The sequence below is a fragment of the Methylocystis sp. SC2 genome (genome assembly GCF_000304315.1).
Classification (GTDB): domain Bacteria; phylum Pseudomonadota; class Alphaproteobacteria; order Rhizobiales; family Beijerinckiaceae; genus Methylocystis.
On sequence record NC_018485.1, the window covers coordinates 3,252,496 to 3,309,526 of the forward strand.

General features: G+C 62.4%; 50 protein-coding genes, 3 tRNA genes and 1 pseudogene (2 of these 54 running past the window's edge). 30 read left to right on the plus strand and 24 right to left on the minus strand.

The window, feature by feature from the left end; translation table 11 throughout:
* The 3 genes from BN69_RS15715 to rpmG form a co-directional block, all read right to left on the minus strand.
* On the minus strand, positions 1-189 hold the start of the coding sequence (locus BN69_RS15715; protein WP_014892633.1) for a 3-deoxy-manno-octulosonate cytidylyltransferase. It extends 558 nt beyond the left edge of the window; only the first 189 of its 747 coding nucleotides appear in the window; the start codon lies at positions 187-189; its stop codon lies off the left edge, out of view.
* A gap of 4 nt (positions 190-193) precedes the next feature.
* On the minus strand, positions 194-607 hold the full coding sequence (locus BN69_RS15720) for a hypothetical protein (protein WP_014892634.1): 414 nt from the start codon (positions 605-607) through the stop codon (positions 194-196).
* Between the two features lie 459 nt (positions 608-1,066).
* Positions 1,067-1,234: a 50S ribosomal protein L33 gene (gene rpmG, locus BN69_RS15725; protein WP_014892635.1), complete on the minus strand. Its 168-nt coding sequence runs from the start codon at positions 1,232-1,234 to the stop codon at positions 1,067-1,069.
* A gap of 369 nt (positions 1,235-1,603) precedes the next feature.
* Here rpmG and BN69_RS15730 point away from each other — a divergent pair, with 369 nt between their 5' ends.
* The gene (locus BN69_RS15730) at positions 1,604-2,590 is read left to right on the plus strand and encodes a hypothetical protein (protein ID WP_014892636.1); all 987 of its coding nucleotides are present in this window, start codon (positions 1,604-1,606) and stop codon (positions 2,588-2,590) included.
* A gap of 111 nt (positions 2,591-2,701) precedes the next feature.
* Positions 2,702-3,400, plus strand: coding sequence for a hypothetical protein (locus tag BN69_RS15735; RefSeq protein ID WP_014892637.1), 699 nt, complete (start codon positions 2,702-2,704; stop codon positions 3,398-3,400).
* A 181-nt stretch (positions 3,401-3,581) separates the two neighbouring features.
* On the opposite strand, the gene rnr is transcribed toward BN69_RS15735, so the two are convergent.
* Both rnr and topA read right to left on the minus strand, forming a co-directional pair.
* Positions 3,582-5,939: a ribonuclease R gene (gene rnr / locus BN69_RS15740; RefSeq protein ID WP_051013334.1), complete on the minus strand. Its 2,358-nt coding sequence runs from the start codon at positions 5,937-5,939 to the stop codon at positions 3,582-3,584.
* Between the two features lie 65 nt (positions 5,940-6,004).
* A complete protein-coding gene (topA, locus tag BN69_RS15745) occupies positions 6,005-8,926 on the minus strand; it encodes a type I DNA topoisomerase (RefSeq protein ID WP_014892639.1) in 2,922 nt (973 codons plus the stop codon).
* A 109-nt stretch (positions 8,927-9,035) separates the two neighbouring features.
* On the opposite strand from topA, the gene BN69_RS15750 reads away from it, so the two are divergent.
* From BN69_RS15750 to BN69_RS15765, 4 genes are all read left to right on the plus strand, one after another.
* A complete protein-coding gene (locus tag BN69_RS15750) occupies positions 9,036-9,521 on the plus strand; it encodes a cupin domain-containing protein (RefSeq protein ID WP_014892640.1) in 486 nt (161 codons plus the stop codon).
* A gap of 148 nt (positions 9,522-9,669) precedes the next feature.
* Positions 9,670-9,740, plus strand: a tRNA-Cys gene (locus tag BN69_RS15755).
* A gap of 159 nt (positions 9,741-9,899) precedes the next feature.
* Positions 9,900-10,106 (plus strand): hypothetical protein, encoded by a 207-nt coding sequence (locus BN69_RS15760; RefSeq protein WP_244434978.1) that lies wholly within the window; start codon positions 9,900-9,902, stop codon positions 10,104-10,106.
* Between the two features lie 96 nt (positions 10,107-10,202).
* Positions 10,203-10,496, plus strand: a complete 294-nt coding sequence (locus BN69_RS15765; RefSeq protein ID WP_014892642.1) for a hypothetical protein — start codon at positions 10,203-10,205, stop codon at positions 10,494-10,496.
* 10 nt (positions 10,497-10,506) lie between these two features.
* Here BN69_RS15765 and BN69_RS15770 read toward each other — a convergent pair whose 3' ends face one another.
* The 3 genes from BN69_RS15770 to BN69_RS15780 form a co-directional block, all read right to left on the minus strand.
* Positions 10,507-12,333, minus strand: coding sequence for an AsmA family protein (locus tag BN69_RS15770; RefSeq protein WP_014892643.1), 1,827 nt, complete (start codon positions 12,331-12,333; stop codon positions 10,507-10,509).
* A 167-nt stretch (positions 12,334-12,500) separates the two neighbouring features.
* The gene (locus BN69_RS15775) at positions 12,501-12,866 is read right to left on the minus strand and encodes a response regulator (RefSeq protein WP_041927467.1); all 366 of its coding nucleotides are present in this window, start codon (positions 12,864-12,866) and stop codon (positions 12,501-12,503) included.
* 104 nt (positions 12,867-12,970) lie between these two features.
* Positions 12,971-13,372, minus strand: coding sequence for a DUF423 domain-containing protein (locus tag BN69_RS15780; RefSeq protein ID WP_014892645.1), 402 nt, complete (start codon positions 13,370-13,372; stop codon positions 12,971-12,973).
* Positions 13,373-13,527: 155 nt separating this feature from the next.
* Here BN69_RS15780 and BN69_RS15785 point away from each other — a divergent pair, with 155 nt between their 5' ends.
* The 8 genes from BN69_RS15785 to BN69_RS18925 all read left to right on the plus strand — a co-directional run bounded on the left by BN69_RS15785 (position 13,528) and on the right by BN69_RS18925 (position 23,414).
* Positions 13,528-15,009 carry a M48 family metallopeptidase gene (locus BN69_RS15785; protein ID WP_244434979.1) on the plus strand — a complete coding sequence of 494 codons (1,482 nt, stop codon included), beginning with the start codon at positions 13,528-13,530 and terminating at the stop codon, positions 15,007-15,009.
* A 265-nt stretch (positions 15,010-15,274) separates the two neighbouring features.
* On the plus strand, positions 15,275-18,100 hold the full coding sequence (locus BN69_RS15790) for a xanthine dehydrogenase family protein molybdopterin-binding subunit (protein ID WP_014892647.1): 2,826 nt from the start codon (positions 15,275-15,277) through the stop codon (positions 18,098-18,100).
* Between the two features lie 11 nt (positions 18,101-18,111).
* Positions 18,112-18,612, plus strand: a complete 501-nt coding sequence (locus BN69_RS15795) for a (2Fe-2S)-binding protein (protein ID WP_371212430.1) — start codon at positions 18,112-18,114, stop codon at positions 18,610-18,612.
* 46 nt (positions 18,613-18,658) lie between these two features.
* Entirely contained in the window at positions 18,659-19,246 is a 588-nt protein-coding gene (locus BN69_RS15800) for a hypothetical protein (protein WP_014892649.1), read from the plus strand.
* Positions 19,247-19,365: 119 nt separating this feature from the next.
* Complete coding sequence (locus tag BN69_RS15805; protein ID WP_051013490.1) at positions 19,366-20,478, plus strand: hypothetical protein; 1,113 nt, start codon at positions 19,366-19,368, stop codon at positions 20,476-20,478.
* Entirely contained in the window at positions 20,475-21,470 is a 996-nt protein-coding gene (locus tag BN69_RS15810; RefSeq protein ID WP_014892651.1) for a polysaccharide deacetylase family protein, read from the plus strand. The genes BN69_RS15805 and BN69_RS15810 overlap by 4 nt, the downstream gene beginning before the upstream one ends.
* A gap of 218 nt (positions 21,471-21,688) precedes the next feature.
* Complete coding sequence (gene zigA / locus BN69_RS15815; protein ID WP_014892652.1) at positions 21,689-22,918, plus strand: zinc metallochaperone GTPase ZigA; 1,230 nt, start codon at positions 21,689-21,691, stop codon at positions 22,916-22,918.
* A gap of 115 nt (positions 22,919-23,033) precedes the next feature.
* Positions 23,034-23,414 carry a DUF1826 domain-containing protein gene (locus BN69_RS18925; protein WP_158491326.1) on the plus strand — a complete coding sequence of 127 codons (381 nt, stop codon included), beginning with the start codon at positions 23,034-23,036 and terminating at the stop codon, positions 23,412-23,414.
* On the opposite strand, the gene BN69_RS18575 is transcribed toward BN69_RS18925, so the two are convergent.
* Positions 23,356-23,991, minus strand: a complete 636-nt coding sequence (locus BN69_RS18575; RefSeq protein ID WP_014892654.1) for an NADAR family protein — start codon at positions 23,989-23,991, stop codon at positions 23,356-23,358. The genes BN69_RS18925 and BN69_RS18575 overlap by 59 nt on opposite strands.
* Positions 23,992-24,230: 239 nt before the next feature.
* Here BN69_RS18575 and BN69_RS15830 point away from each other — a divergent pair, with 239 nt between their 5' ends.
* Positions 24,231-24,980: a Yip1 family protein gene (locus BN69_RS15830; protein ID WP_041927011.1), complete on the plus strand. Its 750-nt coding sequence runs from the start codon at positions 24,231-24,233 to the stop codon at positions 24,978-24,980.
* A 799-nt stretch (positions 24,981-25,779) separates the two neighbouring features.
* Entirely contained in the window at positions 25,780-28,995 is a 3,216-nt protein-coding gene (locus BN69_RS15835; protein ID WP_083858786.1) for a type 2 lanthipeptide synthetase LanM family protein, read from the plus strand.
* A gap of 208 nt (positions 28,996-29,203) precedes the next feature.
* Here the strand turns inward: BN69_RS15835 and BN69_RS15840 are convergent, their stop codons facing one another.
* The 3 genes from BN69_RS15840 to BN69_RS15850 all read right to left on the minus strand — a co-directional run bounded on the left by BN69_RS15840 (position 29,204) and on the right by BN69_RS15850 (position 31,048).
* Positions 29,204-29,965: an ABC transporter permease gene (locus BN69_RS15840; protein ID WP_014892657.1), complete on the minus strand. Its 762-nt coding sequence runs from the start codon at positions 29,963-29,965 to the stop codon at positions 29,204-29,206.
* Entirely contained in the window at positions 29,962-30,894 is a 933-nt protein-coding gene (locus BN69_RS15845) for an ABC transporter ATP-binding protein (protein ID WP_014892658.1), read from the minus strand. The genes BN69_RS15840 and BN69_RS15845 overlap by 4 nt, the downstream gene beginning before the upstream one ends.
* A 78-nt stretch (positions 30,895-30,972) precedes the next feature.
* Positions 30,973-31,048 (minus strand) — tRNA-Glu (locus BN69_RS15850).
* 142 nt (positions 31,049-31,190) lie between these two features.
* On the opposite strand from BN69_RS15850, the gene BN69_RS15855 reads away from it, so the two are divergent.
* Positions 31,191-33,068 carry an ABC-F family ATP-binding cassette domain-containing protein gene (locus BN69_RS15855; protein ID WP_014892659.1) on the plus strand — a complete coding sequence of 626 codons (1,878 nt, stop codon included), beginning with the start codon at positions 31,191-31,193 and terminating at the stop codon, positions 33,066-33,068.
* A 37-nt stretch (positions 33,069-33,105) separates the two neighbouring features.
* Here the strand turns inward: BN69_RS15855 and BN69_RS15860 are convergent.
* Positions 33,106-33,474 (minus strand): annotated as a pseudogene (locus BN69_RS15860) (HEPN domain-containing protein); the annotation flags it as partial.
* Between the two features lie 33 nt (positions 33,475-33,507).
* Positions 33,508-33,831, minus strand: coding sequence for a nucleotidyltransferase domain-containing protein (locus BN69_RS15865; protein ID WP_014892661.1), 324 nt, complete (start codon positions 33,829-33,831; stop codon positions 33,508-33,510).
* Positions 33,832-34,340: 509 nt separating this feature from the next.
* Here BN69_RS15865 and BN69_RS19335 point away from each other — a divergent pair.
* Positions 34,341-35,117 (plus strand): hypothetical protein, encoded by a 777-nt coding sequence (locus BN69_RS19335; protein ID WP_148277149.1) that lies wholly within the window; start codon positions 34,341-34,343, stop codon positions 35,115-35,117.
* 326 nt (positions 35,118-35,443) lie between these two features.
* Here BN69_RS19335 and BN69_RS15875 read toward each other — a convergent pair whose 3' ends face one another.
* Positions 35,444-35,746 carry a GNAT family N-acetyltransferase gene (locus tag BN69_RS15875; RefSeq protein ID WP_014892663.1) on the minus strand — a complete coding sequence of 101 codons (303 nt, stop codon included), beginning with the start codon at positions 35,744-35,746 and terminating at the stop codon, positions 35,444-35,446.
* Positions 35,747-35,981: 235 nt separating this feature from the next.
* On the opposite strand from BN69_RS15875, the gene proS reads away from it, so the two are divergent.
* Genes proS through BN69_RS15890 form a run of 3 tightly spaced genes read left to right on the plus strand, consistent with a single transcriptional unit; the run spans position 35,982 to position 39,315 of the window.
* The gene (gene proS, locus BN69_RS15880; RefSeq protein ID WP_014892664.1) at positions 35,982-37,322 is read left to right on the plus strand and encodes a proline--tRNA ligase; all 1,341 of its coding nucleotides are present in this window, start codon (positions 35,982-35,984) and stop codon (positions 37,320-37,322) included.
* The gene (locus BN69_RS15885) at positions 37,319-38,626 is read left to right on the plus strand and encodes a lipoprotein-releasing ABC transporter permease subunit (RefSeq protein WP_014892665.1); all 1,308 of its coding nucleotides are present in this window, start codon (positions 37,319-37,321) and stop codon (positions 38,624-38,626) included. The genes proS and BN69_RS15885 overlap by 4 nt, the downstream gene beginning before the upstream one ends.
* A gap of 5 nt (positions 38,627-38,631) precedes the next feature.
* Entirely contained in the window at positions 38,632-39,315 is a 684-nt protein-coding gene (locus tag BN69_RS15890) for an ABC transporter ATP-binding protein (protein WP_014892666.1), read from the plus strand.
* 7 nt (positions 39,316-39,322) lie between these two features.
* On the opposite strand, the gene BN69_RS15895 is transcribed toward BN69_RS15890, so the two are convergent.
* On the minus strand, positions 39,323-39,898 hold the full coding sequence (locus BN69_RS15895; RefSeq protein WP_014892667.1) for a hypothetical protein: 576 nt from the start codon (positions 39,896-39,898) through the stop codon (positions 39,323-39,325).
* Positions 39,899-40,323: 425 nt separating this feature from the next.
* On the opposite strand from BN69_RS15895, the gene BN69_RS15900 reads away from it, so the two are divergent.
* Positions 40,324-41,016 carry an enoyl-CoA hydratase-related protein gene (locus tag BN69_RS15900; RefSeq protein WP_014892668.1) on the plus strand — a complete coding sequence of 231 codons (693 nt, stop codon included), beginning with the start codon at positions 40,324-40,326 and terminating at the stop codon, positions 41,014-41,016.
* An 18-nt stretch (positions 41,017-41,034) separates the two neighbouring features.
* Here BN69_RS15900 and BN69_RS15905 read toward each other — a convergent pair whose 3' ends face one another.
* From BN69_RS15905 to BN69_RS15915, 3 genes are all read right to left on the minus strand, one after another.
* Entirely contained in the window at positions 41,035-43,329 is a 2,295-nt protein-coding gene (locus BN69_RS15905) for a putative bifunctional diguanylate cyclase/phosphodiesterase (protein WP_014892669.1), read from the minus strand.
* Positions 43,330-43,332: 3 nt separating this feature from the next.
* Positions 43,333-44,265 (minus strand): crotonase/enoyl-CoA hydratase family protein, encoded by a 933-nt coding sequence (locus BN69_RS15910; RefSeq protein ID WP_014892670.1) that lies wholly within the window; start codon positions 44,263-44,265, stop codon positions 43,333-43,335.
* Between the two features lie 253 nt (positions 44,266-44,518).
* A complete protein-coding gene (locus tag BN69_RS15915; RefSeq protein ID WP_371212388.1) occupies positions 44,519-45,871 on the minus strand; it encodes a multicopper oxidase family protein in 1,353 nt (450 codons plus the stop codon).
* Positions 45,872-45,976: 105 nt separating this feature from the next.
* On the opposite strand from BN69_RS15915, the gene BN69_RS15920 reads away from it, so the two are divergent.
* From BN69_RS15920 to BN69_RS15950, 7 genes are all read left to right on the plus strand, one after another.
* Positions 45,977-46,294 carry a hypothetical protein gene (locus tag BN69_RS15920; RefSeq protein WP_014892672.1) on the plus strand — a complete coding sequence of 106 codons (318 nt, stop codon included), beginning with the start codon at positions 45,977-45,979 and terminating at the stop codon, positions 46,292-46,294.
* 217 nt (positions 46,295-46,511) lie between these two features.
* Positions 46,512-46,596 (plus strand) — tRNA-Leu (locus BN69_RS15925).
* A 76-nt stretch (positions 46,597-46,672) separates the two neighbouring features.
* On the plus strand, positions 46,673-48,019 hold the full coding sequence (gene tig / locus BN69_RS15930; RefSeq protein ID WP_014892673.1) for a trigger factor: 1,347 nt from the start codon (positions 46,673-46,675) through the stop codon (positions 48,017-48,019).
* Between the two features lie 204 nt (positions 48,020-48,223).
* On the plus strand, positions 48,224-48,859 hold the full coding sequence (locus BN69_RS15935; protein WP_014892674.1) for an ATP-dependent Clp protease proteolytic subunit: 636 nt from the start codon (positions 48,224-48,226) through the stop codon (positions 48,857-48,859).
* A gap of 74 nt (positions 48,860-48,933) precedes the next feature.
* Positions 48,934-50,943, plus strand: coding sequence for an acetyl-CoA carboxylase biotin carboxylase subunit (locus BN69_RS15940; RefSeq protein ID WP_014892675.1), 2,010 nt, complete (start codon positions 48,934-48,936; stop codon positions 50,941-50,943).
* A 79-nt stretch (positions 50,944-51,022) separates the two neighbouring features.
* Entirely contained in the window at positions 51,023-51,280 is a 258-nt protein-coding gene (locus tag BN69_RS15945; protein WP_014892676.1) for a FitA-like ribbon-helix-helix domain-containing protein, read from the plus strand.
* Positions 51,258-51,656, plus strand: a complete 399-nt coding sequence (locus tag BN69_RS15950) for a type II toxin-antitoxin system VapC family toxin (protein ID WP_051013341.1) — start codon at positions 51,258-51,260, stop codon at positions 51,654-51,656. Before BN69_RS15945 ends, BN69_RS15950 begins: the two co-directional genes overlap by 23 nt.
* Positions 51,657-51,661: 5 nt before the next feature.
* Here BN69_RS15950 and BN69_RS15955 read toward each other — a convergent pair whose 3' ends face one another.
* The 3 genes from BN69_RS15955 to BN69_RS15965 all read right to left on the minus strand — a co-directional run bounded on the left by BN69_RS15955 (position 51,662) and on the right by BN69_RS15965 (position 54,777).
* A complete protein-coding gene (locus BN69_RS15955; RefSeq protein WP_014892678.1) occupies positions 51,662-52,423 on the minus strand; it encodes a DUF2490 domain-containing protein in 762 nt (253 codons plus the stop codon).
* A gap of 75 nt (positions 52,424-52,498) precedes the next feature.
* Positions 52,499-54,064, minus strand: coding sequence for a SulP family inorganic anion transporter (locus BN69_RS15960; protein ID WP_014892679.1), 1,566 nt, complete (start codon positions 54,062-54,064; stop codon positions 52,499-52,501).
* Between the two features lie 44 nt (positions 54,065-54,108).
* Complete coding sequence (locus BN69_RS15965) at positions 54,109-54,777, minus strand: carbonic anhydrase (protein ID WP_014892680.1); 669 nt, start codon at positions 54,775-54,777, stop codon at positions 54,109-54,111.
* 189 nt (positions 54,778-54,966) lie between these two features.
* Here BN69_RS15965 and nhaR point away from each other — a divergent pair, with 189 nt between their 5' ends.
* A complete protein-coding gene (gene nhaR, locus BN69_RS15970) occupies positions 54,967-55,857 on the plus strand; it encodes a transcriptional activator NhaR (protein ID WP_014892681.1) in 891 nt (296 codons plus the stop codon).
* Here nhaR and BN69_RS15975 read toward each other — a convergent pair.
* Together BN69_RS15975 and purE are read right to left on the minus strand one after the other, a co-directional pair.
* The gene (locus BN69_RS15975) at positions 55,854-56,930 is read right to left on the minus strand and encodes a 5-(carboxyamino)imidazole ribonucleotide synthase (protein ID WP_014892682.1); all 1,077 of its coding nucleotides are present in this window, start codon (positions 56,928-56,930) and stop codon (positions 55,854-55,856) included. The two genes, nhaR and BN69_RS15975, sit on opposite strands and share 4 nt — an antisense overlap.
* Positions 56,930-57,031: the final stretch of a 5-(carboxyamino)imidazole ribonucleotide mutase gene (gene purE / locus BN69_RS15980; RefSeq protein ID WP_014892683.1), read on the minus strand. The gene runs 363 nt beyond the window's last position; only the last 102 of its 465 coding nucleotides appear in the window; its start codon lies beyond the right edge, outside the window — the gene reads right to left on this strand; it ends in the stop codon at positions 56,930-56,932. Before purE ends, BN69_RS15975 begins: the two co-directional genes overlap by 1 nt.

The following is a 57,031-nucleotide window of genomic DNA, read 5'->3' on the forward strand; positions in this document are numbered from 1 at the left end:
CGATTCGATCGCGCGCGCGATCTCGGGAGAGTCGGTCGCGACCACGACGGGTCCGAGCGCTGCGGCGCATGCGCGCTCCCAGACATGGACGATCATGGGCCGACCGTCGATGTCGGCGAGCGCCTTGCCGGGCAGGCGCGTCGAGTCTAGGCGCGCCGGAATAATGACGATCGGCGCGAGCGCCCGCACGGCGCTAATAGGCGTTGCTATCCTCGGCCATCCAGCCCTTTTCGCTCTTCACGAAATGCAGCGTGCCTTCGCTCGTATGCACTTCGGCCTTGGCGAAGGTCCGATTGTCGTCGAGACCGAGAAAGGCGCATGTTCCGCGCTCGCGCTCATCGGCGCATTTGGCTTCGAAACCCTCGGGAAATTGAATTTCAGCCTCATACATCAATTCGTAGGCGTCGACGTTCTCGCGCTTCACTTCGCGGCCCTGCACCTTCTTGAAGGAGACGAGCTTGGCGTCGACGCCGTTCTTCTCCAGAAGATTGCGCAAGACCTTCGCGCCCGTGGCGTCGCCGGGCATATGTTCGCCGCAGGCGGAAAGCGTTAGGGCGACCGAGACGCCGGCCACAAGCCCAAGAACAAAGCGGAATCCAGATGCCATCTACTCCTCCAGCGCCACGTTCATCACGGCGCGATGTTATTGGTTACGCTGGTCGTCGAAACGCCCTCGCAACTCCCCATCTGTGAAATTTCATATCAGATAGTTGCATTTTTGTGCAGCCGGAGTAACGTGACTGCGCCAAATGAGTTGCGCGTCTGGCGGCGTCGAAGGGCCTGTAAGAAGACCTATGGCGTGCGTAAGCGTTCGATGCGTATTCGGCACAACTTTGAATACCCTGCGGAGTGCTCAGGTCCGCCGCATCTCCTGGGTCCGTGGGGTTGGCCGACTGGCGGTGGTTGGAGTGGCCTCCTTGAAGCCATCGTCAGTCGGCCGCCTTCCCCAAGGCGGTTTCTTCCCCAGTCAAAAAATTTCGGAGCGTCACTGCGGCGACGCTCCTTCCGGCTAGTCCAGCGATTGTGACGCACGCCTCGACAAGGCGCGCGCTTTATCTGCGCGCGCTTACTTGATCTTGGTTTCCTTGAATTCCACGTGCTTGCGCACGACGGGATCATATTTCTTGAAGACGAGCTTTTCCGTCTTGGTGCGCGCGTTCTTCTTGGTCACGTAGAAATAGCCCGTATCCGCCGTGGACAGGAGCTTGATCTTGATCATGGCGGACTTGGCCATCGCTCATCCCAGTCTATCAGAGAAAAGAAATCGTCCCGGTCGCGGAGAGCGCCGGGAGCGAATTGGCCGGCAACATACGTGCGGCGCGAACGATGTCAAGAAGGCGCGCCGGGCGGGTCTGCGTCCGGCGCGATTCGCGCCCCGTCAAGAGGATACGGCAAAGAACAGCCATAATGTTATTGGTTAATCCACAAGAGAAGCGGCGTGTGGCTGGAGCGACTCCGGCGAATTGCGCGGGAATAGTCAGGCGGGGAGAAATATCTCGTAAGTAGCTGGCGCTCGCGCGCGCCGTCGAGCGCAGAGCCTGCATGTATCGACGTGAAGAAGTGCTTCCTTCGCCTTCACGCGAACGCGCTTGGAGTGAGTAGTATGAGCGTAACACTCGAAAAGCGGCGCAAAGTCGCGGAGTTGGAGAATTTCGAACGGCGGATACTCCAAGAGAAGCGGCGCCTCTTAAGAGAACTCGAAAGCTTGGAGAAGCCCTTCCGCCACACGCGCGCGCTGGGCTGGATCAGGGATTTTTCGAGCGGCGTCGCTGGCGAGTGGCGCGCGGTCCAGGGCGCCGCGTCACTCAGAGCGCCGATCTGGTTTTATATCGTCGCCGGGACGATCCTGCTGGGAGGCGTCGTCGTCGCGACTCTCGCGCTGCGCGGCGCGCCCGCGCCGCGCGCGGATGGCGCGACGCTGCGTCAGGTCGAAACGCCGACGACGCCTGTGCGGATCGAGCCGGCGCCCGCGACCGAGGCCGCGCAAGCCGCCGACGTCGCGCCATCTTCGGCGTTCGCCCTGAGCGCCCCGCCGGAGTCCATTGCGCCTCCGACGCCGATGATTCCCGACTCCAAGGAGTTGAAAGAACGGCTTCTTGAGGCCCAGGCCGCGGCGGAGCCCTTGCCTGAGCCGCTGCCGCCGCCCCGAAAAACCGACGTCTCCGCGGCCGCGCCGGCGCTCGGCGCGGCGAGGGTTCCGCCGCCTGATGCGGCGCCGCCGAATACCGCCTCCGACGACGCGCCGCCGGTCGATGCCGCCGTTACGGCGGAGCCGGAAGACGAGGCGCCGGCGGCGCGGACCGCGGCGCGCGAAAGCCAGGGCGGGGACGAGCCCGCGAACGAAGGCCGCCGCGCAAAATGCTTCGTCAAGATTGATGGACGCGTTCTCTTCGAGCGTAGCTGCATGCTGCGCCAGCCCGGGCGCTCGACGCTGACGCTCAACGCCGGAGCCGACGCCGTCGTTCTGACGCAAGATCATGGACGGACGTGGACGGCGAGCCTCGGCGGCCGCAGCCTCGGCAAGGTCTATCGGACGGGGGAATGCTGGGGCAGGCGCCGCCAGGTCTTCATCTGCGCGAAGGGCGCCTGAAGCGCGCCGGGCCTGTCGGTTCTTCGCTCGTATAATCATTGGACGGCGCGGCGCGCCCGCCGGCAACTTTGGATACAATGGCAGCCCCGCCGATCGTTAGCGGCGGGGCTTTTGCGTTTTCTCGAAGGCGTGAATTCAACTTTTTCAATGGAGGCCAGGTTGAATTTCAAACATCATATCGCGACCGCTTTCGCGCTCGCCGCCATATTGTTTTCCGGCGTCGCTCTGGCGGAGGAGGCGGAGGAGCGGGTCGTGAAAGAGGCGATCGCGCTCTTTCGCGCCTATGGGGTCATGCACCCCGACAAGACTCGCGATCCATTACCGCGCTGCTTCTATGCGGCGAGCTGGAGGTGGACGAGCATTCCCGAGGGTTTGTCGCGCAAATATTTCGGGATCAAGGCGCTTGCGGGACTGACCGCGGAACATCCTTCTGGTTTTCATGAAGTCAAGAAAATATTCGATCCGGAAGGTAAGCAGCCGGAAGCTTTCTGCGCAGAAGATCAGGATAAAGAAGAATTTCACGAGTTGTTTGAAGCATTCAAGAAAAAAGTAAAATTGCGAGATGAGCGTAAGATTGAAGCTTCTCCTCTATCTGAAAACTATAGGCGTTCAGAATATTCTTTTCCGGTGTTCGACACCAGATTTCGTAAGGCTGCGTTCGTCAAAGTTGTTGAAGAACGGCAATTCATACGATGGCCAGACGGTAAGGTGACGCCCTTACCTCTCGAATTTATGGTCGTGGCGGTAATTCTCGAAAAGCGCAACGGCGTTTGGCGAGAAGTAGAGTCGGTTGTGACGGGCATCACATAGGGCGTCGATCGACGCTCCGTTCGAACGGCTCGCCTGTCATTCCCGACGCGCGCAAAGCGCGCGATCGGGAATCCAGAACAAACCAGCGTTCTTGGAATCGGCTCTGGATTCCCGATCAGGCCTTCGGCCTGTCGGGAATGACAGCGGTCCAAGCGAACGGATCAGCCGGACCCGTATCAAACTATCTTTTGCGGCGCGCCGGCTTTCGCTCACGTTCCTTTTTCGCGCGCGGCGGCGGGGCGCGGCGTTCGCCGCCGCTCACGACTTCGAATCGCAAGGCGCCGGCGATCGGCGCCGCCTCGATCAGCTTCACTTCTATAATATCCGCCAGCCGGTAGCTGACGCCGGAGCGCGAGGTCAGCGCATGCGCCGCTTCGTCATAGGCGAAATATTCGCGGCCCAGCGTCGCCGCCGGCACGAATCCATCGGCGCCCGTCTCGGCGAGGCGCACGAACAGACCGGATCTCGTCACGCCGGAAATGCGCGCCTGAAAGCGCGCGCCGATCTGGTCGGCGAGATGATGCGCGATGAGCCGATCGACGGTCTCGCGCTCCGCCGCCATCGCGCGCCGTTCGGCGGCCGAGATGCGGGCGGCGATCTCCGCAAGTTCGCCGACCGGCATGTCGGGCAGGGCGCCTTCGCCGAATTTCAGCGCGCGGATGAGCGCGCGATGCACGATCAGATCGGCGTAGCGGCGGATGGGCGAGGTGAAATGCGCGTAGCGACGCAGATTGAGGCCGAAATGCCCGTAATTCTCATGCGTATATTCGGCCTGCGCCTGGGTGCGCAGAATGATCTCGTTGACGATGTTCTCATGCTCCAAGCCCTTCACGCGATCGAGGATCACGTTGAAATGCGCCGGGCGCAGCGCTTGGCCCTTGGCGAGCTTGACGCCGATCGTCGCGAGAAATTCCGAAAGCGCCGAGACCTTTTCGCGCGAAGGTTCGTCATGCGCGCGATAGATCAGCTGCTGGCGATGCTGCTCCAATGTTTCGGCGGCCGCGACATTGGCCAGAATCATGAATTCTTCGATCAGCCGATGCGCTTCGAGCCGCGGCGGAATGATGACGCGGTCGAAGGAGCCGTCTTTTTTCAGAAGGATCTTGCGCTCGGGCAGATCGAGATCGAGCGGGGCGCGCAGATTGCGGGCGTGCTGCAGCGCTTCATGCGCGGCGTAAAGCGGCTTGAGCACGGGGGCGAGCAGCGGCTTTGTCGTGTCGTCGGTGCGGCCCTCGATTGCGTCCTGCGCCTGCGCATAGGCGAGCTTGGCGTGCGAACGCATCATCACGCGATGAAAACTATGGTCGATCTTCCTGCCCTTGCTGGTGACGCGCATGCGCACGGCGAGCGCCGGCCGATCTTCATTGGGCCGCAAGGAGCACAGATCGTTGGAGATGCGTTCGGGCAGCATCGGCACGACGCGGTCGGGGAAATACACCGAATTGCCGCGCTCCAAAGCGTCGCGGTCGAGCGCCGAGCGCGGCGTCACATAATGCGCGACGTCGGCGATCGCGACCGTAATGACGAATCCGCCGTCATTGTCGGGCGCGTCATCCGGCGCGGCGTGGACCGCGTCGTCGTGATCCTTGGCGTCCGGCGGATCGATGGTGACGAGCGGCAGGTCGCGCCAGTCTTCGCGCCCGTGTAGAGACGCCGGCTGCGCGCGTTCGGCCTCCGCCGTCGCCTCGCGGCGAAAGACGTCGGGAATGTCATGCGCGCGCAGCGCGATCAGGCTCACCGCCTTTTCGCCCGTTACTGAGCCCAAAGTCTCGCGCACGCGGGCGCGCGGCGCGCCAAAGCGCGTCTTGCCGACGAGATCGATCGAGACGAGATCGCCGTGCTTTCCTTCGCCGATGTCGGCGGCGGCGACGGCGAGCTCGCGGCCGGCCTGTTTCTTGTCGATCGGTTCGATGCGGCCGGCGCCGTTCGCTTCGATATGCAGCACGCCGAGCACGCGCTGGCGCTGACGCGACAGGAGTTTGACGACGCGACCGACATAGGGCGGATCGTTCGGACCTGCGTCGCGATCTGGTTCGGCGCGAACGAGCGCGCGGTCGCCGACGCCGGGCAGGGGCTCGCCCGGCCGGGCGCGGCGCGGCGCCTGGATACGAATGCGAGGGGCCGCGCCCAGCTCGTCCTCGTCCCATTCGACCGGCGCGGCGATCATCTCGCCGTCGCGGTCGCGCGCGATGATGTCGACGAGCGCGACAGGCGGCAGCGTCCCCTTGCGGGTCACGCGCTTGCCGCGCTTTTCCAGAACGCCTTCGTCAGCGAGTTCGGCGAGCATGCGCTTGATGGCGATCCGGTCGTCGCCGGTCACGCCGAAGGCGCGGGCGATTTCACGCACGCCGATCTTGCGCGGGCCGCCCGCCTCGGTTTCGCGGGAGATGAAGGCGAGAATGTCTTCGCGAGAGGGCGCGTGTTTCGCCGCGTGTTTCGCCGCGTGTTTTGCTTTGTCGTCTTTCGCCAAGGGCTCGCTCAAAAGAGGCAATAAAATCGCCGTTCGGCGCGGCGGGCGTGCACATTCGGCATCACTCATATAGGACGCCGGCGGCAAAGTTGAAACGCCGCTTCAAAATTGTGGAGATTCGAGAACGCGTTCTTCTACTTCGCCGCGGCTTTTTTCGTCGCCAGCTTTTTGGCGGGGGCCTTCTTGGCTGCAGCCTTCTTTGCGACCGTCGACGCGACCTTTACGGGTTTCGAATCGTCAAAAGGCGTCTCGTCGCTGTCTTCGATTTTCTTCTTGGCGCTGGTCGGCGCTTTCTTATTGGGCGCTTTCTTGGCCGACGCCTTTTTCGCGCCGCCCTTCTTCGGCGCGCCGCCCTTGGCTTCGATCAGTCGCAGGGCCTCTTCGAGCGTCACGTCCTCGGCCGAAGCGCCCTTGGCCAGCGTCGCATTGATCTTGCCCCAATTGACGTAAGCGCCGAAGCGGCCGGGGCGCACCGTGACCTTGCCGCCCTCGGGATGCTCGCCCAGCAAGCGTCCGCCGCCCGTCCCGCCGCCGCCGGCGGCCTTCTCCGCGATCAGCTCCAGCGCCTGTTCGAGCGTCAGCGACGCCGGATCGACGGCGCGCGGGATCGTGGCGTTGACCTTGCCCCAGTTCACATAAGGACCGAAGCGGCCGGATTTGACGCTTACCGCGCCGCCCTCCGGGTGATCGCCGAGCGCGCGCGCCGGCTCCGCCGGGCCGCGCGAGAAACGGGAGCCCCCGCCGCCCGATTCCTTCTGCACGATGAGATCAATGGCGCGGTTGGCGCCAATGCTCAGCACGTCGTCGTCGCGGCCGATATTGGCGTAGGTCTTGCCGTGCTGGACATAGGGGCCGAAGCGCCCGATGCCGGCGACGATCGGATCGCCGCTCGTCGGATGTTTCGCGACTTCGCGCGGCAGCGCGAGCAGGGCGATGGCCTGCGTCAGCGTCAGATCGTCAGGCCTGATGCTCTTGGGCAGCGACGCGCGTTTGGGCTTTTCGCCGCCTTCCTCCTGTTCGCCCTCCTGCACATAGGCGCCGAAGCGCCCATCCCGCAGCGTCACTTCCGCGCCGGTTTCCGGGTTGACGCCGAGAACCTTCACGCCTGGCCGCGCCGCGTCGGCGGCGTCGCCCGTCGGCGGCGAGAGCGTGCGCGTGTAGCGGCACTCGGGATAGTTGGAGCAGCCGACGAAGGCGCCGAACTTGCCGATCTTGAGCGAGAGCTGGCCGCTGTTGCAGGCGGGGCAGAGCCGGGGATCGCTTCCGTCTTCCTTCGGCGGGAAGACGTGGGGACCGAGCAGCTCGTTCAGACTGTCGAGCACCTCGCTGACGCGCAGATCCTTGGTCCCGTCGACGGCGGTCGAGAAATCGCGCCAGAAATCGCGCAGCACCTGTTTCCAATCGATCTCATTATTGGAGACGAGATCGAGCTTTTCTTCGAGATCCGCGGTGAAGTCGAACTCGACGTAACGCGAGAAGAAGCTTTCGAGGAAGGCGACGACGAGGCGTCCCTTGTCTTCGGGCACGAGGCGCTTCTTGTCGATCCGCACATAGTCGCGGTCGCGCAGCACCGCGAGCGTCGAGGCGTAGGTCGAGGGGCGCCCGATGCCGAGCTCCTCCATGCGCTTGACCAGCGTCGCTTCCGTGAAGCGGGGCGGCGGCTCCGTAAAATGCTGCGTGGCGTCGATTTTTTCGCGCGTGCACGGCTCGCCTTGCGCCATCGCCGGCAGGCGACCGCCGTCCTCGTCCTCGCCGTCGTCGCGGCCTTCCTGATAGAGTTCAAGGAAGCCCGGGAAACGCACGACCTGACCCGTCGCGCGCAGCTCCAAGGCGCGGGCTCCGGCTTTGGCGTCGATGTCGACGGTGGTTCGCTCCATCTCGGCCGACTCCATCTGGCTGGCGATGGTGCGCGTCCAGATCAGCTCATAGAGCTTGGCCTGCTCGGGTTCGAGATATTTGGCCACTTCCTTGGGCAGTCGCGCGGGATCGGTCGGGCGGATCGCCTCATGGGCTTCCTGCGCATTCTTGGCCTTCGTCGTATATTTGCGCGGAACCTTGGGAACGAAACGCTCGCCATATTCCCGTCCGATCACGCCGCGCACGCTGGCGACGGCCTCGGGGGCCATGTCGACGCCGTCGGTTCGCATATAGGTGATGAGGCCAGCGGTCTCGCCGCCGATGTCGACGCCCTCATAGAGGCGTTGGGCGATGCGCATGGTGATCGCCGGCGCGAGCCCGAGCTTTCGCGACGCCTCCTGCTGCAGGGTGGAGGTCGTGAAGGGCGCGTAAGGGTGGCGCTTCACCGGTTTCGCTTCGACCGAGCGCACCACAAAGGCGGCGGTCTCCAGCGCCTTTTTGAAGTCCTCGGCCTCCTGGCCCGCGCCGATGTCGAGCCGCTGTATCTTCTTGCCGTCGGCGCCGACCAGTCGCGCGGTGAAGGGTTCGCCCGCCTTGGTCTTCAGATGGGCGACGAGCGACCAATATTCGCGAGCGACGAATTTCTCGATCTCGAGCTCGCGGTCGCAGACGAGGCGCAGCGCCACCGACTGCACGCGCCCGGCCGAACGGGCGCCGGGGAGCTTGCGCCAGAGCACCGGCGACAGGGTGAAGCCGACGAGATAGTCGAGCGCACGGCGCGCGAGATAGGCGTCGACCAGCGCCTGATCAATCTGGCGCGGATGCGCCATCGCCTCTTGGATCGCGGCCTTGGTGACGGCGTTGAAGACGACGCGCTCGATCTTCTTATCCTTGAGCGCGCGCTTCTTGTTCAAAATGTCGAGCAAGTGCCATGAGATGGCCTCTCCCTCACGGTCGGGGTCGGTCGCGAGGATGACTTTGTCCGCGCCCTTCACCGCCTCGGCGATGGCGGCGACGCGCTTTGCGCCCTTGGCGTCCATTTCCCAGACCATGGAGAAATCCTGGTCGGGATCGACCGATCCGTCCTTCGCGGGAAGGTCGCGGACATGGCCGTAGCAGGCCAACACATTGAAATTCTTGCCTAAATATTTGTTTATCGTTTGCGCTTTGGCCGCCGATTCGACGATAACGACATTCATTTCGTGATTATTCCAGGTGGCGCGCCGGCTTGGCGAGCGGCGGAAGATGGTCAAAATGGGCGCCCCCTGTCAAATTGGCCAGTCCAGGGGCCCGAAAGAAAGCTGCGCCATGGAAAAGCCGATTAGGTCCCTGTCGGCCGCAGTCGCGGCGGCGGATGTCGCCCCTCGGGCCAGGCGCTCGAGCTACCCTGACCCGTTCGCGGCGCGGGTTCGGGGGCGCGAGAAACGGTCGCTTGGCGATTTTTTTGGGCTGACCAATTTCGGCGTCAATCTGACGCGGCTTGCTCCCGGCGCGCAGTCGGCGCTGAAGCATCGCCACAGCCGGCAGGACGAATTCGTGTTCGTCCTGGAGGGAGAGCCGACGCTGCTGCGCGACGATGAAGAGATCCTCCTGCGCGCCCGCATGTGCGCGGGCTTTCCGGCGCAGGGCGCAGCCCACTGCCTCGTCAACAGAACGGATCGCGACGTCGTCTATCTGGAAATTGGCGACCGGTCGGCAGGCGACGAGGCGACCTATCCCGACGACGACCTCAAAGCCGCGCTTGGCCCGGACGGCCGCTGGATCATGACGCACAAGGACGGCCGCCCCTATTGACGCGCGGACGCGCGACTTGGCGCGCGCGGCCTGGCGCGTGCGACTTGCCTCGCGCGACTTGACGCGTGCGACTTGGCGCGTGCGACTTGGCTTGCTCGTCATGACGCCCTCCTGTATGAGCGAGCCCACGCGGCGCACGCCGTGCTAAGGCCTCGTGGCGGAGTGGCTACGCAGAGGACTGCAAATCCTTGTACGGGGGTTCGATTCCCTCCGAGGCCTCGCCTTTCTCACGCGAGAAATGGGCGCCGTCAATTTGTAGGCGTGCGCAGAACGATAGCGCGGAAGACGCGGATCGCGCGGCCCGCGGGCGCCGCATTCGGGTTCGTTTTCTCCCTAGTTGCGCTATAGTTCGGCGCGACGTCACCATCGAAGAGGGTAATGATGCTGAATGCGTTGATTGCGGATGCGCAGGCGCGGCTGGACCAGGCGCGCCGCGAGTTGAAGTCCGCCGTTCTTGATTTCGACGTCTCGGACGACAGGCTCCTGGAGCTGCGGGCCTCGGCGCGCCGCGTCTATGACGAGCTCAGCGCGCTCGACCGCAAGAAGCTGAAGAGAGGCATTTTCGGTTTTTTGAAAATCTGGTGACCGCTCTGCGGCGCGTCGGCTCTTTCGTCCGCCGACGCGCGCTCCATAATTAATTTAGGAGCGCGCGTTCATCGCGCCGCAGAACGAGGTCGCTAAATGATCAGTCCTGAAACGCCTCCCGGCGCCGAGGTGGTTTGCGTAGACGCGACCGCGGGCCCCTATGGTCGTTGCGAGGGCTTGGCCCGTGGCGCCATTTACACGGTCGCGCGGATCGCCCGCGGCATTGATGGCGGTCACGTCGTCATTCTTGGGGAAGTGTCGCCCTGGCGAACCTATGCGCCTCCCTGGGGCGTCGTCGAGGTCGGTTTTGAGCTTCGCCGCTTTCGCTATCTCGATATTCCTGACGAACTGACAAGACTTCTGCACGAAACGCAGTTGGAGGACGTTTAACGTTCTCGGGTCATTGCCCCGCCGGTCCGTCCGGGGGCGTCGGATCGGTTCGCGGCAGCAGCGGCGCGGCCGCGTCGGAGCGGCGAATGAAGGCTTGCGCGTCCAGCCCCAATGCAAGTTCGTCCCAGGGGCCGGCGAGGTCGAGGGCGATGCTTGGCGCCGATTCGGCGGTCAGTCCGGCGCCGTCGGCTTCGCGCGCCATCGCTCTGATCGCGAGACGGCGCTCCGGGAGGCGCGCCGAGCCGCCGAAGGCAAGCGTAAAGCCAGGGCCTCGCGCGACGCCTTTGGCGATGTCGGCGACGCCGTTTTCTATTTTGACGGCGGCGCTCGCGGCGACGAGCGCCGAGCGGCCCGAGCGGATGTCGAAGGCGCTCGATAGCGGCCGCGTCTCCAATCGGCGCAGCGCTTTCTCGAGATCGACGCCGGAGATCTCGCCGTCGACGAGAGCGACGCTGGCGCGCCCGTTGAGACTTTGCATCAGCGTGGCCATCCGGTCGCCGACGCCGTCGACCGCGAGAGTCGCGTTAAGCGCTCCCGCCAGGACAGGTTTTCCGTAAGCGTCCCAGAGCAGCGGGCCCGCTTCGACCGCCGCTGTCTGCGCATCGGCGCGCAGCGCCAGACCGTCGGGCGAAGGCGCGATCGAGGCCCGAAACTTGAGTCCGCCGTGATAGGCGCGCGCCTGCGTTATCGCGAACTCCGCGGCGCCGTCGCGCAACGTGACTTCGATCGCGGCGTCTTCGACCTTGAGCCGGCCAAGTCTGGCGTGGCCGACGGTAAGATGCAGATCGACGTCAGCGCCGGAGAGGTCCGGCAGATTGAACGGCTGATCGCTCCACTGTCCGTTCGCGGCGACAAGCGGCGGCGCGTCGGCGAGAAACGGCCGCAGCGAGAGGAATTCGCTTTGCAGCGCCGCGGTCAGCGTGGGGCGGCCGTCCTCTTTCTGCAGGTCGATATCGCCGCGAAATTCGTTTCCGTCGACAAAGAGACGCGCGCCCTTGAAATGCGCCTCTCCGGGCGCGAGCGTCGCTTGCGCGGAGAATTGCGCGTCAGCGAAGGGGCCGGGCAGGGGCGCGGCGACGCCGAAGAGCTGCAGCGTCTGTTGCGCCGATGGCGCGCTGGCTGCCGCGCGCCCCTCGAAGCGGGCGTTGGCGCCGAGTTGTCCGACGCCTTGCGCTTCAGCCCGAAGGCTTTTGCCGTCGAGCCGGGTCGTCACAACGGAGGGTTCTCCGCGCAACAACGCTCCCGGACGCGCGACCCATAAGATCGCTTCGAGCCGTTCGCCGTTGAAATCGAACGCGCCGGTCAGGGCCGCCGCCTCGCCGATGCGGCGCCATTCAAAATTTGCGTTGATTCGCTCCAGCGCATAGACGCGGCTGCGGTAGGTGATCCGCGCGTCGCCGTCGACGATCGACACCGCGCCAAACCGCACGTTATCCGCCGCTGCGGCTTCGAGCGTCGCCGGCTTTGCGGCGGCCGCTCGGGCGGCTGCGCCGGGCGCGCCGGCCGGCTTTCTGTCAAGATCGATGTGGGCGCGCGGCCGCACGAGCTTCACCGACGCGACTCTGAGACGCCCCGCGACCAGCGGCAGCACGTCGACGTCGCCGCGCAGCTCGCTCGACTCGATGAGCAGCGCGCCGTTGCGGTCGGCGAAGGCGACGCCTTCGACCGCGATGCTTGGACGCGGAAAGAGCGAGAAGCTCGTTCGCCCGCGCGCGGCGACATAAAGCCCCGAAGAGCCTTGGAGCTGATCGGCGACGGCGTCGATGAGAGCGCCGGGCGAGAACAGCCACGGCGCGACGGCGGCGGCGATCGTCGCCAGCGCCGCCCCCGCCGCCAACGCCGTCGCCAGCAGCCGAAGCGCAGCGCCTGAAGGACGGCGCGCTCTCAGCGATGCGGAAGGCTTGTCGGTTATGGCGGAGGGCTGCAGCCGGGTGCTCCTGATGCGAGTCTTGAGACGTCGCTTGTCGCGGTCAAGGGCGGCGATATAGTGGCGAAAGGCCGAGCCTAGCGCTCTTCGGCGCGCGACAGTTCGCTGCGGAGCGCGGTCAGGATCTCCTCGACGTAGAATGGTTTTTCGACCATGGCGTGCTCAAGATGCGCCTCGGGCAGTCCTGCGCGCCCGCACCCCGTCGTGAAAATGAATGGGCAGCCGCGGGCGGCGAGCGCGTCGGCGACTGGATCAATCTTTTCGTGGCCGATATTGACGTCGAGCAAGGCCAGATCGACTCCGTCCTCGCGGGACAGCCGCACCGCTTCCTCGACGCTGCGCGCCATCCCCGCGATAACTAAGCCGAATTCCGCGAGCGTCTCTTCCAGCGCCAGCGCGATATAGGGATCGTCTTCGACAATCAGCAGCCGTCGCCCGAGCAAAGGATCGCTCGTGCGCTGGGAGTCATCGCTTGGAGCGGCCGAGGAAGAAAGGCCGGAGCTGGAAAACGACATAAATAAATGGTGGGGCGGAATGCCGCAGTTGTCTAGCTTTCGGGCGGCTTTTGCAGTGAATTTGCTGCGAACATGGCGAACGCCGCCCAGATGGCGAGAGCGCACCAGCTCAAGATCGTCAGCCCGCCGCCGATCGGCGCGGCGAGAGGAAACAGTCTTCCCGATAAAAAAACCCGGGCGGCAAGGTCGCCCGCGAACAGCGTCACCCCCGCCTGAAGCGCCAGCGCGATAGCGGCGAGCCCATTCGCCTTTGGTCGCGGCGTCGTGCGTATAAGCGCCGCGAGGCCGACGCCGGCGGCGGCGTGGATCATGAGAAACTGGCTTGCGGTCGCGAGAAAAGGACTCGCGTCGGCATGGGCTGCGGCGGCGGCGAGAGATACGCCGGCCGCTCCTTGAAGAGCGGCGATGGTCGCGATGGCGAAGGACAGTCTCAATGGCAACTCCGTTTCGCGCCTCCGCTGGATGGCGTTCTCAGCCTTAAGGAAGAGTCGCAGGCGCCATCGCCCAATTATAGACCTCGAGCGGACTCGACCAGCGTCTTCATGGCGGATCGGCCCGTTCAGTCGTCGTATCGCAGACCGGGGCGCGTATGCGCACATCTTCGGCGCAAGATCGTCAAAGCCTGCGCATGTCTGCGTGTCGGCGCCTTGACGATCCGCTCCGCAGCGAGAAAGTCGAGCGGCTCCTGTCGTTTCGCGCTGCAACGTTCAGGAGAAAGTCGTCTGCACGAAAGGGGAGATCTAGCTGCCCAGCTCGGCGCCCGCATAAGGCGGCGCTCTCGCAAACACGGCGGCGCTTTCCTATATTGCCGCATGAACGTTTGCGGGAGAGACGAATGAACGCAGTGGGCGTCGTGATTTGTCTGGCGATCGCCGCCTCGGCCGGCCTCGGCGTTTATCTGCGCATGCGGCAGATGGCGACGGTAGAGGCCCATCGCGATCAGGTGCCGGCGGATTTCGCCAACGAAGTCACGCTCGACGAGCATCGCCGCGCCGCCGAATATACGATCGCAAAAACAGAATTTTCTATCGCGGAAACGATTTTCGACGCCGCGGTTTGTATCGCGTGGCTGGCGCTGGGGCTCGCGCCGCTGTATGCGGCGATCGCCGCTTTCGTCGAACCTGGCCTCGTTCGCAGCGTTCTTTTCGTTCTCGTCTTCGGCGTGATCGGCAGTTTGATCGACATGCCCTTCGCCGCGGCGCGCGCCTTCTGGCTCGAAGAAAAGTTCGGATTCAATCGGCTGACGCCGCGAAAGTTTCTCGTCGACCAAGCAAAGTCCGGCGCGCTGGAGCTCGCCATTTCGACGCCCTTGCTGTTCGGCATGTTCTGGCTTCTGGGCGCCGCTCCCGACACATGGTGGGTGATCGCTTATGTGGTCTTCATCGTCATCGCGATCGCGATGACTGTGATCTATCCGACGGTCATCGCGCCGCTGTTTAACAAGTTTTCGCCGCTTGAAGACGGCGCCATGAAAAGGCGCATGGAGGCGCTGCTCGCCAGATGCGGCTTCGAGTCGAAAGGCCTTTTTGTGATGGACGCCTCAACGCGCTCCACGCATGGCAACGCTTATTTCAGCGGCTTCGGCAAAGCCAAGCGCATCGTCTTTTTCGACACGCTGCTCGAGAAACATTCGCCGGACGAGATCGAATCGATTCTCGCTCATGAACTCGGCCACTTCAAATTCGGCCATGTGCGGCAGATGCTGATGCTGGCGGCCGCGATCGCCTTCGTCGGCTTCGCGGTGCTGTGGTGGGCCTTCGGCTCGGATGTTTTCGCCGGCTGGTTTGGCTTGCCGAGCGACCCCGGCGTGGTGCTCGTCGCGCTGCTGCTTGCGCGAGAACCGATCTCGCATGTGCTCTCGCCCGTGCTCGCGTGGCGGTCGCGCCGGGCGGAGTTCGAAGCCGACGCCTTCGCCCGCGATATCGTCGGCAAGGAGCCGATGATCTCGGCGCTGACGCGACTGACGCGCGACAATCTCGCAACGCTGACGCCCGATCCGCTCTACGCGACCTTCTATTTCTCGCACCCGCCCGTGCCGGTGCGGGTCGCGCAATTGCGCGCCGCAGCATAGCGGGCGCGAGGCCCGTCGGCGGCGGTTTCTTCGCAGGCGCAATCTTCTCACTGGAACCGACGACGGCGACAACGCCGCCGCGGTGAACGCGACCGCCTGTCGAGCGGCTCAGCTGGATGCGTCGCAGCGCGGTTGGCGAGAAGCCAATCGCGCAATGCGCTTACGGCGACTGCAGCGTCGATTTGGTCGGTTGATCTCCGGCGGATCGGCGCCCGTAAAGAGCAAGACGCGGAGCCGAGCTTGCCGACGGTCTACGCCCGTGCGAATGAAAGCATCGCCGTTGGCGATCGCCGAGGTGGAGGCAAGAGGTCGGAGCGTGAAGGCTTCTCGACGCGAGTTCGCCAAACTGGTCACCGCGAGCGGCATTGCGCTCAGCCTATCGCGTCTCGCCCTAGCCAATGAACCTGGATTCGCCGCGCGCGAGACGCTGCCCGGAAGACAGCGCTGGAATCCGGCCGCCACGGGCGCGGGTCGGATTGATGGAGTCGCCAAAGTCACAGGGGCGAAGCTGTACGCGTCCGATTTCCGCGCCGCGGATCTCCCGGGATGGCCGGCGCATACCGCGCACGCCATGCTCATCCGGACGGCGAACGCCACGCACATATATGAAGGCGTCGATCTCGCCCGCTTGAGCGGCGCGCTGAAGCCTTCCGTGGTCGTCACCGCGACGGATCTCGCGCGCATCGGCGCCCGCGTTCCCAAATTCTATTCCGGCGACCTGTTCTGCCCAGTGGGCAAGACGCCCCTGTATCTCGGTCAGCCGGCGGCTTTGTTGATCTATGAAAGCTTCGACGCATTCGATCAGGCGCGGCTCGCGTTGCGCAATGAAACGCTCCTGAAATTCGGCGCCGAAACCGGCCCCGTCGTCGAGCGCGATTACGGCGCGTTCCGGTTCACGCGCATCGCCGGCGCGACGCCCGACGCGCCCGACGTGTGCTCGCCGGTCAAGGATGGCTGGGTCAGTCCAGGGTTCTTTCAAGAAGGAGGCGGCCCAATATGGGCGCGGCTCCCCGTGCCGACGGGGGCCGCCTACGTTAAAACGGCGGACTACGGCGAACAGATCCGCGCCGAACTCGACGCCAACGCTCGAAGCCTTCTCGTTCTCGACCGCGAATTCGAGACTCAATCCGTTGATCCAATGTTTCTCGAGCCGGAATGTGGTCTCGCCTGGTATGACGCCGACCGCAAAAACCTGGAGCTCGTGCTCGGCGTGCAGTCGCCGTACGAGGCCGCAACTTCGGTTGCGACTCTGCTGGGCGAAGCGCGCGCCAACTTCAGGCCGGCGCATATCAACGCGCATTTCGCTTATATGGGGGGCGGATTTGGCGGGCGCGACCACACGCCGTTCCCGCTTTACGTCGCGCTGGCGGCGATGTTCCTTCCCCGTCGCCCCGTGCGGCTCGCCCAAGATCGCTATCAGCAATTCCAGGGGGGAGTTAAGCGGCATGCGTTCAAGATCCACACGCGCATCGGCGTCGATCGAGCGACAGGAAAAATTTCCGCCTTCGCCGCCGACCATGTGCTGGATGGCGGCGGCCTCGCCAATTATTCAGCCAGTGTCGCGGCGGTTTCCGCCAACGCCGCGATAGGCATCTATGACGTTCCGAAAGTCGACGTCACCACCGTCGCGCTGCATTCACGCGGCGTGACGGCGGGGTCGATGCGGGGCTATGGCACGCTGCAGACGCTGACGGCGCTGGAAGCGTTGATCGACGAGGCGGCGTCGACGCTGGCGATCGATCCGATCGAGTTCCGCCGACGCAACGCGCTGAAGACCGGCGGTCGAACAATGGCGGGGAACACGTATGACGTCGTCGTCCGTACGCCCGAGATCCTGGACCGACTGGAAAAGCATGCGATCTGGCGACGTCGCGCCGAAGAGAAAGCGCTTGGTCAGCGCGCAGGGAGGATTGTCGGCACGGGCGTGGCGTGCGTCACCAAGGATTATGGCAGTGGAGCCGACACTTCATTGTCGTCGGTGGCGATCGACCCGCAGGGTCGGATCTCAATCCACTGCGATCACGTCGAGATGGGGAACGGCATAGGGACGGCGCTCGCGAACCGGGTGGCGGCCCATCTCGGCGCCGTGGCCGACGAAGTCGCCGTCGCGGAAGTCGACGGCTTCTCGGCGCTGGGCCTCGTCACCTCCGGCGATCCTTACGCCATGGACCAGGCGACGCAGAACCTCCTACAGCGCGATCCGCGCTGGGTTCCGGCGATCAGTATGCCTACAACCGCCTCGATTGGCGCGCACGTCGGGACTCATTCGGCGTCTGAAGCGGCCCGCGTCATATATCGGTTCGGCTTGTGGCCCGCGGCGCTCGAACTGTGGGGACTCGCGCCAACCGATCCGACAGCCGCGAAATGGGAGGCGGCGCGTTGGGAGCAGGGGCGGCTCGTGATGCCGGAGTTGAGATCCTTGCCGCTGTCGGAGATCGCCGCAAGGGCCCATGCGCGCAAAGGCGTGACGGCGGCGATGGCGCACAGCTTCTCGCGCTGGGCGTGGTCGAAAGCGACTTTCGTGATCGGCGGACAAGCGTGGACGGCCGAAATTGATGCGCTGGCGGTGCGAAAAGGCTCAGGAAAATTTGTTCGCTTAGATCGCGCCGACGTCAAATACCCGCCCACCGTGTTCAACCGGTTCGGGGCCTCCTACACGTCGCTGTGCGGCACGCTCGTCCGTGTCGAGATCGAGCGCGCCACCGGCGCCTTGCGCATCGACAGGGCATATACTGTCCTCGAATGCGGTCGCGCGCTGACGCCCGAAGTTGTTCTTGGCCAGGCGCAGGGCGGTTTCGCGATGGGCGTCGGCTACGCGCTGCTCGAATCGCTGCCGCTCTATGAAGATGGACCCGGCAACGGGCAGTGGAATCTCGGGCAATATCTGATCGCGCGCGGGTCGGACCTGCCTTTGCAGGGACTCGAGATCGAAGTGTTGCCGCCGCTGCCGAACGATCCGCCTAAGGGCATGGCTGAGGTCGTGATGATTCCCATTGTTCCGGCGTTGTTGAACGCGATCTTCGACGCAACGGGGCGTCGCTTCCACGCCTTGCCGGTGACTCAACACATGCTCAAGGGGGCGCTCGCGTGACGACCGTGCGCATGAAGATCAATGGGCGCGCATATGGCCCGGTGACGGTGCGCGACGAACTGACCATGAATGATTTTTTGCGCGAGCGCCTTGGGCTCACCGGCACAAAGTTTGGCTGCGGCGCCGGCCAGTGCCTCAGTTGCGCGGTGATCATCGACGATCCGGACGGGACGAGCCACACCAGCCCGACCTGCATCGTTCCGGCGACGAGCTTCGACGGGAAATCCATTCGGACCGTGGAAGGCCATGCGACGAATGGCGAGCTCACTGCGCTGCAAAAATCGTTCATCGACCATTTCGCGTTCCAATGCGGCTATTGCACTGCCGGCTTCCTGAACGAGGGGCAGGTTCTGCTCGAGCGTCTGGCGAAGACGCCGGTGGCGCGCGCCGATCTTGAGAAAACGATCGCTGACGCGTTCGACGGACATTTGTGCCGATGCACGGGCTACATCAAATATCACGAGGCTGTGCGCGACGTCATTCTCGCCGATCCGGGACGATACCTGACGTAGCGAAACGGCGTTTCGCGTGAGTGCGGCGCAGGAGGGGGGACCGAAGATGAAATTTGCGGTTCTCGCAGCCGTCGTGGGACTGACGACATGCGTGACGTGCGACAGCCGATCGGCGACGCTCGCGACTCCGGAATCATTCGCCGGCGTCGGCGACGCCGCGGCGCGGTCGGCGGCGTTGTTCACCGAGCTCGGCAAAGTCCTGACCAACCCGCGCTGCGTCAATTGTCATCCCGCCGGCGATCGTCCGCATCAGGGCGAACTGGGCCGGGTTCACCAGCCGCCGGTCGAGCGGGGACCGGATGGCCGAGGCCTCACGGCGATGCGCTGTCCGATCTGCCATCAGGACGCCAATTTTGACCCCGGCCGCGTTCCCGGTCACCACGAATGGCGTCTCGCGCCGCGTGAGATGGGCTGGGAAGGCAAAACGCTCGGTGAGATCTGTGCGCAGATCAAAGATCCCGCGCGCAATGGCGGCCGTTCGCTGGACGCGCTTGCGCGTCACATCGGCGGCGACACGCTCGTAGGCTGGGCTTGGGCGCCCGGATTTGGCCGACAGCCCGCGCCGGGAACGCAGAAGGAGGCGGGGGCGCTCGTCGAAGCTTGGATCAACACCGGGGCGGTATGCCCGAAATAGCGGAGAATAAGCGAGCCCGGCGGGCCGGCGAGCCGATCCACGCGCGCCCCCGCATGGGCGTCGACGCAGTCGCCGGTCCGCGATGCGCTTTTGCCGTCCTCATCTCACTGGAGAGTCTCATGATGCTCACCACGCTCGCGACAAGCCGTCTGCGCAAGCTGCTGTCGTCGGTTGTCGTCTTTGGATTGGCGGCTTCGCCCACATGCGCGACGGAGCCGCCAAGCTACTTCACAGGACTTGTCGGCGTCGAGACGGCCAGTCCCGCCGACATCGCCAACAAAAACATACTGCAGTTGAATACGACGATGTTCCAGCTGTATGGCGACGCCGCACAGATCTTCAAGAAGAACATCCTCGCCAAGCATCCGGTCATTCTCGGACTGTTTTCCGGCGCCGGCGGGCGATTTATCCTTTATCGTCCAGGCATGGCGCCGATCGAGGCGCCGCAGGCGCCGATCGTCTATCAATTGCTGAAATCGGTCGGCCACAGCACCATGGCGTTGGCCGAAGTCGTCGTTCCGTATCTGAACAGTCCCAAGGACACGACATGGCGCGGCGCATTGGCGGCGTATAGGAGCCGCATGCAATCCGCGCTCGACACGCTTGACGCCAGCGGCATGCAAAAGGACTGGCGAACAAACAATCGAAGCATTCTGCGAAACAATATCGCGTTCATGGACGAGTGCCTGAAGAACAATACGATCTCAGCGGACGCTCTGCAAAAATTCACCAAGACGCAGTCGCCGCTGCTGAAGAAAAATATCGCTTGGGCGGCGCAGACCCAGGTCGCTCATTGGATGGATGTCATCGGCGGCTGGAAAGAGATGCTCGGCGCCGACTGGGACAAAACCTATGCGGCCAGCAATACGATCTATGTCGCGCGCCAGAACAATGTCCTGTTCAGCGTGCTCGCGCAGTTCTTCGGGCCCGACGCCATCAATGATCGCTTGATGCTGATCGAGACAATCTCATTCACCACGACGCCTGACGATATGCTGGAGTCGCTGACGCGCATCATCGCCGACCGATCGGTGGGCGCCGCATTCTTCGGCGACTACCATCTCATGGATTTCGAACTGATGGGCGGAGACGCGCGGCAAGCGATCATCGACGAAGACGCGAAGCGCAAGATGAATGTGGTGCTGCCGCCGCAAGTGCCGTTCGGCTCGCGTCAATGGCCGACGCTGATCACGCCGGGGCCCGGCGCGAAGAGCTTGAGCGATCTTCCGTGAACCCGAGTCCCGCAGCCGCGATCACGGCGCGACATGCGTCTGAGTTTGGCCGTATCGTCGGAGTTGCGCTCTTTCTTGCCGTTCTGCTTCCTCTCGAGAGCGGCGCGCAAGATCGCATTGACCGCGTCACGGGTTTCGCGCGCGAAGCGATCCACACCGCCGCCTGGCCCGGCGGCAAAAAGGTCGCAGTCAGCTTCGCGTTCTTCGTGGAGGAGTTCGGCTTCGGCCAGGGTCCGATCTTCCGCCCGGATCTTGCGTCCCGAAAGCCCGACCTCGTCAACGAGGCTTTCCGCCAATACGCGATCGACTGGGGCGTCGTCCGCGTCGGCCGGCTGTTTCAAGAACTCAATGTGCCGCTCACCATCGTGGTGAATGCGGAGTTTTTCGGCACGCGCCCATCGGTCTGGAAGGAGTTGCGTTCGATGCTGCCGAACGCGCCGATCGTCGCGCATGGCATGAACAACACGAGCCGCCTGCTGCCGCTGCGGAGTGGGATCGCCGCGCAGAAGGCCTACATTCGCCGCACATTGGATCTCATCGCCGCAGCTGTCGGCGTCAGGCCGACGGGCTGGTCGAGTCCGAGCGTCTACGCCAATCGCGACACGATGCGGGCGTTGGCCGCCGAGGGCGTCGCCTACACGCTCGACCAGATGGATTCGGATGTCGTTTCACGTTTGAAGACGCCGGAGGGCTCGCTCATCCTGCTGCCCTATCCGGCCGTAACCGTCGACATGGGGCAATATCTGGCGCGGATGAAAACGACCAGAGAGATCGAGGCGCTCTGGCTGGACTATGTATCCGAGCTGGTCCTTGAGGCTCGCGCCAATCCGGCGCGAGACGCCACGACCGTGGTCATCGGAATTCATCCCTTTGTCGTCGGCACGCCTGACGGCGCCTTCGCGCTGCGGCGCGTTCTTTTGCGCCTCAAGGAAGACGACGCTGTATGGCTGGCCGACGCCGACGCCATTTTGAGGGCCGCTGGCCCGAGATGAGCGAAGCTGTCGTTTCGGACGACCTTCACGCGCATTCTCTCGCTCGATCCCGACCAATCGTCTGAAACAGGCCGCGACGCCGTTTGGCGCGCCGGTGGCGGCTTTTGGCGATTGACAGACTCTGAGCATGGCGCTAAACGAAATGTTATAACATAACATACTCATTCCTGATAGCTGGGCGTCGACATCCAGATTTCATCCGGTCCATGAGGAGCAGCATGCACACGCCAACTATCGACAATCGTCTGCCGACAACTGTGCTCTCCGGCTTTCTCGGCGCGGGGAAGACGACGCTGCTCAATCACATTCTCAACAATCGCAGCGGCAAGCGTGTCGCCGTCATCGTCAATGATATGAGCGAAGTGAACATCGACGCCGATCTCATTCGAGAGGGCGACGCCAATCTGTCGCGAACCGACGAGCAACTCGTCGAAATGACCAATGGCTGCATCTGCTGTACTTTGCGCGACGATCTCCTGCGTGAAGTGAGAAAGCTTGCCGAAGAAGGCCGCTTCGACTATCTGCTGATTGAATCGACCGGCGTTTCTGAGCCGCTGCCCGTCGCTGCAACTTTCCATTTCCGCGAGGAAGACGGCGCATCGCTTGGAGATGTGGCGCGGCTTGACACGATGGTGACGGTCGTCGACGCCGTCAATCTCCTTCGAGATTATTCGTCGAGCGATTTCCTGACTGATCGCGGCGAGTCGCTCGGGCCGGAAGATCAGCGGCCTCTCGTCAATCTGCTGGTCGAACAGATCGAATTTGCCGACGTCGTCGTTCTCAACAAGATCGACGCGGCAAGCATGAAGCAGATCGACGCGGCTCGAAGAATTATCCGCTCCCTCAACCCGGAGGCGGATATCGTCGAAACGACGATGAGCGCCGCGCCTCTCGATCGCATTCTCGATACGAAGCGTTTCGATTACGAGAAGGCAGCGCAGCATCCGCTCTGGTTCAAGGAGTTGTATGGTTTTTCCGACCACAAGCCGGAAGCCGAACAATATGGCGTGCGCAGCTTCGTCTATCGCGAGCGCCGACCATTCCATCCCTTCAAGTTTCACAAATTCCTGAACTCTCCCTGGCCCGGGGTCATCCGCGCCAAAGGACATTTCTGGCAGGCGACGCGTCCCGAATGGGTCGGAGAACTCAGTCAGGCGGGCGCTCTCGTCCACAACGAAGCCATGGGAATTTGGTGGGCGGAGATTCCGCAGTCACAATGGCCGCAGGATCCCGCCTGGCGCGAGCATCTCGGCCGGAACTGGCACTCAGTTTATGGCGACCGGCGACAGGAGCTGGTTTTCATCGGCTCGGACATGGATGAAAAGGCCATTCGCGCCGCACTGGACGCCTGCCTCGTTGGCGATTCCAACGCGCGAGTGTTGCCATTAAAAGCGTGGAAGACTCTTCCCGATCCGTTTCCGAAATGGAAGCGCGGGGAAGCCGCGTGATGCGCCAGCCGCCATCGCGCGCGCCGTTTCGCTTGCGCATCGCGCAGGCGACTCTCCATACTCCGTGTCCATGCCGAAGGGCTTTTCTTCAGTCGTCGAGGGAGAGCAACCCCGCGTGTTACGGATGATCCGCCGTTCGGAGATAGATCTGGCGATCTGGCGCCGCGAACTGCCGGCGGCGCTCTCATCCTGGCTCGACGCATGGCCGGTCGGCGAATGGCCAAATCTGCGGGACGTTCTGACGCCCGCTGAAATAGCGAGAACGCTGCGGCGACATTTCGATGGCGCAGGCATCGAGCATTGCGACGGCCGCGCGATGCTCATCGATGACGTGACGCAGCTCGCGACGCTTTATGCCCACGCCTTGCGCTTGACTCATGTCCAGCTCAGACTTGAGGGCTACTTCACCCGAACAAACGAGCGCGTCCCCTCAACGGTCAGCGAGCCGCCGGCTTCCGCAGCTCCTTACGAAGGCGCATCCATATCTGCGCCATGATCACGCCAGGGATGGTCTGGCTGTCAACTCGCACCGCGTGGATAAGCGGACGTTCTCCCGTTGCGAGCAGAGCGGCGCGCGCCTTTTCATTCTGATGAAATTTCGCGCGACAGGCCTGTTCCATCAAAAGCCAATGCTCCCATGCGCCGACTCGTATCTCGCGGCCGCGGTAACCCACCGTCGCGCCATAGCCCAGGCTTCTGCCGAGCTGGCGCGCATGGGGACCATCAAGCGCAGCCAACCTCTCGCGGTCGGCCTCATCCTCGAATTTCAGCCCTTGCCAAAAGGACTCCACGGATCGGTAAATTCTCCCGTCCAGCTCGAACGGCGACGTCGCCAGATTGCTGATCGCCTTAGCGCGGGGATCCGAGCTCGAACTGACGACATTGAGCGGTTCGCGGCACGCCTCGAGCCGATGTCCCATGTCATGAAGCTCGAGAGAACTGACGCGGGGCGGGTCAGCCCGAACATTCAGCACATGGTCTTCGTGCGCCAATTTCCATGAGGCGAGCGCGCTCGCTTCCTCGTCCGATTGCGGGATCAGCACCAGGAGCCCCTGTTTCAGCAGCGCCTTCATCGTCTTCGTTTCTCATCGGTTTTGCGCCTGTTGCTTAGGTTTATTGTCGGCGAATCGCTCATTTTCCTGATCTCGAACTGTTCCAACGATGATGTCGAGGCTACCCGCACGCGTGTGCTGACGGGCGAACAACGCGCTAATCCGTTAGGCAATCGATCCGACGTCTGGGTCAAATCCGTAAATAAACATCCCGCTTTAGATAGAATCAGCCGCCGCGGCGTCAGAACTTAAGCTTTTCAGTGGACTTCGCTACTGATCTATTTGAGTATGGTGGTTTGAAGCAATTCATTGTGGAGGGGCATGCAATGAGGAACGGCGTTGCTGGCAAATCCGGGTTTCTCGCGAAACTTGGTCGCGTGAAACGGCTGATGTTACAGCCGAAATCAGAATTCGAGGTCATTTCGACGGAGCGTGAAACTCCAAGAGGCGTTTTTTTCGGGTGGGTTGTTTTATTCGTGTCAATAATGATGATCGCCAATGCCATCAAGGCGTTGATTTTTGGCATCTCCTCATTCGATCAAGGATTCACGGGCGGACAGACTGTCGAACTCAGCTCCCTCCCCAATCTCGTTTTGCCGGTGTTCTTTTTGTCCTTGTTCATGCCATTCGTGATGGCTGCGGCGATCAACGTTCTTGCGGGGCTTTTTGGCGGGCGGCGAGATTATGTCCAGGCGTTCAGAACGGCTGCATACTGCGGCACGCCCGCGTGGATCATCGGCATTTTCGGGCCGACATGGCACCGAGTCGACCCCGTCAGGATTGCGCCGTCTCCCAGCGTCGCATTGTTTGTCGGCGCATTATGGGGAGTTTTTCTGCTCTATTGCGCGCTGCGGCCGATGATGAAGGCTCGGCCGGACCGCGTATGGCTGTACTGTCTGGCCGTGGTCGTGATTATGACCGGGGTGTGGGGTCTGGCGCTTGTCTTTACATACGGGCTCATCACGCAGTTGGACGCAGCTTGGTTGGCTCGCCAATATCCAGATGAATAACGAACGGACGGGACCGAGCCGCTGCGGCCTTTTCTGACTCATCCGGAAATGAACGCTGCGCGCTAATGGCGTCGGGCTCAGCATCCGGCGGACGATAGGCCGTTCTTGGACGCCCGCACATTGATTGGGACGGACAACTCGCGCAGTTCGTCAGCTGAAAAACGTCGCCCGCGGCCTGATCGCGTCCGGCGACCCCTGAGCTGATCGCCTGCCGCAAAAGAGTAAGCGGCTTTCGTGGAGAATCCTGCCAGCCAAAGGGAACTTTGGGGCAGACAGTTGTCTATTCAGTCCAAAGTCTCGTAATTACTCGACCTTTTCCCCGGCGAGAAAGCCTTACGCAATAACATGGGCGACTTTAGAACCTGAATGCATTTTGTATGAGGAACCAAATCGCGAACTTGGCGTTTACCCTTCGTACATTTCCAACGCATGGTGCAGTCATGAATGATGCCGTCCAACTCAACCCAATTGAACAAGAAGCTCTCAGCTACATCGTGTCAGATGAGGCGCTCGAAGCGGCAGCTGACGTGAGCGCAATGTCGTATACACATCAAACCTCGGCCTACAATAGATGTTGCCGCTGAACTCCGGCATATATTAAGCATCGCGACTTGTAGCCGCCCAAATTTTGGGCGGCTTCTTCTATCTTCTATGCAGAACCATCTAAGACGGCCTCAAACGACGGCGCGCTCCTATCTGGATTCGCATATTCGTCGCAGAGCAGCCGCGCTCTGTCCAATCGCGTGACCATATTGTCTCCCGAAGGCGGGGCAGCGTGCAATTTCGTCCGGGTAATCGCATGGATTCGTTTTACGAGCGCTTGATCGTTCGCGCCTCGACCATCGAGGAACTCCTCTCTGACGATTTCGAGACGCTGCCCGGCCAAAAGGGTGACGCTGAATTTGCGGCGAAGCGTCTCGCGGCTTGGTGCCGCTCCTGTGCGAGCGGCGACTGGTCGCTGTTCAATCAGCGGCTGGAGCGTGACAAGATACCAATGGCGAAGGCGCTCGGGCGATTTGCAACTGTCCGCCGAGTCGAATCCGCGCCTCCTCCAGCATGGCTCAAAGACGCCGCTTGGATCGCAACGGCGCTTCAAGGCGCGAGCACGGTTTCTCTTTCATTTTCCACGTCTGAAGCCGCTCCCTTCGAACACCTGTTCTTACCACTGGCCACCGCGGCCGCCGCCAGGCTGTGGGGTTCCCTTGAGCCTACAAGCCGCGCGAATTTCGCGGCCTCCGCGTCAGCCTGTCTGCAACGTCAGCTGCTGAAGGAGCTCTGCGATCTTTGCGCGCCAGTTTTGTACGAACTCTTCGTGAAGGTCCGTCAAAGCCAGTCGTCGTCAAAAGACAAGTCCGCGGCGCAACCGTCCGACGAGACATCGTGTTATCATCATTTTATCTGTGAGATGCGGTCTGGCGGGCTCCGGCGTCTGTTTGATGAAAAGCCGGTGCTCCTGCGGTTAATCGCCGTCGTCACGCGCCAGTGGCTCGAGTCGTCGCGGGAATTCGTTCTCCGCCTTAACGCCGATCTGTCGGCTATCCATCGAGAAATTCTTCACGCGCGGCCTGAGCGAGTGGTCAAGAAGATCGATGCGGGACTTTCGGATCGGCACCACGGGGGTCGTTCGGTGCTCATCGTTGAGTTCGAGGACGGCTCGCGGGTTGTATACAAGCCCAAGGACTTGCGTCTAGATGTTCGCTGGCGCGCGCTCGTAGAGCGACTGAATAATGCTGGCGCGCCAATCGAGCTTAGAACTCCAATCGCGATTTCGCGAGAGGGTTATGGCTGGACTGCGCATATCCGCCACGTCGGCTGCGCCGATTCAGAGGGTTGCAGAAGATTTTACCGGCGGGCGGGCGCCTGGCTCGCGCTGTTTTACAGCTTCGTCGGAGCCGACATGCATCAGGAGAACATCATCGCAGCCGGCGAACACCCTGTGCCGATCGATCTCGAAACAATCATACAAGCCGCTGACGAAGGTCAGTCTCGCCGACGGATCGACGCCAGCGCGTTCGAAGCCGCCAAGACAATCATAGCGAACTCCGTAATCTCCGTCGGTTTGCTTCCTGCCTACGGGAAGTCCGCAGATAATGACGTTTTCGTCGTGGGCGGCATGGCCGCTGAATGGACTTCTGGAACGAAGCGTGTGTGGATCGACATCAACACGGACGCAATGCGTCCTAAAATGATGAAGGAGACGGGGTCCTCTACCCCCAATCTACCGCATGTCGACGGCTGTTACGCGAAGCTCAGCGATCATGTTGATGATTTTATCGCCGGCTTCGAAGCATATGCGAACTTCATTCTGTCGCAAAGCCGCGAGTACGGCGCGGAAGTCCTGTGCGACGCATTCGCCGGTCTGCAGACGCGCAAGGTTCTTCGTCCTACGCAATTTTATACGATGCTCCTTTATCGCCTGAGGAACCATCAGGTTATGAACGACGGAATTCTGTGGTCGGCGGAGGCGGATTTTCTTGCGAGGTTCGCGGACTGGGAGAGCGATGAAGATCAGCGTTGGCCATTACAGCGAACCGAACGAGCCGCGCTCCTCGAGTTAAACGTGCCGCACTTCGTCATGCGTAGCGACGCCAGCGAAATAAGCGACGGCGCAGGCGTCGCAATTCGCATCGATACGGATTGCGGGCTCGCGCGCGCCCGCGATCGTATCGGTCGTCTGAGCGAGCAGGATATCGCGTGGCAAGTTCAGGTCATCCGGCAGAGTTTGAGCATGCTTTCGGAACCCGTGAAAGCGGCCTTGAAAGATTCGCCTGGTGAGCCTCCCCCGAACGATAAGACGTCCACTAAGCTGAGTCCACATGCGTTCCTTGAGGAAGCGGATGCGATCGCCGCAGAGCTCTCCGATCATGCAATTCGCCGTGAGCGCGACGCCGCCTGGATCGGCCTCAGCTGGCTCGCGAACTCGGAGGTTTCGCAGCTAGTCGTCCTCGGACCAGACCTCTATAACGGCGCGTGTGGCATTGCGCTCTTTTTGGCCGCGCACGCGGTGGTTGGGGAATGTCAGGCTTCCGCAGATCTCGCGCTCGCCGGGATCTCGCGGCTGCGGAGCGACTTGCGTAACCGCAACGCGGCGCGGCTGGCGCGATCGCTTGGCCTCGGCGGGGCCACTGGTCTCGGCTCCATCATTTATGCGCTTAGCGTCATTTCGAAACTCCTCGGCCGCGACGACTTGCTTGACGACGCGCACCGCGCCGCGGCGTTGCTCAGCGATGACCTGATCGAGGCCGACAGGCAACTCGACGTCATCAACGGCTCTTCTGGCGCGATTCTCGGTCTTCTCCGGCTATATCGCGACGCAGATTCCGCCGACGCGCTGAAACGAGCGGTCAAGTGCGGCGAGCACTTGCTCGCGCAACCGCGCATCGGCGTTGAAGGGCGCAGGAGCTGGGCCGTCCTTGGCGCGGGACTGGAGGCGCTTACCGGAATGTCGCATGGCGCCGCCGGCTTTGCCTACGCGCTGGCTTCTCTATCCGCAGCGACAGGTTGCGGAGAGTTTGCGACCGCCGCGATGGAGTGCATAGCCTACGAAGACTCCAAGTATGACCCCGAGCGCGCCAATTGGCCGGACTTCCGTTATGCTTCCCCACAATGGCGCAGCCAATGGTGCCATGGCGCTGTGGGCATTGGGCTTGCACGCATCGCCATGACGCGTACGGCGTCGCCGGTTTTGGAGCGGCGCGCGGTTGACGTTAGCGGCGCGGTAGCCGGCGCTGAGCGAGGTTGGCCAAGTGAAGTGGACACGCTCTGCTGTGGCGCGATGGGCAATGTCGAATTCCTACGGGAGGCGGGCGCGGCGCTCGGCCGTCAGGATCTTTCCACCCTCGCCTCGGATCGACTCTCGGCTGTTCTTGCGAACGCCGCATCCGTCGGCGACTATCGCTGGAGCCATGGGGAAAGGCCGTTCAATTTGGGACTATTCCGCGGACTTTCCGGAGTCGGATACACATGCCTGCGGCAGATTGCGGAAAATCTGCCCAATGTGCTGATCTGGGAATAGCCCCAAAGCGTTTTCGAACATCGGTGGGGCGCGATATACGACGTGAGCGATTTTTCATGCGAGGAGAAAGGCCCTGCCGCGCGCGTCAGGCGCGCCTAGAGCGCTTCCCGATCACATGGAATCATGTGATCGATAAGGAACCGCTCGAAATCAAAATGGTGGATCAGGTTCTCATCGAAAAAGTCTGTCAACTTTTTCGGAACCTGCTCTAGCTGCGCAGACGATAGCCTGTTTCGAAAATCCATACGATCACAGCTATGCACCCGAGAAAGAATCCAGCCATCACGGCAAGACTCGTCAAAATCGAAAAATCGGCCGCGCCGTAAAAGGTCCAGCGAAAGCCATTCACAAGATAAACGATTGGGTTGAATCGAGCGACGGTTCGCCAGCCATGCGGCAACATGTCGATCGAATAGAACGCGCCGCCCAGGAAAGTCAGCGGCGAAATGATCATGAGCGGCACGATTTGCAATTTTTCGAAATTGTCCGCCCAGACGCCGAGAATGAAACCGAAAAGACTGAAACTGACGGACACCAGCGCCAACAGCGCGATCATCCAAATTGGGTGACGGATTTCAAAAGTCACGAACAAATTGGCCGTCGCCAGAATCGTCAGTCCCAGAAATATCGATTTGGTCGCTGCGGCGCCGACGTAGCCAAGCAAAACTTCGAACACAGAGACGGGAGCAGAGAGCAATTCATATATCGCGCCTGTAAAGCGCGGCAGATAGATCCCTATCGAAGCATTCGCGATACTTTCGGTGAGGAGCGTCAGCATCACCAGGCCGGGCACGATGAAGGCGCCATAGGCGACGCCGTCGATTGCCGACATGTGACTTCCAATGGCCGAACCAAAAACGATGAAATACAAAGATGTCGAAATGACTGGAGTCGCGACGCTCTGAATGATTGTCCGCCACGTGCGCTTCAGCTCAAAGAAATAAATTGCGCGGACCGCGTATATGTTCATGCGCGTTTGCCTACGAGGTCGACAAATATCTCCTCGAGCGATGAACGGGTCATGTTGAACGACACGAAATCAATGTTTCTTTCGACCAGTCGCCTTATCAAGTTGGAAACGCCGACGTCGGCCGCCTCGCTGCCCCCTGGGATTGTATAGGTGAGCGTCAGTCCGTCTTCTGACAGCGTCGCCGGCCACGCCGCAAGATCATGCGGCGGCGCCGAAAGAGGCCGCTTGAGCCCAATTAGAACGCGCATTCGGCCGAGATTGCGAATAAGCGCATGCTTCTCCTCGACCAACGCCAACTCGCCTTTATCAATGACCCCAACGCGGTCGGCCATTTCCTCGGCTTCGTCGATATAATGCGTGGTGAGTATGATCGTGACGCCGTCTTCACGCAGTTGGCGCATCAAGGCCCACATATCATGCCTGAGTTCGACGTCCACGCCTGCGGTGGGCTCGTCCAGAAACAATATCTGAGGCTCGTGCGCGAGCGCCTTGGCGATCAACACACGCCGCTTCATGCCTCCTGACAGCGCAACGATTTGCGCATCCTTCTTGTCCCAAAGCGAAAGCGCGCGGAGTACGCGTTCCACGTAAGCAGCGTTTGGCGGCTTGCCGAATAATCCGCGGCTGAAGCTTACTGTGTCCCAGACCCGCTCGAACATCTCAGTCGCCAGTTCCTGAGGAACAAGCCCAATCTTCGAGCGCGCGGCGCGGTAGTCGCGGAGAATGTCGTGGCCATCGACGGTCACCGAGCCCCTCGTCGGTCGCACGAGCCCGCAGATGACCCCAATCAAGGTGGTTTTCCCGGCGCCGTTCGGTCCCAGCAGCGCAAAGATTTCGCCACGCATAATATCAAGGTCAATGGATTTCAACGCCTGTAAACCGCTGGGGTATTTCTTATTCAGGTCGTTGACGATGACGATCGGATCCACTTGGCGCTCCTGCGCACGCTTGTCACCGCATCAGGCGGGAAAACGGCGGGAATTGGCGTTCCCAGTTTTGTTCCGAAGTGGCGCGCCCAAGGGGATTCGAACCCCTGTTTTCGCCGTGAAAGGGCGACGTCCTAGGCCTCTAGACGATGGGCGCGGCTGCGCGGCCGCATTGCGGCGGCGCGAGGGCGTGTATAGAGGCGCGGGCGGCGCAAGACAAGGCCGACCGGCGGCGCCAGATCGCCGCGCCTGGCGTCGCGTTTGCGCGCCTTCGGGCGAGGCCCTAAAGCATCGCAGCAATGCTCACGATCAACGATCTCGTCTACCGGCTCGGCGGCCGGCTGCTGTTCGACCACGCCGGGGTGTTCCTCCCCGGACGCTCCCGCGCGGGCTTCGTGGGCCGCAACGGCGCCGGCAAGACCACGCTGTTCCGGCTGATCAGCGGCGAAATCGCCCCGGAAAGCGGCGCGATCTCGATTCCCGCTCGCACCAGGCTCGGCCGCGTCGAGCAGGAGGCTCCGGGCGGCCCGACCGCGCTCATCGACTTCGTGCTGGCCGCCGACCTCGAGCGCGCCGACCTCCTGGCGCGGGCCGAGGCCGCGCATGATCCGCACGACATCGCCGAGATTCAGACGCGGCTCGCCGACATCGACGCCCATTCGGCGCCCGCCCGCGCCGCCGCCATCCTGCACGGGCTGGGCTTCGACGCCGCGGCGCAGCGCCGGCCGCTGTCGGAATTCTCCGGCGGCTGGCGCATGCGCGTCGCTTTGGCGGCGGTGCTGTTCGCCCAGCCCGACCTGCTGCTCCTCGACGAGCCGACCAATTATCTCGATCTCGAAGGCACGCTGTGGCTGGTCGATTATCTGTCGCGCTATCCGGCGAGCGTGATCGTCATCAGCCATGACCGCGATCTGCTCGACGACGTCGCCACGCATATTCTGCATCTCGAGCGCGGGAAGCTGACGCTCTATAAGGGCGACTACTCCTCCTTCGAAAAACAGCGGCGCGAGGCGCAGCTCCTCGCCGCCAAGGGCGCCAAGAAGCAGGAAGAGCAGCGCAAGCATCTGCAGGCCTTCGTCGACCGCTTCCGCTCCAAGGCGACGAAGGCGCGCCAGGCGCAGTCGCGCCTGAAGCTCCTCGCCAAAATGGAGCCTATCGCGGCGATCGTCGACGATTCGGTCCTGCCGATTCATCTGCCTTCGCCCGAAAAGCCGCTGTCGCCGCCGATCATCGCGCTGGAGAAAGCGGCGGTCGGCTATGGCGATCGGATCGTGCTGTCGCGGCTCACGCTGTCGATCTCCAACGACGATCGCATCGGCCTGCTCGGCGCCAATGGCAATGGCAAGTCGACCTTCGCCAAATTGCTCGGCGGCCGGCTGGCGGCCTGCAGTGGCGAGATGGTGCGCGCGCCGAAGCTGGAGGCGGGATTTTTCGCGCAGCATCAGGTCGATGATCTGAATGAGGGCGAGACGCCTTACGCAATCTTCGCGCGGCTGATGCCGGGCGTCCCCGAGGCGCGCATTCGCGCCCGCGCGGCGCAGACCGGATTTTCCGGCGCGCGCGCCGACACGCTCATCGCCAAGCTGTCGGGCGGCGAGAAGGCGCGGCTGCTGCTCGGCGTCGCCACCTTCAACGCGCCGCATCTCTTGATCCTCGACGAGCCGACGAACCATCTCGACATCGACAGCCGCGCCGCGCTGATCGAGGCGATCAACGACTACGAGGGCGCCGTCATGCTGGTCTCGCATGACCGCTATCTGCTCGAGGCCTGCGCCGATCGCCTGTGGCTCGTCGACGACGGAACCGTGCGCGCCTTTGACGGCGACATGGACGATTATGCGCGGCTGGTGCTCTCGAAATCGCGTGGCGATGAGCCAAGGCGCGCGCCGGCGACGCCGGCGCAGGAGGCGGCGGCAGAGCAGGGGGCGGCAAAGCAGCAGGCGCCAAGGCGCCGCGACGCCGGGCAGGCGCGGCGCAAACTCGCCGCCGCCGAAGAGCGCGTCGAGAAATTCACGCAGCTTCTCGCCCGCGTCGACGAGGCGCTCGCGGCGCCCGACGCCTTCGCGCGCAATCCGCAGGAAGCAGCGCGCCTCGCGTCGCAGCGTGAGGAGCTGGCGCAAGCGCTCGCCGCCGCCGAGGAGCAATGGCTGGAGCTGGCGGCGGAGGCGGAAGCGTAGGGGCTTTGCGCGTCGCGGCCAGAATTCTTGCGCGCGGTCAGGGCGCGGCCGTCCCGCTCGTTGGAAGCAGACCGGCAACGTTGTCTACGAAGCGACGCGCAGTTTGGATTGCGTCTCTGGCGCTTTCGGCAGACACATGCGAACCCGGGCCGGTTTCGTAATCGGCAATCGTCTTCAAGTCGTAGGCGCGGGGAAGGAACGATCGTAACGCAATGTCGAAGCGTGGATCATCTTTCACGAGCCGCCCAAACTCGCCTTGCACCGTCGAGTGCTTCTTGAACGCGCGTCCCGTGGTCTCGAAGATAAGGGCTTGCGCGGCATGAAACCCAGCCAGGTAAGCCGTGCGTCCGGCGTCCTCATTCAAGTCGACACGCAGCGTGGCGTCGGCGCGCTCGAGAAGCTCCCGCGATTTTTTTAAGGAAGGGGGCGGCTTCCGGCGTCAAAGGTCGACGCCATCGGCGCGGATTTCGTGCATCAAAGGCGTTCGCTCGTCATAGGAACCGGCACGGTAAGGCATGGCATGAATGAACCCGCCTTCGCTGTAAAGAATGTCCGTCGCGACATCGGCGAGCCGGTTCATTTCCGCAAGCCGGTCGGGCATCTCGTGCAAGAACACCGCGACGTCATAATCGGAATCCGGCTGGGCGTCGCCGCGTGCGCGTGAACCGAAAAGCACGACGCGCTCAAGCCGGTCGCCGTAGATTTCAGCCACGGCGGCGCGAAAGCCTTTAAGAACAGGATCGTCCGGCGCTTTCCTAGCCATTTGAATTATATAGCACTATCTGAGGGCGAATTGCTACGTTCTCAACGCAAGCGCGTCACAGGCGCCTTTCGAGTCGCGCTCCTGCGCCATGCGCGCAAACGCGCGACATTGGACGCGGAACGGCGCCCTCCATGTCGGCGTGGCGACCGGCAATGGCGTCGCCGTCGCGCGCTAACCTAACCGCCCGCCGCCGCGAAAGAGCAGTGGCTGGAGCTTGCCGCGGAGGCGGAAGCGTAGCCGCTTCCATGCATCGCATCGCTGAATTCCGCTGCCTTTCGTCCGGGAGTGGGCGGGCGCAAGGGCTGAACCGCCAGAACTGGCTCAAGCGATTTTCAACTTGGTCAATTGTCACAATTTTGCGAAGAAATGCGTGGATATTCATCCTTGGGCTTGTCAAATGACAAAAAATGGGCGAAATTTTTGTTCGATTTCTCTATCAGTTAGCCTTTGCCATACAATAGCACTTCCAACAATTGTTCTATGAATGTAAATATTTGGAGCACAAAATCATGGCAAGCCCGCCAAATGAAAATCCATCAAATCAAATAACTACCTCAATATCTGTCCTTATGGTATTGGGTATCATTGCGATATTAATATCGCTAAATTGGCATAATATTGCATCTACCTATTATAGCAATAATTTGCTGGCATCTTTTATAGAGAATCCAATATCATTATTAATTCTAGCATGTATATTAGCCGTCTTAAGCGCTGATTTGCACAACGCAAGTGGGTGGACATCTAGGTTTGCTCCAATTGCAGAGGCAATTGTCGTTGCTATATTTGTAGGATTTATTATTGAAATACCACATTTTCAGAACATTTTTTTGGACGGGGTTAAAAACACGGTGCGCGATGTGGTTCTGCCCGCGGCTTCAGGCTTGACTGGCGCGTGGAGATATTCTGCTATATTCGATAAAGAAGAGCATCTCGGCGTAGCTTTTATGGAACAGTCGGGCGATAATATCTATATTCATGGAACACTTGCCCAAACTCGTCGCGATGGAGACCGTGGATCGAATCGGAAACCGCGCGAATGGAGGTCAGAAACGGTTAGCATTAGACGTGACGGGCCAGTTTGGCGAATATTATTTAAATACAGAATTGATGGGATCGACGATGTATACGGATACTGTAACGTTGTATACACTCAAGGATCTTCTCCACCAAAAATGACGGGTGCTGACGATCAAATATATCCGGCCGCCGACGGTAAATCGGTTGAATTTGTAGTTATGCATGGCAACATAACGTTTACTAAAATTGTAGATGGCAATCAATAATCGTTAGATATTGAGTTGGCATTTCGAATGTCTTACTCTCTATTGCCTTACTCTTCTATTGCCTTACTCTTTTCAAGACGCTCAGCAAAATTACCTGTTGAAATAGTTTAAGAATTGTCGCCCTGAATTGGCGTCTGAGTTGCAAGTCGTTGCGACAAGCCGAGCGTTCGAAACGATTTTCGTCGGTGGTGCAACTCTTCGGTATTATTGAGCGTGGCGAATCGGCGCACGGAAGCGTCGCACAGAGAAAGCATGATGCGCTGCTGTATGTCTCGATTTCTCCGGGCCGCACTCTCCCGAAAGCGGGAGGGCGCGAAATCACAACGTCAATCTGCGCCTTCGGGATGGCGGCGCAGATAGTCCGCCACAAAAGAGCAGTCGCCCCGAACCTTCAACCCGCGCGCCCGCGCAAATTCCAGCGCGTTGCGGATCAGCTCCGACGCGACGCCCTGGCCCTGTAGCGCCGGCGGCGTCTGCGTCGAGGTGAAGACCATCACGTCATTGTCGATGCGGTAATAGGCGAGCGCCGTCTCGCCATCGATGTCGAGTTCGAAGCGGCTGAACTCGGGATTGTCGCGGACGCTTCCCCAGTTCTGTCTGGCCGCCGGCGCTCCTTTAGCCTTGCCCATCGCCTCGCCCACAGCCTTGCCCAATAGCCCTGCCCACAGCCTTGCCCACAGCCTTGCCCATGCCGGCCTTCTCAAGCGTTCATGCTCCGAAATGGGCGCGCGCGGCCAAAAAGGAAGGGCGCCTGCCGCTTGCGTTTTCGGCCGCGCCGGGGTTCAACAGCCTCGCCCGCGCCGTTGGCTCGGGCGGCGGACAGGCTATGCTCGCCGCGCCCCGATTCGCCCAACCGGATTCCACATGCGCCTGTCCCGCTATTTCCTGCCCATTTTGCGCGAGACCCCGAAAGAGGCCGAGATCGTCTCGCACCGGCTGATGCTGCGGGCGGGCATGATCCGACAGGAATCGGCCGGCATTTACGCCTGGCTGCCGCTCGGATTGCGCGTGCTCAACAAGATCAACGCCATCATCCGCGAGGAGCAGACCCGCGCCGGCGCCATCGAATGTCTGATGCCGACCATCCAGCCCGCCGATCTGTGGCGCGAGTCGGGGCGCTATGACGCCTATGGCAAGGAAATGCTGCGCATCGCCGACCGCCACGACCGCGAGATGCTCTACGGCCCCACCAATGAAGAGATGATCACGGAAATCTTTCGCGCCTATGTGCGCTCCTATAAGGATTTGCCGCTCAATCTCTTTCATATTCAGTGGAAGTTTCGCGACGAGGTGCGGCCGCGTTTCGGCGTGATGCGCTCGCGCGAATTCTTGATGAAGGACGCCTATTCCTTCGATCTCACAGCCGAGGCCGGCCAGCATTCCTACAACAAGATGTTCGTCGCCTATCTGCGCACCTTCGCGCGCCTGGGCCTGACCGCCATTCCAATGGCGGCGGAGTCGGGCCCGATCGGCGGCAACAGCCATGAGTTCATCATCCTCGCGTCGACCGGCGAAAGCGAAGTCTTTTGCCACAAGGATTTTCTGTCCTTCGCGCCGCCGCCCGTCTCGGTCGATTTCGACGATGCGGCGGGTCTGCAGGGAATCGTCGACAAATGGACCAGCCGCTATGCGGCGACGAGCGAGATGCACGATGAGGCCGCCTTCGCCGCCGTTGCCGAGGACGCCCGGGTCGCGGCGCGCGGCATCGAGGTCGGCCATATTTTCTACTTCGGAACCAAATATTCCGAGCCGATGAAGGCCGTCGTCAACGGACCGGACGGCAAGGAGGTCGTCGTGCAAATGGGTTCCTACGGCATCGGGCCGTCGCGCCTCGCCGCCGCCATTATCGAGGCGGGCCATGACGACAACGGCGTGATCTGGCCGGAATCCGTCGCGCCGTTCCATGTCGGGGTCGCCGATCTGAAGGTCGGAGACCCGGCGACGGGCAAGGTCTGCGCCGATCTCGTGGCGCAGCTCGAGAACGCTGGACTGGACGTGCTGCATGACGACCGCGACGAACGCCCCGGCGCGAAATTCGCCACGCTCGATCTCATCGGTCTGCCCTGGCAGGTTCTGGTCGGACCCAAGGGCCTGGCCGAGGGCAGGGTGGAGGTGAAGCAGCGCCGCACCGGAGAGCGGGAGCTTCTCACGCCGCAGGACGCCGTCACCCGCATCGTCGCCGCAATGCGACAGGCTCAGGCATGACCGAAGCGGCGCAACCGGCAAAAAGCGCCGGCGCGGCACAACCGGCAAGAGGCGCCGGGGCCTTTTCGGCCTTTGAGCGGATGGTGGCGCTGCGCTATCTGCGCGCCCGTCGCGCCGACGGCTTCGTCTCGGTCATCGCCGGCTTTTCGTTCCTCGGCATCATGCTGGGCGTCGCGACCCTCATCGTCGTCACGTCGGTGATGAACGGATTCCATCGCGAGCTGATGGACAAGATCATCGGCATCAACGGCCACGCATTCTTGCAGGCGGTGGAGACTCCGTTCACGGATTGGGACCGGGTGTCCGCGAAGACGGCGAAGCTGCCCGGCGTCCAGCTCGCCATTCCCATGGTCGAGGGCGCGGCCGGCATATCGACGCAGTTCGGCCAATCGGGCGTGCTTGTGCGCGGCGTGCGCGAGAAGGACCTGACGCGGCTCCCCGGCGTCGCGGGCAACGTCAAGAGCGGCGCGCTCGCGGGATTCGACAAGGCCGGCGGCGTCGCCATCGGCCAGCGGTTGGCGGAGACGCTCGGCGTCGGCGTCGGCGATCCGGTCAGCCTGCTCATCGCCAAGGGGGTGCAGACGCCTTTCGGGGTCGCCCCGCGCATCAAAGCCTACAAAGTCGTTGCGATCTTCTCGATCGGCATGTCCGAATTCGATAGCGTCTTCGTCTATATGCCGCTCACAGAGGCGCAGCTCTTCTTCAACAGGGAGAATGAGGCGACGGTCGTCGAAGCTTTCGTCGCTGATCCCGAGAAGATGGACGATTTTCGCATCAGCGTCGAAAAATCCATCGACCGGCCGCTGATCGTCACCGACTGGCGCCAGCGCAACAAGACGTTCTTCGACACGCTGCAGGTCGAAAAGAACATTCTTTTCATCATTCTCGCTTTGATCGTCGTGGTCGCGGCCTTCAACATCATCTCCGGGTTGACGATGCTCGTGAAGGACAAGACTCAGGACATCGCCATATTGCGCACGATGGGCGCGACGCGGGGCGCGGTCCTGCGCGTGTTCCTGATCATCGGGGCTTCGATCGGCGTCGTCGGCACGCTGGCCGGATTTGCGCTAGGTCTGGCGCTGGCGAAAAATCTCGACACGATCCGCGTCGGGGTCAATAAGCTGTTCGACGCCAATCTCTTCCCCGCGGAGTTCTATTTTCTCTCGCGGCTGCCGGCGATCGTCGACCCGCGCGAGGTGACGGCGATTGTGGCGCTGACGCTCACGCTCGCCGTTCTCGCCTCGATCTATCCAGCCTGGAAAGCCGCATCGCTCGATCCGATCGAAGCGCTGCGGCACGAGTAGTCGCGATGAGCGAGGCCGTTCTCGAACTCCGCAGCATTGCCCGCCACTACCGCGAGGGCGCGGCGCGGCTCGACATTCTGATGGACGTCAATCTGTCAATCTATCCGGGCGAGACGGTCGCGCTGCTGGCGCCGTCCGGCGCCGGCAAGTCGACGCTCCTCCATATCGCCGGACTCCTGGAGCGCCAGGACGGCGGCGAAGTGCTGATCGCAAATGCGCCGACGTCGCGCATGTCCGACGTCGAGCGTACGCGGCTGCGGCGCGCCACTGTCGGCTTCATCTATCAGTTCCATCATCTGCTGCCGGAGTTCTCGGCGCTCGAGAATGTGGCGCTGCCGCAGATGATCAATGGCTTGAGCGGCAACGAAGCGCGCCTGCGGGCGCAACAGCTGCTCGACTATTTGCGGCTCGGACCGCGCGCATCGCACCGGCCGTCGGAGCTTTCCGGCGGCGAACAGCAGCGCGTCGCCATCGCCCGCGCCGTCGCGAACGCGCCGCATCTTCTGCTTGCCGACGAGCCGACCGGCAATCTCGATCCGCGCACCGCGGAGCATGTTTTCGGGACGTTGTTGGCGCTCGCCCGCAGCACCGGACTGGCGGCGCTCATCGCGACTCACAATCTGGAGCTCGCCAAACAAATGGACCGCCGCGTAACTTTACGCGACGGTCGAGTGGAGCTGTTAAGCTGAAGTAGCCTTAAGCCTTCGTCGTGGGCTTCTTGCCCATGAACTGGTTCTTGTACCAGAGGCCGAAGCCGACCACCGCCAGGGCCCCGAAGAACACGGCGATCGTAATCTCCCTGGTCTGGGTCAAGCCGACGGAGAAGGGGAAGCGCGCGACATATTCTTTCGCGCCATCGTCGCTTCTCGCCTTCACCAGTCCGATGAACTTGCCTTCCTGCGGAAAGACGTGTTCGAAGGTGAGCGTGCCGGACTTATACTTTTTCGGGGGAGAGTAATACTCCGTATTCGCCTCGAGATTTTCATTGTCGTCCTTCTGGCCGACGTCGCGGACGACGCGCATCTCGAGATTCATGTCACGCAGCTCGTCCTGCTGCGCATCCAGGGTGATGATGGTGGGCCCGGCGTCCGGAATATCGTCGCAAAACTGCTCACGCGACTTTTGCGGCTGATACCCCGTGAACGTCATCGTGTCCGGGCCGAGTTTCATCAGGCATTGGCCCTGGTTGACGCCGACGTCGCCATGGGCGTGCGCTTGCGTGATCCAGCCGGCCGCCGCGAACAGCATGGCGGCGAAAAATCGCATGATCATCTGGTTTTCTCCCTTCTGAACTGGCCGCTCTGCGATGAGCAGTCTCTTATTGGCGCGCAGTCCGGTTTCGACGCGCCAGTTTTCGCACACCCTTTGAGCGAATGCGAGCTTCGAGCGAATGCGAGCTGCGACGAGCGAGATTCCGGAGCCTCCAGCAGCGCTCTAGTTAATATAAATCAGCTGCGCCCACTTGTCCCGCGACCAAGGGCCACACGCGCTCGAAAAAGTCTGTGCAGCCCATTTATTGTACAATCCCGTCGCCTGACGATGATTTTTTCGTAAGGTTCGCGTGTCAGAGAAGTTGCTTAAGCGTCATGCACTTGGCGTAACTTCGGCGCAATTTCAAGGCAATCATCAGCGCCAGGGTTGGCGAAGTTAAATTTTCATTTAACTTAATCAAGCCTTCACAAACTATGGCGGGAAACATGTTGAACTTTCCTTATCTGCGTGACCAAGCTGAACTTTCTGTGACCGGCGGCTGTCTTTCGACCATATGGTTGAAAGAGCACCAGGCTCTAGTATTGCGCAAGACTCGTCCGGGTTTTGACGCGCCCACGATCCGTACAATTACAGCCATATTGTCGGCGATCGACCGAGGCGAGCTGAACGAACTGCGCTACATCGTCTACGATTTCGCCCATGGCGCGCGAGAGGCGCCAAGGCCGGCGCAGGGTTTTGGAGAGATGGCCGCCGAAAATTCCGAGCTGATCGTCGATACGCCGGTGATCACGCTCGCCTGGGCGCGTGGCCTCATGACCGGCTCCGATTTCGACTTCGCGATGCATTGCTCCGGCATCGTCGCCGAAAGGGACGCGCAATTCTCGTTCTCGGGAGATCCCTCCGATCTCCTGGGGCTTTACGCCGCAGTCGGTCGGACGTTGGGCTTCGTGAAGGCCGAGCGTCTGATGGACAGCAATGCGGTGCTCTCTGCGGAAGACGCGCACGAACTGCTGATCGTCAGAAACGTCGTCGAACCGCAGCCCGGCGCCGCTGCGATAGAGCGCTATCTGGCCCAATTCGGCCGGCGCTATAACGCGTCGCACGCGATATTTCGCGCGCAACGTATGGTGCAGCCGGGGGTCGATCGGCGCAGCCTGGTGGCGCTTGAGCGCAACTGAGGCCGGCTGGCGAAATCCTTACGCCGCGCTGACGAGGCGCGGCGCGTCCCGCCAATAATCGAGGAGCGGTCTCAGCTCCTCGATCGGCCGCGGTCGCGTGTAGAGGTAACCCTGAATGAGAAAAATATTCTTGCTCGCCATGAAAGCGAGTTGAGCGTCGGTTTCGACGCCTTCGGCGACGAGATCGATGGATAGATCCTGTGCGAGCGCGGAGATCGCCGAGATGATCGCCTGCGTTTTGGGCGACTCGATCGCCTGCCGCGCGAAGGCGCGGTCGATCTTGACCTTTTTGACCGGGAAACGATTGAGATAGCCGAGGCTGCTGTAGCCGGTCCCGAAATCGTCGAGCGAGAGACGGACGCCGAGCGCTTCGATCTCGCGCAACTTGTTGTCGACGTCATCTGACACCATGAGCGTCGTTTCGGTGATTTCGAGCTCCAAACGATCGGGCTCCAATCCAGAGTCGCGGAGCGTCGCCGCGACCATTTCGGCGAGATCCTTCTGTTGGAATTGCCTCGGCGCGATATTGACGGCGACACGGACGTTTGAGGGCCATGATTTCGCGTCATTGCACGCCTGCCGCAGCGCCCAGGCGCCGAGCTCGATGATCATGCCGGTTTCTTCGGCGATAGGGATGAATTCGCCTGGCGAGATCATTCCTCGGGTCGGGTGGCGCCATCGCAGCAGCGCCTCCAAGGAAACGATGGTCGCGGTGCGGGAATCGACGACCGGCTGGTAGTAGACGATCAATTCATTCGCCAGGAACGCATGACGCAATTCGGTGTCGATCGCGCGCTTCCGGGTCAGCGCGTCCTGCATCTCCTGAGAATACCAGATCGCCTTGCCGCGCCCTTTCGTTTTCGACCGGTATAGCGCGAGATCGCTGCATTTGAGCAGGCCGCCGGAGGTCTCCGAGTCTTTGGGCGCGGCGGCCATGCCGATGCTCGCGCCAATGTTGATGACGTGGTTGTCGACGACGAAGGTGCGATGCATCTCGGCGAGTATATTGGCGGCGAGTTGATCCACGTCGGGAAGGCGTTCGCCGGCGCGCAGCAGCACGCAGAACTCGTCGCCGCCGAGCCTCGCCACCACATGCGGACGCGGCACGCAGGCGGCGAGACGCGCCCCCACCGCAGACAGCAGCTGATCGCCGATGGAATGGCCCAGCGTGTCATTGACCTCTTTGAACCGATCGAGATCAATGTTGAGCAGCGCGGCGTGAAACCCGCGTTGCCTGAGCTGAACCATTTCCTCCTCAAGCGTCTCCTGGAACTGATAGCGGTTCGGGAGATTGGTCAGATCATCAAAATGCGCGATGCGCTCGATCTCGCGAAGCGCGCGCTTTTGTATCGTCACGTCCTCGATGACGGTGATGAAGGATCCCGCTTCGGCGCGTTCGCAGTGAAATTCAAAAAACCGCTCGCCGAGCTTGTGCGTGAAGATGTTCGCACGCGGCATGGTGACGTGCCGCCTCCATCGCTCAAAAAAGATTTTGCATTCCTGCGACGACATGCCGACGCTCTTGCCGATCGCATGCGCCAGCGCTTCGAGCCGGATCGGCGTCGTCGCCGCGACGATGCCGAAGAAATCGATGACGCGCCGATTGACGACCGTGACCGAGAGGTCGGCGTCGCCCATGCACAGGCCGTGCGTCATCGAGTTCAGCGCGAGGCTGAATTTCTGCCGTTGGCGGGTGGCGTCCAAGCCGTTGCGCAGCGCCGACTCCAAATTGCCGTGCAGAAATTTGGTCGTTGAGTGAATGGAGACGATCAGCAGCACGACAATCAGCGCCAGGCCGAGGTAGCGCCGTTCTTCATGCATCATCGCGGCGATCGCAAGGGGAAGCGCGAGGCCGAGCGATTGCGCAAGAACGATCCAGGGACGGCCGGCGTTGCGACCCGCAAGTCCGCTCAGGCCGCTCATCATGATGACGATGCTGTAAATGCCGAGAACGTCGTTGTAATGGTTGTAGAACAAGACGGCGACGGAAGCGCCGACCGCCGTCATGAAGCCGACCGCGCCGATCGCGTAGAGCCTCTCCCATTCCCGTGAATCGCGTCGTCGAAGCGAGACGGGCGCGCGTGCATGCGCCAGGAAGACATAAAGACGAAAGGCGCCGAGAACGGCGATCAGCGCCACGAAGTAGAGATAGACTTGCTCGCCGAGAAGAAACCAGGCGAGCGCAGGCGCGATGAGGCCGCCGAGAAGGCCCGCAAAAAACGAACCGGCGGTGCCGAACAGGGTTTCAACGAGATCGCTGTGGATCTGAACGTCGGAACTTTCGCTGGCGGCTGGTTTCCTGCGGACGAGCATCAGCTAATCCTTTTTGGGAGGCGGCGGCTTTTTCGAAGCCTCGCCCTTGCCGCCGGGAAGCTCGTCGCCGGGAAGACGCAACTGCGCCGAAACAAGGCGCTCCATATAGCGCAGGTCATGCCGCGAAATGGCCATGGAGCAATCCGTCCAAAGCTCGACCACCCGAAGCAATTCCTCCTTTCGTACGGGGAAACATTGCTTGCGAAACTTGACGAGGGCCTGACGGCGCCGCCAGTTTGCGCCGTCGGGGTCGAGCATCCACTCATGGGCGGTTTCGAGCGCCCGGCCTTCCGGCGCGACGACGTCGATGATGTCGAGATCGAACAGTTCGCGCGCGGAATAAACGCGACCGGCCGAGAGAATTTGCTGGGTGCGCGCGGGTCCGACGCGCCGCGTCAGAAAGGTCACAGCGCCCATCCCCGGGAAAGTGTTGAAGGCGATCTCGGGCACGCCGAGACGCGCGCTCTCCTCGGCGATGACAAAGTCGGTGGCCAGCGCCCCTTCGAAGCCGCCGCCCATGCACTGTCCCCGAACGACGGACAGCGTCAAGACAGGAAGATCGAAGGCTGACGCCAGCGTGTACATCACCTCGATGCACGCATAGGCGTAGGTGAGGAGCGAATCTCGATCATTGTTCCTGATGCAGGAAACGAATGTCGCAAGATCGCCGCCCAGGCTGAACACATTCGGCTTCTTGGAGGCCATCACGATGTAGCGGATCGGCCATTTCGCGCCCTCCGTCTGCGCCAGACGTTTGATCGCGTCACGAAAGTCGATTGCGTCTTGCAACATCCGCAAAGTGTAGCAATGCGGCGAGTCGGCGCGATAGTTCATCCACACCGATTGTGTCTGTGCGTCATATTCAATGTCGAGATGTTCGAAGCGCCAGTGAGGGAAATCTTGGGGAGGATGCCGTAGGTGCGCGGCGCTACTCATATCCAATACTTCGGGGCCAAGGCCTCCCCCCTCGATCAGGCAAGAAAACAAGCCGTCCGTATCCCGCCGCAGGGCGCGGCGGCGCGGGCGGGCTAGGCCGCCCAAAGCTTCAAGTGAGTTCGATCCAGCATTTGGCAATGCCTTCAACTCGCGGTCGAAGCTTTTTCCGTCACAGAAGTTCAGACAGAGAACTGAACAGACGGAAAAAACGTGATTCTATTTCTGGGCTCTATTAACCTTTTTGACGCTTCCTCTAGGCGACTTCGAACCAAGTCGCCAGTCCGCCCGCTTCGTGCTCCAGAATATCATCATGCACGGCCCATTTTCCAGGCGATTCCGCGAGGAAGGCGGCGTGCTTGGTTTTTCCGGGGGGAACGATCACGCCGTTGCGCCAATAAGGCTCCCATCCGTCGTCGAGGTCATGCAGAAGACGCATGCACTGCCCGTGAACATGCATCGCGAGCGCCGCTCCCGACTTGTTGACAAAACCCAGCGTCACCGGGGTTCCGCTGGCCACTTTGAAGAGCGGCGGGCCCTGGTAGCCTTTGGTCACAGCGCCATTGATCGTCCAGGCGGGGCCGGTTGCGGCCTTGCGCGGTTCGATCACAAGATCGACCTTCTTGGCGCTTGCAAGCCTGATCTCGGCAGGAAGCGCCGCATTCTGCGGCAGCGACGCTATCGGCGGTCGCTTCGACGCCTTTGCGCCCTTGGCGTCCGCGACGAAAAGGTCGCGATCCTCGCCGTTCGGTCCGCGCAAGATCAAATTGGCCTTGGCGCCCTCCGTCTCCGGCATGTCGAACATCAGCTCGAAGCGGGCCCCCGGCGCGACGGGAATGCTCCGCTTGATCGGTTCGAAGGCGTCGCACGGCTGGCCGTCGATGGCGATCACGAAAGGCTGCGCGCCGGCGAGGGACAGCACCATGATGCGCGCGTTGCTGAGATTGGCCAGGCGCAGCCGCACCCTGGCGCCGGGCGCCAGGCTCTGCAGGGCCGGCGCAGCCTTGCCGTTGACGCAGAGCAGCGGGCCGATCCGGCCGACGCCGCGCGCGGCCGCCGGATCGTCGAAGCCGCCAACGACCTGGCCCGCGTCATCGAGACGCCAGTCGTCGAGCACGAGAAGCAGGTCGGCGTCCGTGGGCGGCGGCGCCGGCTCGTCGACGACGAGCAGGCCCTTGAGGCCGCGCCCCATAAGTTCCGGCGTCGCGCCATAGACGCTCGGCCGGTAGCAGAACAGGCCGGGATCGGCGAGCCTGCGGCGGTAATCAAAGGACCCGCCCGGCGCGACCGCCGCCTGCGTCAGCGGCGCGACGCCCTCCATCGCATTGTCGCCGCGCAAGCCGTGCCAGTGAATGGTTGCGGGCTGGTCGAGCCTGTTCAGGAAACGGACGGCGAGTTCGTCGCCCTGCTGGTGGCGCAGGAGGGGTCCCGGCGCGCTTCCGTCGAAACCGAGAATGCTGGTTTCGCCGTCGCCGGACAGGCGCGCCTTCCCCGGCCGCGCCTCGATCAGGCGCAGGGCGCGCGGCGGCGACTGCGCCACGGCCGGAAACGCCGCCAGGCTGGCGACGACGCCGGAAAGAACGACTCGGCGGGAGAGAGATTGTGACATCGCCATCTAGCTATGGCGCAGCCCGGCCCGTTGGGCAATGATCGAGCGCTTCAACCTTTCTCGCGCCGTGAGGGGAGCGCGAGGTCGCACGAGGAGGCTTGAGACATGAGCGCGCCGCGCATCAACAAGACTGCCGCTATTTTAGGCTTCTGCTGCGCATGCGGGTTTCTGCCGCTCGCCGCCTGGGCGCAGGCGTCGCAAGGCTATTCCGATTACCGACAGTCGCTGATCGCCGGCGGCTGGAAGCCGAACGTCGGCTACGGGCTGAAAACCGCCCGCGGCAAGCCCCTATATAAGTTTCCGGAAGTCGTCTGCGGTCCGACGCTCTGCAACGCCAAATGGCGCGACCCCCAGGGTCGCGAAAAAGTCGTCACGCTGATCCGCGGCCTCGAGGGGGCGGATCACCGGGTGGCGCCGCAATAGCCGGCGGCGGCTGGCATCCCGCCGCGTCCATGCTATAGAGCGACGCCCGACGAATCGAGTTCGCGCTTGGGAGCGCCTTGGCGCGCCCTCAAAACGCGCTAGGGACTGCGCCTTTTCGGGGAACAGGATCGTTTGAGAGGGAATCGAACGGTTCGATTTCATCTCAAGCGATCCCGGTTCACGGGCAGGGAAATTGAGGCGGCCCTATCCGCCGATCGCGGGCGTGGCGGAACTGGTAGACGCGCCGGATTTAGGTTCCGGTGACGAAAGTCGTGGGGGTTCGACTCCCTCCGCCCGCACCAGAGCCGCCTACCGTGGCAGTTGCATAATCATCGTCGCGCGCCGGCGACGTCGCAGTCATTAAGAAGGCAAATCGAGATGGAAGTAACGCAGACCTCCTCGCAGGGCTTGAAGCAGGAATACAAGGTGGTCCTGCCGGCCGGCGAACTCGCCGCCAAGCTCGCCGCCCAGCTCAGCGAGATTCAGGCGAAAAGTCAGATCAAGGGATTCCGTCCCGGCAAGGCGCCGATCGGCCATCTCAAGAAGCTCTACGGCAAGAGCATCATGAGCGACGTGCTGCAGGAGGCGGTCAATGACGCCAACCGCAAGATCGTCGAGGAAAACGAGCTGCGCATCGCGCTCGAGCCGAAGATCGATTTCCCCGGTGGGCAGGAGGAAGTCGAGCGTGCGCTGACGGCGGAGGGCGATTTCTCCTATGTCGTCACCTTCGAAACGCTGCCGAAGTTCGACATCGGCGGCTTCGACGACATCTCCCTGGAGCGCCCCGTCGCCGAAGTGGGGGAGGACGATATCGAGAAGGCGCTGCGGTCTCTCGCCGATCGAGCTCAGGAATTCGAGGCGAGGCCAGAAGGGGCCAAGGCCGAGAAGGGCGACAGGCTGACGATCGATTTCACCGGCAAGCTCGACGGCGAGCCCTTTGAGGGCGGCGCGGGCGGGGACGTCGATCTGGTTCTGGGCGCGGGAACCTTCATTCCCGGTTTCGAGGAGCAGCTCGAGGGCGCCGCCGCCGGCGACCAGCGGGTCGTCAAGGTCCGGTTCCCCGAGAACTATGCGGCCAAGCAGCTCGCGGGGAAGGACGCCGAATTCGACGTGACGGTCAAGTCCGTTTCGGCGCCCAAGACGCTCGGGCTCGACGAGGAGCTCGCCAAGAAATACGGCTTCGAGTCGCTCGAGGCGATGAAGACCGCCGTTCGCGGCAATCTCGAAGCCGATTTCGACAAGGCTTCGCGCGAGAAGCTGAAGCGCGCGCTCCTCGACGCGCTCGACAGCCGCTATTCCTTTGAGCTGCCGGAGAGTCTTGTCGAACAGGAATTCGCCAATATTTGGGGCCAGCACGAGCAGGAAAGTCAGCGGGCGGGCCAATCCGTCGCCGAAGACGGCAAGACGGAGGAAGAGACCAAGGCCGAGTTCCGCAAGATCGCCGAACGGCGCGTGCGCTTGGGGCTGGTTCTGGCGGAGATCGGCAAAAGCGCCGACGTGAAGGTGGACGAAAAGGATCTGACCGACGCTTTGGTCGAGCGGGCGCGCATGTTCCCGGGCCAGGAGAAGGCGGTTTGGGACTATTACCGCAACAATGAGCAGGCGCTCGCCCAGCTCCGCGCCCCGATCTATGAGGAGCGCGTCGTCGATCACCTCGCCAAGCTGATCAAGATCGCCGACAAGACCGTCTCCCGCGAAGAGCTGTTCAAGGAAGACGAGGAATAGTCGGGCTACGGCTGCCGTCCCCGCGGGCGGCGGCGCGCCGCGAGGAAATCCGGCATCACAGGCTCATGCGCATGGCGCGCTGCTGGGATCGTGGCGCGACGGCCGCAATCGAGTCTTTGCGTCCGGCGCGGGCGCAGATATATGACGGGTCAAGCTCCCGGCGAGGCGCATCAGCCTCCGCCGGACCCACAGAGGCGATACGCGATGCGCGATCCAATCGAAAACTACAGCCAATATCTCATCCCACAGGTGATCGAGAACACTTCGCGCGGCGAGCGCGGCTTCGACATCTATTCCCGCCTGCTGCGCGAGCGCATCATCTTCGTCACCGGGCCGATCGAAGATCACATGGCGTCGGTGATCATCGCGCAGCTGTTGTTTCTAGAGTCCGAGAACCCCAAAAAGGAAATCTCGCTCTACATCAATTCGCCGGGCGGCGTGGTGACGTCCGGCCTCGCCATCTACGACACGATTCAGTTCATCAAGCCGAAGGTCTCGACGCTATGCGTCGGGCAGGCGGCGTCGATGGGCTCGCTTCTGCTGGCCGCGGGCGCCGACGGTCTGCGCTATGCGCTCCCGAACGCGCGCGTCATGCTTCACCAGCCGTCCGGCGGCTTTCAAGGTCAGGCGTCGGACATCCAGCGCCACGCCGAAGACATTCTGAAAGTCAAAAAGCGCCTCAATGACATCTATGTCCGTCACACGGGCAAGGACTATGAGACGATCGAGCGCACGCTCGACCGCGATCATTTCATGTCGGCGGAGGAGGCGCGGCATTTCGGGATCGTCGACGCCGTGCAGGAGCGGCGGCCTGACGACGAGAGCGACGCCAAGCGCTAAACGCTGAAGGCGTCGGCCGCGTTTTCTGAGCGTCCGGCGCCAATTGCTTGAGGGATTGGGGCACTGGGGCGCGCATGTTTCGGAAAATTCTGATCGCCAATCGCGGCGAGATCGCTTGTCGCATCATTAAGACGGCGAAGCGCATGGGACTGTCCACCGTCGCCGTCTATTCCGACGCCGACGCCGACGCGCTGCATGTCGAAATGGCGGATGAAGCCGTCCATCTCGGGCCGCCCCCCGCCGCCCAATCTTATCTGCTGATCGATAAGATCGTCGCCGCCTGTAAGGAAACGGGCGCCGAGGCGGTGCATCCCGGCTATGGCTTTTTGTCCGAGCGCGCCGCCTTCGCCAATGCGCTCGCCGAGGCGAATATCGTTTTCATCGGCCCCAATATTCGCGCCATCGAGGCGATGGGCGACAAGATCGAGTCGAAGAAATTCGCCTCGGCCGCCAATGTCAGCGTCGTGCCCGGCTACCTCGGCGTCATCGAGAACGCCGAAGAGGCCGTGACGATCGCCAGGGACATCGGCTATCCGGTGATGCTCAAAGCGTCGGCCGGCGGCGGCGGCAAGGGCATGCGCATCGCATTTTCCGACGCCGAAGTGATCGAAGGCTTTACGCGCGCGCGTTCGGAGGCGGCGTCTTCCTTCGGCGACGACCGCGTCTTCGTCGAGAAGTTCATCGTCAATCCGCGCCACATCGAAATTCAGGTGCTCGGTGACAAGCATGGCAATGTCATCCATCTGAACGAGCGCGAATGTTCCATTCAGCGCCGCAATCAAAAGGTGATCGAAGAAGCGCCGTCGCCGCTGCTGGACGAGAAGACTCGTCGCGAAATGGGCGCGCAGGCCGTCGCGCTCGCCAAGGCCGTGAACTATGATTCGGCGGGCACGGTCGAATTCGTCGCCGGTCAGGACAAGAGCTTCTACTTCCTCGAAATGAACACCCGTCTGCAGGTCGAGCATCCGGTGACGGAGCTCATCACCGGCGTCGATCTCGTCGAGCAGATGATCCGCGTCGCCGCCGGCGAGCCGCTGCAACTGAAGCAGGAAAACGTCAAGATCAACGGCTGGGCGGTCGAGAGCCGCATCTACGCCGAGGACCCGACGCGCAACTTCCTGCCCTCGGTCGGGCGACTGGTCAAATACCGTCCCCCGGAAGAGAAGCGCGAGGGCGGCGTCACGGTGCGCAACGACACCGGCGTCACCGAAGGCCGCGAGATCTCGATCCATTACGATCCGATGATCGCCAAGCTGGTGACGCATGCGCCGGACCGTCTTCGGGCGATCGTGGCGCAGGCCGACGCGCTCGACCGCTTCGTGATCGACGGGATTCGGCACAATATTCCGTTTCTGTCGTCGCTCATGCAGAGTCCGCGCTGGCGCTCCGGCAATCTCTCGACGGGCTTTATCAGTGAAGAATATCCGGAAGGATTTTCCTCGCCCGAGCCTCGCGGAGATCTGGCGCACACGCTTGCCGCGATCGCGACGCTCATGGACCACATCGGCAATGAGCGCAAACGCAAGATCTCCGGACAGCTGCGCGGCGGCAGGCCGGTCGAATTCGAGCGCGAACGTGTGTGCATGCTGGGCGAGCAGCGATTCGACGTCTGCGTCGAGGCGCAAGGCGAAGCGCTGATCGTGCGTTTCGCCGAGGGCGATCAGCGCGCCCATCGCGTTTCGACCCAGTGGCGTCCGGGCGAACTCGTGCTCGAAGGCGATGTCGACGGCCGCACGGTCTATGTGCAGGCGCGGTCCATCCTCAACGGCTATGCGCTGTCGCATCAGGGCGTCGACGTCACGGCGCGCGTCTACACCAAGCGCGAGGCGGAGCTTGTCGCCTTCATGCCGAAGAAGAAGGACGCCGGCGCCTCCAAGCACCTGTTGTGTCCGATGCCCGGCCTGGTGAAGACCGTCGACGTGACGGAAGGTCAGGAGGTCAAGGCTGGGGAAGCCTTGTGTATGGTCGAAGCCATGAAAATGGAGAACGTGCTGCGCGCCGAGCGCGACGTGACCGTGAAGAAGATCCTGGCCAAGGCCGGCGACAGCCTTGCGGTCGACGCCGTGATCATGGAGTTCGCGTAAGTGCGAGAATTTGCGCTTCTTGTTTTGAGCGCCATATGCTACCAAAATGGATGTGTTTCGTCTCCATTTTGGAGCCAGAATGCCCGTCACTCTCTCCATAAAGAATGCGCCTGACGATGTCGTCGCCAAGCTGAAGGCGCGCGCAGCGCGCAATCACCGTAGCCTCCAGGGCGAATTGATGGCGATTGTGACGGCGGCCGCTGAGGAGAGCCATGCGACGCTGGCCGATATACGGGATAGCGTCCGGGGGCTGAAACTAAGCGCGCGCAGCGAGTCGGCAGAAATCGTCCGGCAGATGCGCGACGAGCGAACGCGTGCGCTCGGCGATCGTCGTTGACGCCTCCGCTTTCGCCGCTGTCCTGTTCAAAGAACCGGAAGGCGAGGTCCTTGCGGATTCATGGGCGAATTCTATTATCGTCGCGCCAAGCTTGCTGTGTTACGAAATTGGAAACGTCGCGCTGACAAAAGCGCGCCGCTATCCTGACATAGCGGATGACTGCATTGAGGCCTACGACATCTTTCTGCGGCTCAAAATCCAATTTGCCAAGGTTGGATTGCGCGAGGCGTTGGCGTTTGCCCAGCGCCGGAACTTGACCATCTACGACGCCTCATATGCTTGGCTTGCATTGTCGCGCGGTCTCGATCTTATAAGTTTGGACAGAAGACTTATCGCTGCGTTCGAAGCCGAGAAGTCCGCCACGCATGGCCGATAGCGAAATTACAAATTCAGAAACAAACTCACCGAAAGAATGTGATTGATCCGGTGATCGAACGTCTGCTCGCGCCGCGAGACGACGCGCGATTGGATGAGCTGGTTCATGTAGCCGATCTCGACGCGCGCCTTCTCACTGAAACTGTAGCCGAGGCCGGCGAAGCCGCGATTTTGATCAAAGCCGAACCGCGTCGCAGGCGTCGTTGAATTCAGCCGCACAAACACTTCATCCCAGAGCACGAGGCTCAAGGGAGCGTTTTCCCAGAGCGGATGCGAAAAGCGCACAAATTGGCGCAGGCGCCATTCGACGGTGTTCACGTTCTGAATAAAACGCTGCTCGAGGCGGGTGCGGCTTGTCAGATCGCCGAAGGCGGCCTTGTCGGTGAGCAGGACCTGTTGCCAGATCCGATTTTCATGTTGCGTTTTGGCGTCTTGCGGAAAGGTCGCGACATGCGCGTAGCCGAGCCACAGGCTGGCCTTGTCGGATAGCGCATAGCCGACGCCGGCGCGCCCCAGCGCCTGATCGGCGGCGGCGCCGTCGTTCCGAAAGCGCCCCTGGCTTTCCAGCCATAGCCGCCATTTCTCCAGCCCTGGATCGAATGAGCCGAGCTTGGCGATGGTCGTGACGTTTTCCCAGATCCTGAAATCTTCGTCGACGGCCGCCGCCGGGCCGGCCGTCGCGAAAACGCCGAGCACCGACCCGCCGCAAGCGGCGATCCGTCTCGTCCTTTGAAGCGTCGCCGCTGACACCGCCGTCTCCCTGGACATCGAACGTCCTGCGCATTGGATCGACTCCTCTCAAGCCAGTCAAACGCCACAGGACGCGCTTTTAGAGACAGTGGATCAGGCCGCGACCGATGTTGGCGCGGGACGCGCCCGCTCCCGGAACAGGCCGTGCAGCGCATCCCAATCGAGCGCCAGTTCGCCGCCGTCGCTGCGAAGTTGCTCGTCCCAGCTCGCGAGCAGATCGAGACAGGCGTGATCGATATAGGTCAGCTCGTTGAGATGCACATGGAGGCGCGCCCCCCGCGGTAAGGCTTCAAAGGCGGCGGCGAGCTGCGGCAGTCGGATGAAGGTCGCGGCGCCTTCAAGATGGATCACGGTCATGCCGTCGATCTGCTCGGCGCGGATGTTGAGATGCGAGAACGTATAGAGCAAGCGCGCGACCGACAGTCCGACGCCGACCGCAATGCCGGTCAGCACGTCGGTCGCGACCACCGTCGCCAGCGTCGCCGCGTAGATGCCGGTTTCGACGCGGTCCTGACCCCAGAGAAAGCGCGCGAAGCCGAGATTGATCAGATTGATTCCCGCGTAAACCAGCACCGCCGCGAGACTTGCGACGGGGATGATGCGCAGCACGTCGGGCGCGAGGGTGATGAACAGCAGAATCCACAGGCCGTGGAGCACGGTGGAGAGTCTCGTGCGTCCACCCGCCGTGACATTGGCTGAACTGCGCACGATGACGCCGGAGACCGGCAGCACGCCAAGAACGCCGCAAAGCAAATTGCCGACGCCCTGCGCGACAAGCTCCTTGTTGTAGCGGGTGCGGGGCGTGCGCCGCTGCATCGCGTCGACCGCCGTCGCCGTCAGCAGCGATTCCGCGCTGGAGACAAAGGCGAGCGACAGCGCCGCCGCCCAGAGCGCGCCTTCGCCGATCCGGCCGAGAGCGTGCGTCGTGGGCAAGTTGATCGCAGCGAAAAGATCGTCCGGCGCCGGGACATATTTGATGTCGAGGGCGAAGAACGCCGCGACCGCCGTCGCCAGGCCTACGCCGACGAGCGGAGCGGGGAGAAACGACAGCCATTTCGGCGCCCAGCGGCGCCAGGAGAGAATAGCGGCGACCGTGAGCAGTCCAATCAGCGCCGCGGGCCGATGCGCCTCCATCGTGACGCCCTTCCAAACGGCGAGCGGCAGCGACCAGAGATTGATGACGCCGCCAAACTCCTGTCCTGTCCCGGGCGGCGTATCGTCGACCATGACGTGAAATTGCGAGGCGAAAATCAGCAGGCCGATTCCGGCGAGCATGCCCTGAATCAGCGCCGGCGCGACCGCCCGGAACACCGGTCCGAAGCGCAGGGCGCCGGCCGCAATCTGAATCACCCCCGACATCATCACGATGAGCCCGAAGACCTCGAAGCCGAGGTCCTTGATGAATACGGCGGCCATCACCGCCGCGCCATTCGCCGCGCCGCTCACTTGCAGGGGACAGCCTGAAAGCAGGCCGACAACGACGCCGCCGATGACGCCGCTGATGAGGCCGACGGCGGCGGCGCTCTCGAAGGGAAAGCCGGCGACGAGCGCGAGACCCATCGACAAGGGAAGAGCGACGAGCAGCACGACGACGGAAGCGAAGACGTCGTCTTTGATCGCAGAGAGGCGAGAAGGCGCCACATCTAGTTCTAAAGACATTTTCGTATCCTTTGATGGTTCGGGTTCGCGGCGGCGGCGCGAACTCAGACGTCAACGCTGACGCGCTCTTTCTCTTCCGGCGCGGGCACATCCGGCGGCGACGGCGCACGCCCGAATTGGCGCGTCGCCGGGTCGTAGACAAAGACTTCGCCCGTCTCGATCTTGTAGACCCAGCCATGCAGCCTGAGTTTGTCCTGAGCGAGCGCGGAGGCGACGACAGGATGCGTGCGCAGGTTTTCGAGCTGCGCGAGCACATTCTCCTGGATGGCGACGTTGAGCTGTTCCGCCCCGGTTCTGTCCGCGTATTTTTCGTGCATGATGCGCCGTGTCGCTTCGGCGTGCGACAGCCAATCGCTCAGCGCGGGAAAGGCTGCGGCCGGCGGCGGATCGAGCAGGCCCTTCATCGCGCCGCAATGCGAGTGGCCGCAGACGATGATGTCCTTGACGCCAAGGCCCGCGATCGCGAATTCGATCGTCGCCGCTTCGCCGCCGCGCACGGCGCCGTAGGGCGGCACGAGATTGCCGGCGTTGCGCAGGATAAAAAGGTCTCCAGGCGCCGACTGGGTGAGCAGGCACGGGTCGATGCGCGAATCGGCGCAGGTGATGAACAGCGTCTCCGGCGCCTGACCTTTAGCGAGGCGTTCGAACAATTCGCGCTGGCTGCCGAACACCCGCGACTGAAACTGGTGGAGACCCTCGATCAACCGCTGCATTTTGAACTCCTGTCGCTGAGGCGACCGTCGCGATTCTTTTGGTGATGTAGCGCGCCGGCCGCGGGCCAGTGCGATGAACGCGGAGCGATGCGCCGCCGCCGCCGCGCTGACGCCTTCAACATGGCGCAGGGGGTTGAGATTGAAAATAAGGATAGATAAATTAGTTACATCGATAAAAGCTATGTGACCATGGAACGTCTCAACTATCAGCACCTGTTCTACTTCTGGAACGTCGCCCGCGAGGGCGGCGTCACCCGCGCGAGTGAAAAGCTCGGATTGGCGCAGCCGACGATCAGCGGCCAGATCGCGGTTTTCGAGGCGTCGATCGGCGCGCAGCTCTTCCGCAAGGAAGGCCGCAATCTCGTGATGACCGAAACCGGACGCACGGTGTTCAATTACGCCGACGAAATATTTTCGCTTGGCCGCGAGCTCGGCAGCGCCTTGAAGAACCGCGCGGGCGCAGTCAGCGTCAGGCTGAGCGTCGGCGTGTCAAACGCCCTGCCGAAACTCGTCGTCTATCGTCTGCTCGAACCCGCTCTCGCCGCGCATAATCAGGTCGTCTGTCATGAGGATAAGACCGAGCGCCTCCTGGCCGAACTGCCGGTGCATGGAGTCGATCTCGTGTTTTCAGACTGGCCTGCGACAGGCGCCGCGGATGCGCGCATCTACAATCATCCGATCGGCGAATGCGGCGTGGCTGCGTTTGCGACGCTCGAACTGCAGCAGCGCTATCGGAAGAATTTCCCGCGATGTCTCGATGGCGCGCCGCTCCTGCTGCCGACATCGAACACCGCGTTACGACGTTCGCTCGACCAATGGCTGGACGCCAACAGCCTCTTTCCGAAAATCGTCGCGGAGATTGAGGACAGCGCCCTGCTGAAGACATTCGGGGCGGCGGGCGCCGGCGTCTTCATGGCGCCGGCCGCCGTTCGCGCCCAGGTCGAGGAACAATATGGCGTCAAATATATCGCCACGCTCGACGGCGTCAGCGAGCGATTCTATGCGATCACCGCGCAAAGAAAAATCAAGCACGCGGGCGTCGCCGCCATCCTTGAGAGCGCGCGGGACTGGCTGCTCTAATCGTTAAATACGCGCGTCACATGACCCATTTTGCGGCCCGCGCGCGTCTCTTTTTTTCCGTAAAGATGCAGACAGGCGCCGTCTTCACGCGCCAGCTCCGGCCATGCGTCGACGTCGTCGCCGATCAGATTGCGCATCTCCACGCGGCGGCCGTGCCGGCGCGCGGCGCCGAGCGGCCAGCCGGCGACCGCGCGCATATGCTGCTCGAATTGCGAGGTCAGCGCGCCGTCGAGCGTCCAATGTCCGGAGTTGTGCACGCGCGGCGCGATTTCATTCACGATCAAGGTTTCGTGGCCGCCGTCGCGGACCACAAACATCTCCACCGCGATCACGCCGACGTAATCGGCCGCCTCGGCGAGGCGCCGTGCGATGTCGATCGCCTGTGTCGCCGTCTCGTCGCCGATCTCGGCGGGCGCCAGGGTCCTCGCCAGTATGTGATGCTCGTGCAGGTTTTCGGAAACGTCATAGGCGCGAAATTCGCCGTGCAGTCCGCGCGCGGCGACGACCGACACTTCCTTCTCGAACGGCACCACGCTTTCCAGAATGCATGGCGCGCCGCCAAGTGTGCGAAAGGCGACGGCGAGGTCGCCGCCGTCGCGCAACTGGGTCTGACCCTTGCCGTCGTAGCCGAGGCGCCGCGTCTTCAGGATCGCGTTGCGGCCGAGCTGGGCGACGGCGCGCGCCAGCGCGCCGGCGTTGTCGACCGCGACGAAATCGGCCGTCGCGATCCCGAGGCTTTGCACGAACTGCTTCTCGATGAGCCGGTCCTGGGTCAGGGCCAGCGCCCTAGGGTTGGGGCGCACCGGCCGATGCGCCTCGAGCACTTGCGCCGTGCGGGCGGGCACGTTCTCGAATTCATACGTCACGACATCGACCGATTCGGCGAAGGCGGCGAGAGCCGCCTCGTCGCTAAAGTCCGCTTGCGTGCGCGCCGCGCAGACGTCGAAGGCGGGGTCGTCGGCGACTGGCGAGAAGACATGCGCCTTCAGTCCGAGCCGCGCGCCCGCCAGCGCCAGCATGCGCGCGAGCTGGCCGCCGCCAAGAACGCCGATCGTCGCGCCCGGCGCGAGCATCAAGCGCCGTCGCGCGGCGTCGCCGCTACATTGTCGGTCTGACGCGCGCGATAGTCGGCGAGTCGCGCGGCGAGCGCCTTGTCGGCGAGGGCGAGAATCGC

Bases quoted from the DNA above. Each gene is read 5' to 3' on its own strand.
- tig (WP_014892673.1), top strand. From the start codon at position 46,673: ATGGAAGTAACGCAGACCTCCTCGCAGGGCTTGAAGCAGGAATACAAG.
- BN69_RS15945 (WP_014892676.1), top strand. From the start codon at position 51,023: ATGCCCGTCACTCTCTCCATAAAGAATGCGCCTGACGATGTCGTCGCC.
- BN69_RS15790 (WP_014892647.1), top strand. From the start codon at position 15,275: ATGAAAGCATCGCCGTTGGCGATCGCCGAGGTGGAGGCAAGAGGTCGG.
- BN69_RS15955 (WP_014892678.1), bottom strand. From the start codon at position 52,423: ATGTCCAGGGAGACGGCGGTGTCAGCGGCGACGCTTCAAAGGACGAGA.
- BN69_RS15890 (WP_014892666.1), top strand. From the start codon at position 38,632: ATGAGCGAGGCCGTTCTCGAACTCCGCAGCATTGCCCGCCACTACCGC.
- BN69_RS15840 (WP_014892657.1), bottom strand. From the start codon at position 29,965: ATGAACATATACGCGGTCCGCGCAATTTATTTCTTTGAGCTGAAGCGC.
- BN69_RS15855 (WP_014892659.1), top strand. From the start codon at position 31,191: ATGCTCACGATCAACGATCTCGTCTACCGGCTCGGCGGCCGGCTGCTG.
- BN69_RS15920 (WP_014892672.1), top strand. From the start codon at position 45,977: ATGAGCGCGCCGCGCATCAACAAGACTGCCGCTATTTTAGGCTTCTGC.
- topA (WP_014892639.1), bottom strand. From the start codon at position 8,926: ATGAATGTCGTTATCGTCGAATCGGCGGCCAAAGCGCAAACGATAAAC.
- BN69_RS19335 (WP_148277149.1), top strand. From the start codon at position 34,341: ATGGCAAGCCCGCCAAATGAAAATCCATCAAATCAAATAACTACCTCA.
- BN69_RS15905 (WP_014892669.1), bottom strand. From the start codon at position 43,329: ATGCTCGTCCGCAGGAAACCAGCCGCCAGCGAAAGTTCCGACGTTCAG.
- BN69_RS15795 (WP_371212430.1), top strand. From the start codon at position 18,112: ATGAAGATCAATGGGCGCGCATATGGCCCGGTGACGGTGCGCGACGAA.
- BN69_RS15885 (WP_014892665.1), top strand. From the start codon at position 37,319: ATGACCGAAGCGGCGCAACCGGCAAAAAGCGCCGGCGCGGCACAACCG.
- BN69_RS15910 (WP_014892670.1), bottom strand. From the start codon at position 44,265: ATGAGTAGCGCCGCGCACCTACGGCATCCTCCCCAAGATTTCCCTCAC.
- BN69_RS15875 (WP_014892663.1), bottom strand. From the start codon at position 35,746: ATGGGCAAGGCTAAAGGAGCGCCGGCGGCCAGACAGAACTGGGGAAGC.
- BN69_RS15785 (WP_244434979.1), top strand. From the start codon at position 13,528: ATGCGCACATCTTCGGCGCAAGATCGTCAAAGCCTGCGCATGTCTGCG.
- zigA (WP_014892652.1), top strand. From the start codon at position 21,689: ATGCACACGCCAACTATCGACAATCGTCTGCCGACAACTGTGCTCTCC.
- BN69_RS15835 (WP_083858786.1), top strand. From the start codon at position 25,780: ATGGATTCGTTTTACGAGCGCTTGATCGTTCGCGCCTCGACCATCGAG.
- BN69_RS15940 (WP_014892675.1), top strand. From the start codon at position 48,934: ATGTTTCGGAAAATTCTGATCGCCAATCGCGGCGAGATCGCTTGTCGC.
- BN69_RS15900 (WP_014892668.1), top strand. From the start codon at position 40,324: ATGTTGAACTTTCCTTATCTGCGTGACCAAGCTGAACTTTCTGTGACC.
- BN69_RS15865 (WP_014892661.1), bottom strand. From the start codon at position 33,831: ATGGCTAGGAAAGCGCCGGACGATCCTGTTCTTAAAGGCTTTCGCGCC.
- rnr (WP_051013334.1), bottom strand. From the start codon at position 5,939: ATGAGTGATGCCGAATGTGCACGCCCGCCGCGCCGAACGGCGATTTTA.
- BN69_RS15915 (WP_371212388.1), bottom strand. From the start codon at position 45,871: ATGTCACAATCTCTCTCCCGCCGAGTCGTTCTTTCCGGCGTCGTCGCC.
- BN69_RS18575 (WP_014892654.1), bottom strand. From the start codon at position 23,991: ATGAAGGCGCTGCTGAAACAGGGGCTCCTGGTGCTGATCCCGCAATCG.
- BN69_RS15805 (WP_051013490.1), top strand. From the start codon at position 19,366: ATGATGCTCACCACGCTCGCGACAAGCCGTCTGCGCAAGCTGCTGTCG.
- BN69_RS15800 (WP_014892649.1), top strand. From the start codon at position 18,659: ATGAAATTTGCGGTTCTCGCAGCCGTCGTGGGACTGACGACATGCGTG.
- BN69_RS15720 (WP_014892634.1), bottom strand. From the start codon at position 607: ATGGCATCTGGATTCCGCTTTGTTCTTGGGCTTGTGGCCGGCGTCTCG.
- BN69_RS15765 (WP_014892642.1), top strand. From the start codon at position 10,203: ATGATCAGTCCTGAAACGCCTCCCGGCGCCGAGGTGGTTTGCGTAGAC.
- rpmG (WP_014892635.1), bottom strand. From the start codon at position 1,234: ATGGCCAAGTCCGCCATGATCAAGATCAAGCTCCTGTCCACGGCGGAT.
- BN69_RS15760 (WP_244434978.1), top strand. From the start codon at position 9,900: ATGATGCTGAATGCGTTGATTGCGGATGCGCAGGCGCGGCTGGACCAG.
- nhaR (WP_014892681.1), top strand. From the start codon at position 54,967: ATGGAACGTCTCAACTATCAGCACCTGTTCTACTTCTGGAACGTCGCC.
- BN69_RS15935 (WP_014892674.1), top strand. From the start codon at position 48,224: ATGCGCGATCCAATCGAAAACTACAGCCAATATCTCATCCCACAGGTG.
- BN69_RS15975 (WP_014892682.1), bottom strand. From the start codon at position 56,930: ATGCTCGCGCCGGGCGCGACGATCGGCGTTCTTGGCGGCGGCCAGCTC.
- proS (WP_014892664.1), top strand. From the start codon at position 35,982: ATGCGCCTGTCCCGCTATTTCCTGCCCATTTTGCGCGAGACCCCGAAA.
- BN69_RS15730 (WP_014892636.1), top strand. From the start codon at position 1,604: ATGAGCGTAACACTCGAAAAGCGGCGCAAAGTCGCGGAGTTGGAGAAT.
- BN69_RS15960 (WP_014892679.1), bottom strand. From the start codon at position 54,064: ATGTCTTTAGAACTAGATGTGGCGCCTTCTCGCCTCTCTGCGATCAAA.
- BN69_RS15750 (WP_014892640.1), top strand. From the start codon at position 9,036: ATGGAAAAGCCGATTAGGTCCCTGTCGGCCGCAGTCGCGGCGGCGGAT.
- BN69_RS15965 (WP_014892680.1), bottom strand. From the start codon at position 54,777: ATGCAGCGGTTGATCGAGGGTCTCCACCAGTTTCAGTCGCGGGTGTTC.
- BN69_RS15895 (WP_014892667.1), bottom strand. From the start codon at position 39,898: ATGATCATGCGATTTTTCGCCGCCATGCTGTTCGCGGCGGCCGGCTGG.